Here is a 53,732-nt window from a genome sequence, read left to right as displayed (position 1 = left end):
AATCCAGCCGCCCCTGCCATTTTCCATACCCATCCAGGTATACCCTCAGCCGGCAGGTACTGCGCGTGTCCAAGATGATGGTCTTCACGGGGAACGCAAACCCCGATCTGGCGCGACGGATCGTTCGTCAGCTGCACATTCCCCTCGGCGATGCTTCGGTCGGACGTTTCTCCGACGGCGAAGTCATGATCGAAATCAACGAGAACGTCCGCGGCAAGGACGTCTTCCTGATCCAGCCGACCTGTGCGCCCACCAACGACAACCTGATGGAACTGGTCGTGATGGCCGACGCCTTCCGCCGTTCCTCGGCCACCCGCATCACTGCGGTCATCCCCTACTTCGGTTACGCCCGCCAGGATCGCCGTCCGCGCTCCGCTCGCGTGGCGATCAGCGCCAAAGTGGTTGCCGACATGCTCACCGTGGTCGGTATCGACCGCGTGCTGACCGTCGACCTGCACGCTGACCAGATCCAGGGTTTCTTCGACATTCCGGTGGACAACATCTACGGCTCCCCGGTCCTGGTCGACGACATCGAAGACCAGCGCTTCGACAACCTGATGATCGTCTCCCCCGATATCGGCGGCGTCGTTCGTGCCCGCGCCGTGGCCAAGAGCCTGGGCGTCGACCTGGCGATCATCGACAAGCGTCGCGAGAAGGCCAACCAGTCCGAAGTGATGCACATCATCGGTGACGTAGACGGCCGTACCTGCATCCTGGTCGACGACATGGTCGACACCGCCGGTACCCTGTGCCACGCCGCCAAGGCGCTGAAAGAGCGCGGTGCCGCCAAGGTCTACGCCTACTGCACCCACCCGGTGCTGTCCGGCCGCGCCATCGAGAACATCGAGAATTCCGTCCTGGACGAGCTGGTGGTCACCAACACCATCCCGCTGTCCGCTGCGGCGCAGTCCTGCTCGCGCATTCGCCAGCTCGACATCGCCCCGGTCGTCGCCGAAGCGGTCCGCCGCATCAGCAACGAAGAATCGATCAGCGCCATGTTCCGCTAAGCGGAACAGGCCAGATCACACTGCCCCGCCTCGTGCGGGGCTTTTTGCCCTACCGCCCGAGGCTGGTCGCAAGCCATAAGGCGGTTTGGTTATTTTGGAGAAATGAAATGACTGAGTTTGCCCTGAATGCCGAAGTGCGTTCCGACCTGGGGAAAGGTGCGAGCCGCCGCCTGCGTCGTAACGTGTCCATGGTGCCTGCCGTGATCTACGGTGGCGACAAAGAGCCCGTATCCATCAGCCTGCTGGCCAAAGACCTGGCCAAGCTGCTGGAAAACGAAGCCGCCTTCAGCCACGTTCTGAGCCTGGACGTTGCCGGCACCAAAGAAAACGTTCTGATCAAAGCCCTGCAGCGCCACCCGGCCAAAGGCTTCGTTCTGCACGCTGACTTCCAGCGCGTCGTTGCCGGCCAGAAACTGACCGCCCACGTACCGCTGCACTTCATCAACGAAGCTACCGCCGTTGGCGTCAAGCAAGGCGGCGGCGAAGTCCTGCACGCCCTGAACGAAGTCGAAGTTTCCTGCCTGCCGAAAGACCTGCCGGAATTCATCGAAGTCGACATGGCCAAGGTCGCTGTTGACCAGACCGTTCACCTGTCCGACATCAAGCTGCCGAAAGGCGTTGAGCTGGTTGCTCTGGCCCACGGCAGCGACCTGCCGGTAGCCAGCATCCACCTGCCGCGCGTTCGTGAAGAAGCTGCCGGCGAAGGCGCTGCCGAGTAATCGTCAGTAGCAGGCCCGGCATGCGATCACGCCGGGCCATGTTCTCGAAAGGGCTCCTGTATGACTGCCGTACAACTGATCGTTGGCCTGGGTAACCCCGGCCCCGAATACGACCAGACCCGGCACAATGCAGGGGCCCTTTTCGTTGAGCGCGTGGCCGAGAGCCAGCGCGTCAACCTCTCCGTAGATCGCAAGTATTTCGGCCTGGTGGGCAAGTTCAACCACCAGGGGCGCGAAGTTCGTCTGCTCATCCCCACCACCTACATGAACCGCAGCGGCCAGTCCGTGGCGGCCCTGGCCAATTTCTTCAAGCTCAAGCCCGAAGAGATACTGGTGGCCCACGACGAACTCGACATGCCACCCGGCGTCGCCAAGCTCAAACAGGGCGGCGGCCACGGCGGGCACAACGGCCTGCGCGACATCATCGCCCAGCTCGGCAACCAGAATAACTTCCATCGCCTGCGGCTCGGCATCGGCCACCCGGGACACGCCAGCCTGGTTTCCGGCTACGTGCTCGGACGCGCCCCACGCAGCGAACAGGAACTGCTCGACCAGAGCATCGACTTCGCCTTGGACGTCCTGCCGGAAATACTCGCCGGCGACTGGACCGTGGCCATGCGCAAACTGCATAGCCAGAAGGCCACCAAGTAACCTAATGCGGTTCACATAAGAAATGGTCGAGCGCGATCAGCCCCCTCGCCCCTCTGGGGAGAGGGTTAGGGAGAGGGGAAAACTGGCAGTTTTGCGGTGCTGTCATCCCTCTCCCCCAGCCCCTCTCCCATAAATGGGAGAGGGGAGCCAAACGCACGCAACCATAAGTGAACAGCATTACACCAAGTAACCACCTATCCCCCGAGGGACACATCATGGGATTCAACTGCGGCATCGTCGGCCTGCCCAACGTCGGCAAGTCCACCCTGTTCAACGCCCTCACCAAATCCGGCATCGCCGCAGAAAACTTCCCCTTCTGCACCATCGAGCCGAACAGCGGCATCGTGCCCATGCCCGACCCGCGCCTGGATGCCCTGGCCGAAATCGTCAAGCCCGAGAAGGTCATCCCCACCACCATGGAATTCGTCGATATCGCCGGCCTGGTGGCGGGCGCATCGAAAGGTGAAGGCCTGGGCAACAAGTTCCTCGCCAACATCCGCGAGACCGACGCCATCGCCCACGTGGTGCGCTGCTTCGAAGACGAGAACGTCATCCACGTCGCCAACAGCGTCGACCCCAAGCGTGATATCGAGATCATCGACCTCGAACTGATCATGGCCGACCTCGACAGCTGCGAGAAGCAACTGCAGCGCGTTGCCCGTACCGCCAAGGGTGGCGACAAGGAATCCGTAGCGCAGAAAGCCCTGCTGGAAAAACTCATCCCCCACCTCACCGAAGGCAAGCCGGCACGCAGCCTGCTCAAGGACCTGGGTGACGACGAGAAGCGCCTGGCCAGGACCTTCCACCTGCTCACCACCAAGCCGGTGATGTACATCGCCAACGTCGCCGAAGACGGCTTCGAGAACAACCCGCACCTCGACGTGGTGAACGCCATCGCCAAGGAAGAAGGCGCCATCGTCGTGCCGGTGTGCAACAAGATCGAAGCCGAGATCGCCGAACTGGACGATCTGGAAGAAATGCAGATGTTCCTCGAAACCATGGGCATGGAAGAGCCGGGCCTGAACCGCGTGATCCGCGCCGGCTACTCGCTGCTCAACCTGCAGACCTACTTCACCGCTGGCGTGAAGGAAGTACGTGCCTGGACCGTCCGCGTCGGCGCCACCGCCCCGCAGGCTGCCGCCGTGATCCACACCGACTTCGAGAAAGGCTTTATCCGCGCCGAAGTGGTCGCCTACGACGACTTCATCGCCTACAAGGGCGAAGCTGGCGCCAAGGAAGCCGGCAAATGGCGCCTGGAAGGCAAGGACTACATCGTCAAGGACGGCGACGTGATGCACTTCCGCTTTAACGTTTGACCCTAGAGAGCCATTTCTCAGCATTTCACAAGATTGCTTAGAACCCAGAAAGAAGCGCTAGAACCCCGGAAATTCCGGGGTTTTTCGTTTCTATGGATTGCATGAGATTGCCCGACCTTGCTCGCGTAAAGTGACTACGCTGGTGTATACGGAGATTGGACGAGGCGACAGATGGTGTATATGATCCTTCTGTCGTTCCTCATTGCCGATCTCGTGACACCGTGCTGACAGATGCCCACTGCCGTGCTGCCAAACCGAAGGAGCAGCTCTACCGCCTGAATGACCTTCGCGGCCTTTACCTCGAAGTGAAGCCCAATGGGGTGAAGGCTTGGCGCTACCGCTTCAAGCTGGGCGGTAAGGGGTCGTGGTTTGCGCTGGGCGACTACCCCACCGTCAGCCTTGCCGAAGCGCGGGACAAGTGCGAGGAAGCGCGGAAGCTGGTCAAGCAAGGCATCAACCCCGTCCAGCATCGGCAGCTTGAGCGCCTCAAGCGCGAACAGGATTCCGCCAATACCTTTGAGACCGTTGCCAAAGAGTGGCTGGCTCTGCGGGACTGGGAAGACATCACCAAGAAACGCCGCCTGGACATGCTGGAGCGGGTGGTCTTCCCCAGCATCGGCAAGCTCCCGGTGCGCGACATCACCTCGGCGCACGTTCTCGACATCCTCACCAAGACCGTGAAGCGCGGTGCGCCGACCGTTGCCGCCGAAGCCAAACGCACCATGTCCGGCATCTTCGAATTGGCGGTCGCCACCTTGCGGGCAGACAACGATCCTGTCTGGCCCGTCCGCAAGGCGCTGCCCGCCAACAAGACGCAGCACAAGACGGCGCTGACCACCGCGCAGATCGGCAAGCTGCTCAACGACTTCGACAACCACCGCTGCGGCTATCAGGTCAATTTCTGCATCCAGTTGATGTGGTGGACACTGGCACGCCCGAGCGAGACAGCAGAGGCGGAATGGGCTGAATTTGATCTCGATGCGGCGCTTTGGACGATCCCAGCCCGGCGCATGAAAGCCCGCCGCGAGCATGTTGTGCCGCTGCCGTCGCAAGCCGTAGACATGCTGCGCCGCCTGCACGCCATCAGCGGCGACCGGACGCACCTCTTTCCCGGCAGGGATGACCGCAACAGGCCGATGTCGGTGCATTCGATCCGGCAGGCGCTCAAGGTGCTGGGCTGGAGCGGCACCTACAGCCCACACGGCACCAGAACCACAGGCAGCACCCGTCTGAACGAGATGGGCTACCGCGCCGACGCCATCGAAGCGCAGCTTGCCCATTCAGAACCAAACTCGGTACGCCGTACCTATAACCATGCCACCTACCTCGAAGAGCGGCGGGACATGATGCAGGCATGGGCAGACAAGCTCGAAATCTGGAAGCGGGAGAGCACAGGTGAAGTCAGTAGAACATAGTGAGTACCTGCCCGACACGGAGGCAGGACGCTCACTATTCAGGGAGCGCCTGATTGCAAAAATTCAGCAACATCGCGATTTCAAGGCGCTGCCACACGAAATTCAGTCGAACTTCTTTGAGAAGTTAGCTGAACTCACCCTCTTCGGCACCAACAACTGTTCGGTGGAGACACACAGCCCAAGGACACGCAAGCTTGAAAAATTGGCCGACAGTTATCGCCGGGTTGCCAATAGCATTGCGCTGCTTTCGGAAATAGATGAGCTGCTGCTCGATGATGCCTTTCAACACAGCATGCCTTTGCAACAGCAAAAGAAACTGATGCGACAGCTGGCTGCCCAAGTTGATGAGCTGATAGGCGGGATGCGGCAGACGTCTACCAGCACATCTGAGCGGCTTTTGCTAGGTCTGCAGGGTGCGAGCTTGCTGAATCAACTGGGCAAGTTGGGAGTTGCCTGCAAAATCAATAATGACTTTCAGACAATCACCAAAGATGCTGCAGAGCAGCGCGACGCAAGCAAGCAAACACAGCGCTTGATGCCAGATTTGTCGCAGAGCATGACACTTGCCATGCTCTGCGCCATGCTCATTCTCTTCAACAACGGGCAGCTCGTTGAATGGAGCTACTGCCGCAGACTGTTGCTGGAAGGGAAAAGGGTTTCCAGGTAAGCGGCAGACTGAACCAATCTTCCAGCATCAGTATTTGGCTCAAGGCAACAGTGGCAACCCCAACTCAGCCAGATACTGATTGTGGCGCGCCTTGGCATCTGCAATCTTCTTCTCGGTGGCAACCAGGTCGGCATGAACCGCTGCCAGGTCGATCTCTTCCTCAGTTTGCGCGGTGCTCACATAGCGCGAGATGTTCAGGTTGTAATCGTTCTTCTCGATTTCTTCCATGCTCACCCGGCGCGAGTAACGCGGCGCTTCCTTGCGGTAGCGGTAGGTGTCGATAATTTGGTCAATGTGCTCCGGCAAGAGCTGGTTCTGGCGTTTGCCCTTCTCATAATGCTCGGCGGCATTGATGAACAGCACGTCGTCCGGCTTCTTGCACTTTTTCAGCACCAGGATGCACACCGGTATGCCAGTGGAGAAGAACAGGTTGGCTGGTAGGCCGATCACGGTGTCGATGTGCCCATCCTTGAGCAGTTTGGTGCGAATGCGCGCCTCGGCCCCACCCCGGAACAGCACACCGTGGGGCAGGATGATCGCCATCACACCGTCTTGCTTGAGGAAATGGAAGCCATGTAGCAGGAAGGCAAAGTCAGCGGCGGACTTCGGTGCCAGGCCGTAATTCTTGAAGCGCACGTCTTCGCCCAGCGCCTCGCTTGGCTCCCAGCGGTAGCTGAACGGCGGGTTGGCCACCACCGCGTCGAACTTCGGCATTTTGGCCGGATTGGTCTCGCGCAACATATCCCACTCGTTGAGCAGGGTATCGCCATGGAAAATCTCGAACTCCGAGTCCTTCACCCCGTGCAGCAGCATGTTCATGCGAGCTAGGTTGTAGGTGGTGATGTTCTTTTCCTGGCCGTAAATCTTACCAATGCCGTGCGGCCCCATCAGGCGGCGCACGTTGAGCAGCAAGGAGCCCGAGCCGCAGGCAAAGTCGAAAACGCTATCCAGATGCGAGCGCTTGCCGGTGGCTGGCTCCTGGCTGTCCAGCGTGACGATGGCCGACAGGATGTCTGAAATGCGCTGCGGCGTGTAGAACTCGCCGGCCTTTTTGCCCGAGCCTGCCGCAAACTGGCCGATCAGGTACTCGTAGGCATCACCCAGCGTGTCACTGTCAGTAGAGAACTGCCCCAGCCCCTTGGCGATCTCGGCGATGATCTTGCACAGGCGGGCATTGCGCTCGATGTAGGTCTTGCCCAGCTTGTCCGACGCCAGATTGATCTCTGAGAACAAGCCACGGAAGGTGCTGGCGAAGGACTCTTCCTCGATGTACTTGAAGCCTTTCTGCAAGGTATGCAGCAGCTCGGCATCCTGCGTGCGCGCCATCTCGGCGATGTTGCCCCACAGGTATTGGGGTTCGATAACGTAATGCACCTTGCGGCGCATCTGCTTCTCGAATTCGGGTACGTCGTCCAGATTTTCCTCGTACCACGCTTGAAGTGGCGTATTCACGCCGGTCTGCCTCAACACATCGGAAGGAAGCTCTGGATAGTCCGCCCCCAGCTCCTTTTGCGCGGCGGCCTCGTAGTTGTCCGACAGATAGCGCAGGAAGAGAAAAGCCAGCATATAGTCGCGGAAGTCGTCCGCATTCATCGCGCCACGCAGCTGGTCGGCGATGGCCCAGAGGGTCTTGCCCAGTTTTTGTTTTTCGAACTCAGTCATGGGGTACCTGCTGTTGCAACCTCAGAAACTTGAGGGAACAAATCGGGATTGAAGGGGTAGCGATTCAGGAAATCGTTCAGAATCTTCTTGAAGTAAGCCTTGTTCTCATCGAGCATCTGCTGCGGCTCATACAGCGAGTAGTTGCCGTGGCTGAGGATGTTGATCAAACGGGCGTGCAAAACGCCGTCCGGATCATCATCGTCTTGCTTGATGCAGGCCGAGAAGTACTTGTGCCCGTGGAAGCTGGCCGTCTTTTCCAGAATCGTGCGCAGCATGTTGAAGTGGTGCGTGAACAAACGGTCTTCCTGCACGGCCTGATAGAGTTCCGCCAAGGCCGCAACGTGGTGGAAGAAGGGCGTATCGCCCTCTTCGGGCCGCAGCAGATAGCCGCCGTTAGCCGGGTGCTTGTTAATCACATAGCGGCGCGCCTTGCCCAGCTCGTTACAGAGCACATTGAAAAACAAGGTGTGGTGCGTGGAGAGCACTGTCCTGAGCCGATTGTCCTGCCGCTTGAGCAACTGCGCCAAGTGATTGGCGACGGCGATGGCGTTGTGTTCATCCAGCGACGAGATCGGATCGTCGATATACAGGTACTTCACCCATTGGTACGCCTCGATATCGGCGTCCATCGCCAGTTCCACCACCGCCAGGAAAAAACACCAGATGAAGATGTTTTCCTCGCCGCGTGACACCTTGATGTTGTCAACGGTCTGGCCATCCGCCAAGCGCGAAAAGCGCACCGCCCACTCTGGGCCCTCGGTGTCGATCCGGAAGTCGAAATCCGCGTAACGCCGCAGCAATGGGCGAATGCGGTTATCCATCTCCAGATCGAACAGCCCCTGAAAGAATCGCGAATCCCTGTTGAGCAGCAAGCGCCTGTCCGCATCGCCTGCCAGATCGTTGTTCCAGTGAAACAGGTCTTCAGTGAAGGCGTTGAAATACAGGGTATCGCGGGCCTCGGCCTGTTTGCCCATGTCCTTGAAGGCCATGGACAGCCGCGTCTTGCCCGTGCCGTTGTAGGCATAGAGCAGGATGGTCTTCTTGTTCTCCAGCTCGCTGCGCAGATGAGCGGCCAGCGCGGGCAGGTCGGTGAATGGCTGGCCCGGCCTCATGCAGGCACCTCATCGAGCACCGGGAACAACTGCTGTATCAGGCCCTTCTTGTGGATCTTGATGGCGTCGATTTTCTGGCTTTGGGCGGTAATGAGGTCGTCGAGGGAGGATAGACAATCGGAAACGGCCTGTTGCTCATCATCATCTTGTGGAACAGGCACTGGGATCGTATCGAGCATCGCGCGGTTCAGTTTGGGCTGGGCCATACCCGTTAGATAATCCTCAAGGGAAATCGAATTCAGGTAATCCTCGACAATCTTCTGAACGCACTTACTATCAAATCTCAAGACATGTGCATGGTTATTAACCCATGTTTTCCCTGAGATGGAAAATGCAATCGGTGCCGTCCTTGCTCGCAAATTAGCCCCATCCTCTGAGATGCAAAGTAGGTCTTCGTCGAAGATAAAGTCGCGAATGTAATCAACTATCCCAGAGGCTCCGTAATAAGGGATATTTCCCTTGGTGCGATCTTTTTCGGTTACTGGGACCCGGCGATTATCCAAGTTCTCTGCTAGTTCTGCCAATGTCTTAGTCGCCCACTCCCCCGCCTCCCGAAACTCCGGAAACCGCAGCCGTGGCACGGCTTCGCCTTCGCGGGGGAAAAGCTGCTGCATCAGGCCCTTTTTGTGGGTCTTGAGGGTGTCGAGCTTTTGGGTTTCCGCCGCGATCAGATCATCCAGCGAAGACAGGCAGTCAGCGATTTTTTGTTGTTCTGCATGGCTTGGCACTGGAATTGCCACGCCATAAAAAGCCTCCTTACTGATATTGAGCAGTCCATTGCTCCTTGCTCCGCTTGTAATGTGCTTTCTCAGCTGGATGCCATGCACATTCCGTTCAAAGCATTGACGATAAAAGCCATTCTCGTATCCATTTTTCAAGCGAAAGCAGATAAAAACATTAGGTGCTGCAACTTCACCCCAACCTTGAAGATCGTATACGCAACCTTGTGGGAACTTGAGAGAGTTCCCCTTGTTATAAACAAAGTCACCATCACGCACTACGGTGTATAGCTTGTATTGGCTCCCGGAAATATCCCGTCCAAATTTCTCTGCCTGTGGTACAAAACCAATTCCGGCAGAGATACTCACCGGCGTGAGTTTTCGCTCGCCCACCCGTTCTTCAACCGGTTCAGATACTTCGCCCAATGTAGGACTTTGCCACTCGGCTGTATTCTTGAACTCAGGAAACCGTAACCGAGGCACCAAGGGCTGTTTTTTATTGCCACTCATGCCGCTTGCTCCTGCGGCCGTTTCACGATGGCCTTGAACAGATTCCCCGCCCGGTCGTCGATGAGTTCAATCTGCGGCCAGGCCCGCAAGGCGCGCAGCAGGCCGCTGCCCAGTCCGCGATAGGGCAGCAGCTTGGCGGCAAAGGACGCCAGGATTGGGTTGCGCATATTGGAGTTGCCTGCCTTGATGTTTTCGATGGTCAGGTTATTGGGCAGATGACCGGGACTGATGATCTCGACCCGATCGGCAAACACCAGCACGCGCACCGGCGCGCTGATGAAGTAGTCGCGGTGGATGAGCGCGTTGGCGACCAGCTCTTCCCAGACGATGCGCGGAATCTCCGATTGGCCTTGGGAGTTGAAGCCCTGTTCACCCTGAGTGGCACGGGTGTTAGCGACGATGAAGCCGAGCGTCTGCTGGAATACATCGGCCAGCTTACCGGTGATGTCGCGGCTGTCGATGTAGCGCTGGTCTTCGATCTCATTGCCGACAAAAGCCACCGCCTTGACGATGAAGGCAGGCAGTGCGTACTGCGGCGCTTTGGCAAACAGCAGACTGCCCGCCACATTGAGCTGCCCGTGGTTCATCAGGTTCATGTTGGTCAAGAGCTGCGGCAGCGGTTGCTTGTGCTGGGCGAGCGGCTCGCCAAATTGCTGTTCGAAAAAGGTTGCGAAATAGGGCAGGTCCACATCGCCCGCGCTCAAGCCCGCCACGGGCGTTTCATCCGCATGTACCAGACCCGCCTGTTGGAACAGGCGCTGGATTTCTTCACGCGAGGTGGCTCGGCGCTTGTCCGAGCCGTTCTTTACCCAGATGGCGCCGTTCTTGTCCATGTAGGGTTTGCTGACGCCTTCCACAACGGTGACCACCATTACGGTGCCGTTGGGGTGCGGCACATTTTCGGTGAGCGGGTTCACCGCAGGCCGCACGTTTTGTGAGGCACTGTTGGAGATGAGCTGGTTCAGGCGGTCAATGTCCGCGTGAGACAAGCCCAGCACCGTGCCGTCGTTTTGCACGCCAATGAAAATCTGCCCGCCAGCGGTGTTGGCGAAGGCCACGATCTCCGCCGCCAGCGCGTCGGCATTGGTGAAGTTCTCTTTGAACTGATGGCGGCTGTCTTCGCCACGGCTCAAGCAGTCGATCAGTTCTGTGGTTTCCATAGGTTGTAAACCTCTTTGCGTCGGTTGAAGGCTTCCTGGCCTCCTTCCATGATGTTGATGATGGCGTCCTGCACCGGACGAGCGTCGATGCTGCCGCTTTGTACGGTGACTTGCTCATCCTGATAGCGGCAGGCATGCACTTGCTCCGCATCACCCAGCACCGGAAAGTTGGCGTTGTGGGTAGCGAAGATGAATTGGGCGTGAGGCTTCATCTCGCGCAGCAGCTTGATCACGTCGTCGTAGATGGTCTGGTTGTCCAGATCGTCTTCCGGCTGGTCAATGATGATCACGTCGTTCTGGCGCTGGCTGAGCACATATAGCAGCAACGCGGAAGCACGCTGCCCGAGCGAGTGGTGCTTGAGTTCCTTGCCGCGATAGCGAATGACGAAACGGTTGGGCACCTGCCAGGTGACGAACTCCGTCAGGTTCTGCATAAAGGTCTTTTCGAACACCTCCGGCGTGCTGCCCGCTTTTTTCAAGGCGTTTGGCAAATCACGCAGCAGGCCGCCGAAATCGGCATAGTCCTCCATCACGGCGCGCAGGGTGGTTTCGCGGATGTTGCTGCCCTTGAAGAGCTGCTGCATGAAGCCGATGGCGGCTTCCTTGTCGCCTTTGAAGTCGGCTTCGATCTGCAAGGCGGTATGGCCAGCGTTCACCCGATCCAGTTCGGCCTTGATGGCGTTGAACTCGCGCAGCCACAGGCCGTTGAGCTTGTCGATCTCGGCAAACAGTGCGTCGCGGATACTGCTTTGCTGGCTTTCCTGCTTGGCGAGCGCCTCCAGCATTTGCTCCGCCTTGGTTTTACGCTGCTGTTGGGTCAGGAAGTCATCCGGCTGGATGGCCGTCATGCCGGTCTGCTTGAGTTCCTGAGCCAGCTGACGTTCGACCTGGGCAAACTCTTCCTGAAGACTCTGGCGCGCGGCATCGAACTCGCCTTGTTTGAATTGAAGCCGGGAGGTAACAGCGCGGGCCTCCTGCTCGATTTGCTTGAGCTGATCGACTTTGGCAACGAGATTGGCAAATTCGGCGTAATAAGCCGTGAAGAAATCGGGGTTCTGCTTGGAGACGTAGCTCGTGGCATTACGCAGATCGTCTTCGTGCTCGGCGATCAATTGCCCCAAGGCGAGCACGAAGCTGTCTGCCCGCTCCTTCATGCGTGCCAGTGCACTGGCATCCTGCTGGAAGCCAAGGCGCTTTTGCAGCTTATCGGCAACCCCGTACTCTTCAAATTTCTTCAGTCGGAAGTTGGCATCGGTGAGCTGGGACTGGTAATCACGCCTGAGTTCGGCAGTATTGCTGAGCTTGAGCCAGCGCTGCGCAGCATCACGCACATGCTGGCGTTGGGTTTCGATTTCGTCTCGCAGTGTGCGGAGCTTTTCGCCCACCAGCTTTTCCACTAGATCGGTCTCGAAACCTTCGCCGGTGCTGGAAAGGTCTTTCTGCCCGAAGTAGATCGGACGGCGCAGCACAGTTTCCCGGATCGATACACCGGGCTGCAATTTGCCGTCCAGATAGACGTTCGGCGCTTCGCGAAAAATGCGGGAGATGGTGAATACCTGTCCGTATACGTCACAGGCCGTCAGCGTCACCTTGCCGCCGCTGCCCAGAGTGTGGCGGATCAGTTCATCCTTGTACTTGGTGTCCTGCGCCTTCTCCCCGCGAGGAATATCGAGGGCGTAGCGCACTGCTTCCAGAATGGAAGACTTGCCGCTGCCCCGGATGCCGATCAACGTGTTCAGTTCAGGCGAGAAATGCAGCGTTTTCCCGTCAAGGATGCCCCCATCAAAGTGAATGCTGCGGATGTGCGATGCGAGATGCTTGGGCGGCTCCGTGGCGACCCGCGAAGCAGAATCGCTCAGAGCAAACTTGACCGCCTCAAAGGACAGTTCACCCAATTTGAGGTAACAGGCTTTGCCCTGACCAATCTCTTCGATGCATTTGGCGTCGCAGCCTTCCAGTTCGGCGGGGTACCAGCCACCTAGATGCTGCTGCGTTTTAGTCCGGCAGGGTTTGCTTTTCTCTTGCAGCTTGTTGTACGTGCGTACCTTTTGGAAGCCCAACGTGCGACGGCGGAAGAATTCGTTCTGGCCCAGTTCGGCAAGACGCCCCCCGTCCAATTCGGCCCACAGTCCGCTCGGTGCTTCGACATGGGCAAAGACAAGGAAAAAGTCGCGGTGATAGCTTTCCAGCTTCTTGATGGTTTCCAACAGTGACAGAGAGGAACGCCCGTTTTCCTGCTCGTACTGGGCAGGGATTTTTCCTTCAAACGCAACGCCCAGGAAGGGGTTGATATGGTCATGACCATCGGCCAACCAGTCGTCGGAAAAAACAACCAAGGTGTGGATGCCATTGGCCCCGTCATTGACCGACAGCTCGACGCCGGGCAACAGCGCAATATCCTTCTTCTGCGCTGTCTTGCGCAGCGCTTTGAACTCCTCAAAATCGAACTTGTTGTGATTGGTGATGACGCCCAGCTGGATACCTGCTTTCTCCAGCGCGTTCACATAATTGCTGTTGTAGAAGTTGTCATCGCCTGTGTACTTGAACTCACGATCTGCGCGGGTGTGCAGATGGAAGTCCGCACGAACCCACTGCGCCCCCTGTGTAAAGACGGTTCCCATCATCGCCCCTCCTCATAGGCAGCCAAACCAGCAATCTCTCGACCCTGGGCGAGCTTGTGCAGCAGTGGTGTCAGCTCTTCCATCAGGGCCAACTCTTTCTGCGTGCGGGCTTTCCAGCCAAGTTCCAGCGGGGCCATCAACTCGGAGAGGCGTTCGCCATCGAAAATGCGGCGGCGCAAAATGTCATCGACAAAGGCTTGCAGCGCTGATGCGTCCAGTGTGTGGCGGTTGGCGAGATCGGTGAGTTCCCGTGTTTTTTTCTCTGCCTTGAAGCGGTCGAATCCGCTGCGGATTTGCTTTTCATCCAATGCTTCGTTGACCGGTAAGCCCCGGATGTACTCGGCAATGTCCTCACGCTCGTCGATGAACTTGGCATCGGACTGGATCAGGCCGATGAGCTGCTCACGGTTCATGGTGAGCTTGCCGGGCTTCTGCTGGGTCAGCTTGGCGATGAGGCTCATGATGTAGTCGTAGTCGATCACGCTTGAGGCGAAGAGCACGAATTCGAAATCAAGCTGCTGCACTTCTGGCGGAGCCTGATCGCCTTCCTTGCTCTGTATTTCTTTCAGACGCTTGGCGGTTTCCAGGTAGGTACTGCGGAAACTCTGCAACTGGTCGGGCGGCAGGACGGTGTCAATGTGCGCTTTCTGCTCGGGTGCCAAATCAGTGTACTGATCGAGCTGGGTTTTCAACCGCTGCACTTCCTTGAAACGGTTGACAAACTCGATGCGGGCGGTATCGCCCTTGAGGTTGTATACCGCCTCGGGTTCGCACACGAGGTTTTTGTCGGCCATGAAGCGCGACATGCCCGCCACGGCAGCTTCGTACTTGCGGATGACTTCTGCTGCGGATTCCACCAGCCAGATTTCACGCGGGTTGTCGATCTTCTCGCCGGAAAACAGTGCTATCGCGTCTTCGACCGACTTTTGCTGCTGACGGAAGTCGAGGATGTTGCCATAGGGCTTGCTGTCGTTCAGCACGCGATTGGTGCGCGAAAACGCCTGGATCAAGCCGTGATGCTTGAGGTTCTTATCCACGTATAGGGTATTGAGGTACTTGGAGTCGAAACCGGTGAGCAGCATGTCCACCACGATGGTGATGTCGATCTTTTGCGCGGCGGGGAGATCGCTGTTGGGATACTGCTGATCCTTGATGCGCTTTTGCACATCCTGGTAGTACAGGTCGAACTCGCTGATGCGATGGTTGGTGCCAAAGCGCGCGTTGTAATCGGTCACGATGCGCGTGAGCGCCGCCTTCTTGCCTTCGGGGTCTTGCTGGTTATCTTCTTTCTCTTGCGGCAGGTCTTCCTGAATCTGTTGTACGTCCTTGTTGCCCTCGGCAGGTGGAGAGAATACGCAGGCAATGTTCAGCGGACGGAACTCAGGGTCTTGCTCGGTCTTTTGTTTTTGAATCTCCGCGAACACTTCGAAATACTCGATGGCATCGTTGATGCTGGCCGTTGCCAACACCGCGTTGAACTTGCGGCCATTGGTCGCTGCATCGTGCTTGGCGAGAATGGTTTCAATGACCTTGGGCTTGGCCACACCTTCACCAGGCTTGGGAGGATTCTTGCCTTCGGGCTTGAAGTAATCCACGTGAAAGCGCAGGACGTTGCGATCCTCGATGGCGTGGGTGATGGTGTATTGATGCAGGCAACGCTGGAAGAGGTCGTCGGTCGTGCGGTAACTGGCCTGCTGACCTTCGATCTGCTGGTAGCTGGCGTTCTTCTCGAAGATGGGTGTGCCGGTAAAGCCAAAAAGCTGGGCGTTGGGGAAGAACTCCTTGATGGCTTTGTGGTTGTCGCCAAATTGTGAGCGGTGGCATTCATCAAAGATAAACACCATGCGCTGGTTGCGTAATGGCTCTAGCCGCTCCTTGTAGTTGCGCTTGTTGGCCCCATCCAGAGCCAGGCCCAGCTTCTGAATGGTGGTGACGATGACTTTATCGGCGTAGTCATCCGACAGTAGGCGGCGCACCAGTGTCTCGGTGTTGGTGTTCTCTTCGACGCAGCCTTCCTGAAAACGGTTGAATTCCTCGCGAGTCTGGCGATCCAGGTCTTTGCGATCCACCACAAACAGACACTTGTCGATGTCCGGATTGTCTTTGAGCAGGGTGGACGCCTTGAACGAAGTCAGCGTCTTGCCTGAGCCGGTGGTGTGCCAGATGTAGCCGTTGCCGCAATTCTGGTGGATGCACTCCACGATGGCTTTGACGGCATAGATTTGGTATGGCCGCATCATCAGCAGTTTCTGCTCGCTGGCCACCAGCACCATGTAGCGGCTGATCATTTGCCCTAGAGTGCACTTGGCCAGGTACTTCTCGGCAAAACTATCGAGCAGCGTGATTTTCTTGTTGTCTTCGCTGGCAAACTGGTAAACCGGCAAGAAGCGCTCATCTGCGTTGAAGCTGAAGTGCCGTGCGTTGTTGTTGGCGAAATACCAAGTGTCAGTGCGGTTGCTGACGATGAAGAGCTGCAGGAAGCACAGCAGTGTCTTGCTATACCCATTGCCGGGGTCAGTCTTGTAATCAACGATCTGCTGCATGGCCCGGCGCGGGCTGACCGCCAAGGTCTTCAGCTCGATTTGCACCACCGGTACGCCGTTGATGAGCAGCATCACGTCGTAGCGGTGATGGCTGTTGTCAGTGTTCATGCGCAACTGGTTGACGACCTCAAAGTCGTTCTTGCACCAGTCCCGGATGTTCACCAAGGTGTAGTTCAGCGGCGTACCATCGTCGCGCTCGAAGCTGTTGATGTTGCGAAGCCGCTGGGCAGCGGCGTAGACATCGGGTGTGATAATGCCGTCGAGCAAGCGTTGAAACTCGCTGTCAGTCAGGTGCACGCGGTTCAGCGCCTCGAACTTGGCTCGGAAGTTGGCTTCGAGCGCGGCACGGTCGCGAATGTCGGGGCGATAGGTGTACTTGAGGTCGCCGAGCTTGGCGATCAGATCGAGTTCGATTTGTTGTTCTGTGGTCGTCATGAACCTTGCCTCAAAGACCCAAACGGTTTGCTACCGCCGTTGTTCTGGCGGGGGAATGCCATGGAGCTCATGTATGCCGACTCCCCGGCTCACCGACATCTTCATCTGCGCCGCCTGCACGCACCCATTCATCCACCTCGGAGAGCTGGAACTTCCACAGCCGCCCCACGCGGTGTGCGGGCAGACCCTTGCGCTCGCGCCAGCGGTACACGGTGTCCTTGGCCACGCCCAAGTGCTGGGCGACGTGATCGGCGGTAACCCACGGTTCTGTGCTCATGTCGATGGCGCTCGAAGGTTGCAGTTGAAAGTCGTCTTAAGTCGTTTGGAGTCTATCATTTGAATGCTGCGGAAGCAGCAAGATTGTTCTTGGCTACTGCCCTTGTGAGTTGAATGTGGTAACAAGGGGCGCAGTGCCGCACTGTCACCACCATGGCTACACACTGTCGCCATAGGGTGACCACATTGTCGCCACCATCCTTGCCACCCATTCAACACATTGTTCGCACAAGGTTGCCACGTTGTTGCCAGCATGCCGCCACACTGTTTGCACAGTTAGCCGGCAGCCCGATCTGATCGCACAGATAATTTTTGCTGGTCACAAAGACCCATGCCCCGTTACTCACTAACCTGGGCACAAGATAAGCAATAACAGTCGAGGGATTTGGAATGTACGTTGTACAACTTTGGAATGTACGTGGCCGGAAATTAGCTTTTCGCTGCCTGATCATGTGCCCGAACAACAGAGCATTGGAAAGAACGTTGCGCCTTGTTGGAAACAACGTAGTGCCAGATAGGGAGTAACGGGGCATGTGACCAGCCAACGGTTATTGCGATCAGCGCAGTTCGATTTGAAAGCCCAGAGGCTGGAAGCAGCGTATTTTTTTGCCTACTGAGCTGGCGGCATGTCCGCGTTGCCGCCGCTGCGGAAATGGCTATCAACCAGCTTGGCGATGTCGCCAGGCTGGGCTCCTGCGTTGAATGCAAAGCGCAGCGCCTGCTCCAGTTGTTGCCAGCCCTGCGCTGAAGTGACATTACTGCCTAATGTTTCGGTCAGACGGAACATCAGCCCTTCCAGCAGCTCTTCGTCACCCACGTCCGATGCGGTCTGCTCCGCCAGGGCCAAGAGGACGTTGCGCGCAGATGCCAACGAGTCGATTGGTACCCCGGCCAATGCTGTAGGGGTGCTGATGACACGATCCACCCTGACGACTGTCGCCAAATCAAGGGCTTGATCGACGCCCGGCTCGATCTCCATGCGGATCAGCACATCGCCAGCCAACAGAAAGCGGGTCTTGATAAGCCCCGGCTGCTCATCCTGAAACAACCACACCGACTGCTTGTCGGCCAGCAGCTTGCCTAGCACGAGCTTGCTGTCATCCAGTGCCCCACGATCCTGCCACTGGTGCAACACGTCGCTACGCAGGCGCCCGCCTTCCACACCGAGGTGGTGCAACAGGCCGACTAGTCGTTTGGCGGAGATCACCTGCTCTTTGCCACGTAGCCAGACCGAGAGGTTGGCAGTGCGGATACCGGTGGCTTCAGCGATCCGCCCCAGCGTTTCCCCGCGCAGTCGTATCAAGGCGGCGGCAAAGCCTGGCAATTGTTCGTTGGCAAGGGTTGGCATGTCGGGATCTCTAAATTCACTGTAAATCACTATAAGACTTATTGGCTGACAAGACGAGAGTACGGAGCTTGGCGATTCGCGTAAATCGCACTTATAGTAAATTATAGTTAGGCAATCTGAGAGGCCATCATGCGCAAACCAAAGCAAGCCCGCCCGTTGCGCCTGCGGGAATACGAAGCCGCCATTGCTGCGCTCAAGGCGCGACACCCCTGGCTTGCCCGGCAAATCGTCGAACCCGCGCCGGGGCATTTGGCCGTGGTGGCACATCTGTTTGCCCAGGTGGAATATCTGCTGCCGCCCACAGTGGTCGCACGCAAGGGCTCACTGTCGGTGAGTTGCAACCGGGATCGCCTGGCCATTCATTACCAGCCGCCGCGACGCCACAGCGAACGTGCAGCAGCCGTGTTCGATCTGATTGCCCAGACCAAGCACCTTTCGCTGCAAAAATGCCCCGTTTGCGGTGTACAGGTTGTCGGGGACGGCATCCGTCCGAAACGCTGCCCGCAACACGACGGCATCCAAGGATTGTTTGCCGAAGAAGTGCGCCGCAGCCGCCAGCTCATCGTCGAACAGGGTGTACAGCAGGTGGTGCTCGATCTGGGCAAGGTGACGACCGAAGATGTACGCGCCGCCATAGCGGTTGAAGATGAGCCCGTCCCGAGTGAAGCCAAACCGGAACAGGTTCAGGAGCAGCCGACAGAAACCGCTAAATCAATGCCCTTGCCGAGCATCGTCTTTCTCGATGAAGCCGGGCTGGAGACGTTCGTGGATCGCCACCGACCGAAAGGCGACGACAAGTTCAAGCGCGCACAGGCGATGGCGGAGCGGATCAAGCGGGCGGGCCATGGTAGCCGCCAACTGGGCCTGCTGCCCCCGGACTGGAAAGCCCTTCTGGATGAGTTCGCGCAGGCCTTTCCAAACTTCCATGAACTGGCCGAGCTGATGCGTGATCACTTCGCCTTGTCCAGTCTGGGCGATGGCCGGGTGTCCTGGCCTGCCGTGTTGCTGGTCGGCCCGGCGGGCATCGGCAAAACCGAGGCGGCACGCTGGCTTGCCGATCAGCTCGTGCTACCGTTCCGGGTCTTCGACATGGCGAGTACGCAATCAAGTTCGCCGCTCGCCGGTTCCGAATCATTTTGGAGCAATTCCGAGCCAGGCCAGCTCTTTGAGCTGCTGGCCTACCAGCCACTGGCCAACCCGGTGGTGGTGCTCGATGAGCTGGATAAGGCCAGCAACGGGCGACCGCAATACGACCCGCTGGCCGCGCTCTATACCTTGCTGGAACCGCGCAGTGCGCGAGATTTCATCGACCTGTCGATCCGCGACTTTGCCATCGACGCCAGTCATGTGAATTGGATGGCGACCGCGAATGAGCTGGAGGCGATTCCGGGGCCGCTACGCTCACGGCTGACGGTGTTGCACATTCAACCACCCAAGCCGGAGCAGGTCAGAAGCATTGCGCAGTCAATTTACAACCGTCTGCGCGACGAAGCGAGCTGGGGCACTGCCTTTGCCGAGCGACTGGATGATGATGTCCTGTCCCGTCTGCAAGCCTTGCCACCGCGCAGTGTGCGTCTGGTTCTGCAGCGGGCCTTGGGTTCGGCAGCTCGTGATGACCGAGGAATCGTCCAGGTGCAAGACATCAGGCCGCTGGTCGAGATCAGTCACCGTGGTGTTGGCTTTGTTAGCGAGGGATGGAATTGAGGTTGCTCAGCGTTGTCCGGATAGCCAGGCCGCACCGGCGGCCAGTGCATCGGCCTCGCTGGGGTAAGTGGTCGATGGGCCGCTGATGATGCAGGGTTCGGTTTCGCCGTCGCCTTCCACCGTCCACAGCTCCCAGGTTCCGTCGTTTTTCCAGCTGGGGATGGCGGTATAGGGTTTGTCTTTCAGCGCAGCCAGCGCGGCATCCACTTCGGGGCGGATCTGCAGCTCACCCGAATAGATATAAGGTGTCGCGCAGCGGGCGTCAGATGGGTTCATGTTCCGTGCTCCAAAAAAAGCGCCAGTAGTGCGCTCGCCTGCAAGTAAATACCGGGGTTGCGAGCTTCACTCGGGCCAGCAATGTTGAGAATAGCGATGGGATGGCTAACCAACCAGTCTTGCCATGCCGCCAACAGCTCTTCTGTAGGGGCATGCAAATCGCACAGCAGCAGCGGCTTGCCGTGTCCCGCCGCCAGATCGCGAGTGAGCAGGCTGCCACCTTCTAGCCTGTCCCAGTAAATGATCAGCGTGGCGTCAGCGTCCAGCACATTGCGCTTGGTACGCTGGCGATAACCGCTGGATTCGGTCTCCATCAACTGGTAGCGAGCATCCAGTACGCCATCAGCGGCCCGTCGGCCTGCCGGGCACCAGCCGCCGTGCGGAATCTGCCGGGCAATGGCGAAATCCAGCGCCGCCCGGTCTACGCCGGTTTGGCCGCCGGAGAGGATGCGCTGAATTTTCACCCTTGCCCCGTTGCGGCGACCGTGCAACTCACTTGAACCTCTGCGCCGGGCTGATCTGCCGAGAGCTGGCCGATGCGTCCGCGCTGGCTGGCAAGTGTCAGTTGCTTGCGCACCTGTGCCAGGCTGCGCTTTTCGATCACTGCGGTATAGCTCGCACCCAATTCACCATCCGGGTCGATGAGCAGCTCGATCCGCTTCACCGGCAGGCCGAATGCCGTGAAGCTGCGCGCCGGCGTCAGCGACCAACTGCCGGGAGCATTGGGCGCAATGCCGTCCAGTACGTGCAACGGCAAGGCTTGACGGCATTCCACGGCGGCTACGATGGCTGGCTCGATCCGCAACCAGTGGTTGAGGTCTGGGGCAGTGCCATCCATCAGCATCACTGGCATGGCCGCCAGCAGCAACGCTTTCATCCCTTGATGTTCCTGATCCAGAAGCGGCGGTCATCGACCGTGAAGTTGGGGTCATAGCCGACCAGCGTCAACAGTGAACCGACATAGTAAAGGCCGAACTGATTCATCAGCCAGCGTTCCATCGCTGGGTCGCCGGGCAACTTACTGTACGGTGGGATTGGGCCGTCGCTGCGAACCTGACCACTGGTTTTTCCGGAGATGGAAAAGCTCTTCCAGGTCAGCACGAAATTGTTCGACTGTTTCGGCAACTCCGGTGCGCAAAGCGACAGATTGCTGAAGCGCTCGGAGCGCTTGGCGTCGTGCCAGAGCACTGCGTCAAAGTGAATGCAATCGCTGGCTTTGAGCGTGAGGCTGCGGGTCAGCGTCATCTGATCAGCCGGAATTTGCAGATTGCTGATCACCACCTTGGGCCACTCCGGGGCGCGACCGTCGGTAGACAGATTGTGGCGCAAGGCGTTATGTAGTGGAGTGCCCAGCAAGCTGTTGCGACTTGCCGCGCTTGCGGGCGTAGCCGCTTGCGACAGACTGGTCCCAATGGAGTGTCCTAGTCCGTTCAGGGAATCCAACGCCCCCTGCATGTCGGTTGTGGCGCAGCCCGTCAATACAAAAGGCAGAAGCAGCAAGCTCCGGTAGTGTTTCATCGCAGTTCCTCGCGAGGTTATCCGTTGAAGAGGGTATTGAGCCGGGCGCACCAGGTTTCCGCCGCCCGACGGCTCATGGGAAAACTGAGCACTGGTCGTTGCGGATCGGCGGTTTGCAGCTCGATGGCGAAGTTTTTGGCGCGTACCGTGCGCTCGAAGGTCGGCACGCTCATGCCGCTGGCGTTGACCTGACGGCTGCCGCCGTTCATCTCCATGCTCTCGACCTCGCGCCAGGTCATCCGCCAACCAAGCAGCCAGGAGAAGTCGTGCAGTTTGTATGCGTCATTGACCACATCACAGGCCGCGATCTTGCGATTCTGAGAGTCAAAAACAAGGAATGCCGGTGCGGGATAACCCAGGAGATGTCCAGCATCGAATGACAGTCCCTGCTGGGCGTTGATCCTGGCGACAAGGGCCTGACAGCGGGCCTGCAAGCGCGCCAGAAAGCGGAAGGACAGCGTGAAGATCGCCAGCGAAATCAGTAGATAGAGCATCAGCTCACTGGTCAACAGCCCCCAAAGCGATGCCTGTGACAGGCGCGCAGGCCCCACGCCGATCATCGCCAGTACAAGAATCAGCGTAAGACCAGCGGCAGCAAGACCTGAAAGCCCAGCCACCGGAACTGCCAGCCCCGCCGCCGCTCCCACCCCCGCAGTCTTCCAGACGCTTGCCATACGTCATTTCCCCCATTTTGTTACTCATAGAGGCCATTTTATGGGGCCTGCATTCAATTGTCACTCATAGTGCGGGTACTTATCGGGCGTAGCCCTATAGAGGGGGTACTCATAGAGTCATTTCTCTTTAAAGAAGAGAGAAATATGGCCCTTGATCCCCGACTACGCTTCGGCCTGAAGCTGATAGAAATCAGAAAGACCAGAGGGTGGTCGCAAGAACGCCTAGCACTGGAAAGTGGCTTGGCACGCAGCTATCTGGGGGGTGTTGAGCGTGGGCAGCGCAACATCGCATTGCTCAACATCTTCAAGCTGGCCGAGGCGCTGGGGGTGGAGCCTTCAGTACTGCTGGAGGCGCCGGCGGCTGGACAGGAGCCTGCACCGTAACATCGTAACGCTACGTTATCGTAACGTTACGATGTCGTCTGAAAGGAGCGAGTGGGCAAGACCACTGGGCAGGCCCACCGAAGGCATATTGGAAACAGCCGACGCCAAGTAGCCCTGCTATTTTTAAATGGGTATCCGGATTAAGTGGTTGATGGGCCTTCCAGCCCCATCCAACCCTTAGTCCTTCCAGAAGGTTGATAGATCGACACCGAAGTTCTTCTCAGGCTCGGGGAGTCCCATGTTGTAGGTCATGGTGGCTCTGCCCAGAAACGGGGATTCCTTGACTTGTGGCGCCTTCTTCTTGTGCTTGGTGGTATAGAGCATCCGGGCTCGCATTACCTCGAACGAATAGCCCCGGCCATCACGGTTTTTGTCCTTGGCTAGGCGGTTTATCGACTACGTGAAAGCGTTGGTGATCGGGATGTCGGTCTCAAAGTAGGTCAGCATCTCTTCACGCCAGCCACTGACGGCGCTGACGAGATCCTTCCAAACCTCCTTCTGCCCCTGAGGGATGTTGTCAATCCAGGTGGCGAGAGCCTGTTCGGCACCACGCCGATTGGTACAGTCCCAGATATGGTAGAAGCGCTCCTTGTGCTCGTAAGCCGCCAAGAGCTGGGGGGAATGCTCCTGTCCAGGTCTCCATGATGAGCCGTTCGCGGTCTGAAACGTCGTGAGCGCGCTTCAGCAGGATTTTCCGGTCACCTTTGAGGGTCCGGCGCTGATTGGGCTTCAACTCCTTCCTTAGGCCTTTGCGGATCTTCTCTAAGGCCTCGTTGGCCATGCGCACGACGTGGAACTTATCGACCACGATACGGGCCTGTGGCAGCACCGTCTGGAAGGCGCGGCGGTAGGGCTTCCACATGTCCATGCTGACGATCTCGACCTGGTGGCGGTTGGCCATGCTCATGAGGCGTCTTGTCACCCTCTCTTGCTGACGACCGGGTAGCAGGTCCAGCAGGGTGCGCTCTTCCAGATTGGTTAGGATGCAGCAGAGCCCTTGGCAGCAGTCGTGCATCAGGAACGTACAGCTGGCTCATGAAGGCGTGCCGCCTTATCAAGGCCCAGGACGCGCCTATTCCGGAAGTCAAGCATGCGATAGCGAAGACGCTAGGCGATTCAGCGGCGGCGGCTGCCTGGTTGATGTCGTATTTCCGCCCAAATAAAGAGGGCGACACCGAGGAAGATCCATACGTCCGCTAGGTTGAACGATGGCCAGTGCCACTGGGCATAGTGAAAATCGAGAAAATCCTCTACGTAGCCTAACCGCAAGCGATCTGCGACATTGCCCAACGCGCCGCCGAGGATCGCACTGAGGGCGAGCCGATAACTCAGTACGCGTGGTGAACGCCAAAGCCAGTACACCAGTAATATCGAGATAACCAGGGCCAGTCCGATGAAAAGCGGCTGCTGCCAACCGCCGACATCCGCGAGAAAGCTGAAGGCCGCCCCCGTATTGTGGCGGTGGACCCAATTGAAGAAGGGTGCGGCAGGCACGCTTTCACCATGCGCTAGCATGGTGCTGGCAAGGTACTTGCTTGCCTGATCGACAAACAGTAACAGGAGCGAGAGCCACAGCCAGCGCATCGCCTTTCCCGGCTCGTGGGCTTTCTCTGCGAGCCGACTGCCATAAGTAGACATATCCCCTTCCTCCTGACCCAATCTAGAATTTGCTCGCTGCTAAATAACAAGCGTCATGTACCCAACCGATGATGCCGACGAATTCGACGGAGCAGGAGCAGGCCGAGTCCGAGTGCGGTCAGGCCAAGGACAGGCCAATCCCGCCAGCGCACATAAGGGGGCGCGCCAGTTCGCGGTGTCACTTCGGCGCTGAGGGTGGCCACTTCGAACTGCGGAGCACGCTTGAGCACTTTGCCCTCATGATTGATGGCTGCTGTGATACCGGTGTTCGTGGCTCGAAGAAGGTCACGTCCGGTTTCGATGGCACGCATGCGTGCCATCTGGAAATGCTGGAGGGGGCCGAGCGAGCTGCCGAACCAGGCATCGTTGCTGACATTCACCAGTAACTGCGCTTCGGGCAGAAGCTCAGTGACTTCGGCACCAAAGACCGCCTCGTAGCAGATGAGTGCCCCTACGGGCACCCCTGCTGCATTCAGGACGTGCGCTTCCCGTCCCGGTGTGAAGTCGGACATGGGCGCCCCGAGCACGTCGAGGGCCGACCCCAAAAGATCCCGAAACGGAACATATTCACCGAAGGGCACCAGGTGGCGTTTGTAGTAGAAGCCTGAGGGATCGGAGAGGCTTACCACGGCGTTGTAGGTACGGCCCTCCGCCTCGCGTACCGGGACGCCAATCATTAACGATGTGCCTGCCTGATCGGCTAACGCCTCAAGCTCAGCAAGATATGCTTTGGCCTGGTCATGCCACATCGGGATTGCCGCTTCTGGCCAGATCACGATATCGGCTCCGAGATGCTGCGCGGTAAGCGCCTGATAGCGCTCAAGTGTGATGTCCCGGTATCTCGGGTCCCATTTCTTGTCTTGCGCGATGTTTCCTTGCAAGAGGACGACATCGATCGGGTCAGCGGCTGGCTGCGTCCATTCACGATCCAGCAGTTGCAAGCCGGCGAGGGTAGCGACTAACACGGCACCGACTACCGCAGCACGGCGCAGGCTTGGCCCCTGGACAACCCAGGCAAGCCCGCCAGCGAGAAGTGCCACCAGTAAACTCACGCCAAGCACGCCAAAGACGGGAGCGATAGTGGCAAGTGTGGTGTCGGTCTGGCTGTAGCCAATGAAGAGCCAGGGAAAGCCGGTCAAGAACCAGGTGCGCATCCATTCACTCAGCACCCATGCCGCAGGTAGCCCTAGCCAGAGTGCCATTGCATCCATCTCAGGGCGCAGGCAGCGCACGAGGTACGCGACGCCCCATGGAAAGAGGGCGAGCAGCGAGACAAAGGCCGCCGTGACTAACACCGCCACCACGGGGCCATTGCCGTACTGGCTAATGCTGATAAAGACCCAGGAGACACCCACGCCGAAGTAGCCAAGGCCAAAGAGGTAGGCCGACCACAGCGCCTGACGCCTTGAAGACTGCGCGGTCAGGACAAAAAATGTTGCCAGAGCGATCACCGCAAGCCATGCCCAGCCCACAGGGGCAAAGGCAAGCGGCATGGCGCCTCCAGCAAGTAGAGCCATCCCCCCTGTCAGAAGCGGCTTATAGCGCACGCCCGTGTATAGGCTAGAGGGTAGCGCGCACTTATCACCCAATGCTCTCTCGCCTCCGAATCCAGGATCAACCCTGTGGCTCATGCTTTCTTGCTCCGCTTAATCAAGCTGCGTCAATTCATTCGGCCGGCTGGCCAGGGTGGCAAAGTGAATGTTTCTGGACTCGACTAGGTGCGCCGTAAGCTGGGAGCTGCTTCGTATTCGGCCAGCACGACAGTGGCTGTGTTGGGGAGCAGTACGTTAGCTTTGCGATACCACCCCTTCCAAGCCCGCTGATACCAGAACGAACAGGACGAAGCCGCCTATGAAAGCCAGCGGTGAGATGTGCGTATCGTCACCGCTCTCGTGAGCCTCGGAGACCATATCTTCGATGGCAGCGACCGTGAGAAGGCCTGCCGTGAACGTCAGTGCCGCTAGCTTAAATGCCTCCGGCTGGTTCCTGAGTACGAAGTAAGCAAAGACGGCTGCCGAGAGCACAGGAATCGCGAAGGAAGCAGAGAGCAGTATCCGCTTGCTACGAGGGATTCCTTTATCTTTCATGGTGGCGATCGTCGCAAAGCCCTCAGGAACATCGGCGAGAACCTGACCCGCCGCCAGGATTATCGCGACCGACGGTGAGACCGCCGACCCCGCCCCGATCAGGAGGCCATCGCTGAACAGGTCGATGGATACGGCGATATAGATCATCCAGACACTCGTCTGACCGCCTTCTCCCTGCTGGCCTTGTCGCTTCTGGAGACTCTCAACGAGCTTCTCGATACCTACGTAAGCAATGCCGCCCAGCGCGAAAGCGAGGGCGATTACCCAGGCTGAGAGGTTCTCTAGCACGCGCGGCATGATTTCAACCGCCACCACCGCAATGACGAGGCCGGCAGCGCCGTGAAGGGCGTAATTGAGACGGCGCCCGGTAGTTCGGGAGGCCTCCGCAGCGAGCCCACCACTAAAATTGCCTAAGGCGGGCAACAGCGCCAGGCCGAGTACCAGCCAGATACTATCCATCATCTTCCTTCCTTGGTTGATTCCTAGATACGCTACCTTGCTGGCTCCGAGCCTTCGCGCTATATGCTGTCGTTCAGGCCTAGCGCGCTTGTACAGCCACTTCGATCAAGTGTCCCAGGCATCGATAGCTGCGTACCGTGCAGCCTCACCCCTTGAGCGCCAGGATGCGCCGAGCGCCGTTGAGGACGATCAGGCCCACGATGGTACCGATAATCAGGTCAGGGTAGCTGGACCCCGTCCAGGCGACCAAGGCACCGGCGGCGATGACGCCCATGTTGATCACCACATCATTGGCCGAGAATATCCAGCTTGCCTTCATATGCGCGCCGCCTTCGCGGTGCTTGGATATCAACAGCAGGCAACCGGTATTGGCGATCAACGCGACGAAGGCGATCGCCATCATCATCAGCGATTCAGGCTCACTACCGAAAACAAAGCGTCGCACCACCTCGACGAGTACGCCGATAGCCAAAATCAGTTGCAGTACCCCTGCCAGATGCGCGGCACGTACCTGCATTTTCGCACTGCGCCCTACGGCATAGAGAGCCAGGCCATAGACGGCTGCATCGGCAAACATATCCAGGGAATCAGCGATCAGGCCGGTAGACTGGGCGATCAGGCCAGCAGTCATTTCCACCACGAACATGATCGCATTGATACCGAGCAACACGCGCAGAGTGCCTGACTCCTGCGTAGCAGAGACTGCCGAGCTCTCAGCGGCCTTGATCGTCTCTGGGTCGGCAATGACGGTTTCCTGAAGAGAGGCGCCTAGCCCCAAGGTCGCCAGTTTCGCGGTAATGGGCTCAGCCTCGCCGTCATGCACGACCTCCAATCGGCGGTTCGACAAGTCGAAGGACAGCGTTCGAATCTCATCAAAGCCGTTCAGCGCCAAGCGGATCATCCGTTCTTCTGAGGGACAATCCATCTTCGGCACAGCATACACGCTGACCCATTCCCCTGACGCTTCGGAGGAGACCGGCATATCGGTATCCGCTGCAGGCGTTGCATCGCAGCTACATGGGCCACCACAGGCTTTACTCACGATACGGCTCCAGTTAACCAACATAGATTGCTAGTATTAAAAACTATATAGCTACTACAAGGTCAATAATGCAGAGCCGATAAGGATTCACACGATGCGCATTGGTCAGTTAGCCCAGATAGCGGGTATCGACACGCAGACGATCCGCTTCTATGAGCAGCAGGGCCTGTTGCCGCCGCCAGAACGGCAGGAGAATGGTTACCGTGTCTATACCGAGAAGCATGGCGAGTGGCTTGCCTTTATCCGCCGCTGCCGAATTCTGGACCTGTCACTGACAGAGATTCGCGAGCTAAAGAGCTATCAGGACGACCCTCGCCAGCCTTGTACCGCCGTCAACGCCATGCTCGATGACCACATCTCTCATGTGCGGTCGCAGATAACTGCTCTGCAAGCGCTTGAGCAACAACTCGTTTCACTGAGGGCGAGTTGCAACGAGGGTCGGGAGATCAATGCCTGCGGCATCCTGACGGGGATCAGCGAGGAGAGCAAACAACAGCTGTATAGGGCTAGCTCAGGCCGTAAGGACTGAGCAGAGACATGCCGGACCTTGCAGTGACATTGTGAATGCATGGTGTGTTGATCGCGAAGCCTCACTGCGTATCTCGGCATGCGAACCTGGGCGTTGCTGCAAACTTGCAGGGGCCGTGAAGAAGAGTCGTCATCAACCAGGTAATCCGCTGAGCTGATGGTTGGTTCCGTCATCATGATATGAGCCAATCAACCAAAAAATCCGGATACCCTTTTAAATAACGAGTAGCCGCGCAGCGACCGGAGGGTGCGAAGGATTGCCCACAGCCGAAGAGCGGCAGCTACTAGGTTTTCTATAAATACTAGAAAAGCCTAAAAGCAGAACTACTAGGGGCGGTCTCTCCATTTCGCTGAATCCCCGTCCCAGTGGGGTTTACAGGCGATTCCGCACGTCGGCCGTGACTAGCGATGTCACGTAAAACGGCTAGCGATGTCACGTACCGATGACTAGCAATGTCACGTGGACAACTTGCAGAAATGGCACCAAAGCCAGCTCTGGCAAGGGTTTCAGCCTTACTAGTGATGTCACGTGGACAACCCGAAAAGCCCACAGGCTTATCCTCTCCTCTTGGTCGCTGCGATATGTAGGCGTGCAGGGGTGAGGATCAGGTGGTCTTTCGTTTCCTCGATGTGGTTCCGAGCCTCGGGATAGAACAGCAGCGCTTCATTTAGCCGGAGGCGGAAATTGGTCTTGAAGTTGGCCAGCCCCTTAGGAGTATTCGCATAGCCAGAGCCGAACTGCCTCATCAAGCCAGCCCAAGGCACCTGAGCAAGCCGCTTGCCGCCCTTGATTGTCGCCACGTTCAGACTGAACATGCGGTAGACCAGCCATGTGTAGATATCCATCGCCAGAGGCGACTTCTTGAGCGCTTGAAGCGCCTCCATTCTGATCGGCACCGGAGCATGGGTCAGGCTCTCGAAGAAGTCCGTACTGAGGGTGATTGAGCTGTCCCACAGTGCGGGCTGCTCAGTGTCGCGGGCGTTCCAGAAGAGAAATGCCCGTTTGGCGATCAGGATGTTTTCGATACCCAGTGCATCCCCGTCCGCGCCGCTGACGGAGATCAGCGAGCGGACTAGCCGCAAGCTCTGGTCACGCACTCTGGCGATGTACCGGCCATCGTTGTACAGGTCGAGCTTTTCCAGAAATTCCGCCTGTGAGCGCCCCAGCGATAGCTCCGGACTGCCTGTGCGGACGGCCTCGGTACACATCCACGCCAACAGCAGGCGCGGCAGACCGCCATAGGGCACGCCATGTTTGGGGTTAGCTGTGATGGAGAGGGTCAGCTTGCCTGTGCCGCGTTCAAAGTAGTTGCTCTTGGGGTCTGTATGAGGAAGCGTGGCCTGCGCCAGAAAGTGCGCGATGTAGCCTGTCGCGCCTGCGCTGCGGGCCTGCTCGACCTCCAGCTCCACGGCTTCGTCGATCAGGTGGCGTACCCGCGGAGTCAATACTTGGGCGGCGTCGTGCTGCTCCGCCTGCTTCGCCACCTCGGCGGCATTCTGCCTGATCCGCTCCAGCGGATCGCGCTTGAGCGTGGCTTTTGCCACACCAGCGTCCAGCAAATTGCCCACGCTGCGCATCGTCAAATCCTGACCCTCGACCGGCGGGATCGCAGCGATCAGGGATGGACAGCGTTGTTGTTGGCGGTGCGGGCGGCAGCGGCCTTCTGTCCGAGCCAGGTATCAATCTCGTGTTCCAGCCATCCGACAACCCGCTTGTTGATCTGGATGCATACCGGGAATGTCGGATCATCGCGTGTGATCCGCCAGAGCGTTACGTCATTGATGCCGCCAAGCTTTTCGCAGACGGCCTTGCGGCGTAGAATTTTCATCGTCCCCACGTCCTGCACATTGAAAGTCGATGCAGGAAGTTTCAGGCGGCGACCCGGCAGCGGTCACGGATTCCCAGAAGGGAATTTTTGCAGCAAAAAATCCGACAGCAGCGATGCGGGCCAGGCAAGCGATGCGCGGGCTTCGCTCCGGGTAGCAGCGGCCAAAGTGTATATGGAAGTGACTACAAGATGAGTGACAACAGGGGTAATTCCGCATCCATAAACGCTTTACGGACAGATTTCTGGTTTAACGTTTGATCGTTGTAAGCCACGTATAAACAAACCCCGCTTCGGCGGGGTTTTGTTGTTCTTGGGGTGGAGATTGTCTAGTGTGGCTGGTGCGGGCCGGGAATTATGAATCCGCTACGAACCGCCCCGCTGCGCCAGACCCCTCCATAAACCGGGGCTTTCAGCCCTTCCCTATGCTGGCTAGACCAGTCCTTTCCAGAAAATTCGACCAATGTAGTCACCTTGCATCTTTACCTAAGCGTCTGACCGCGCTAGCTTCTCAAGGGATGGCACATTGCAGTCAGTCACTCGTAATTCTGCAGACATCTAGCTATAGATGCGGTGACTCACTGTAAGACTCTAATAAAACCTAGTTTTGCGATTAAATTTCGGATGAAAGCTTGGGGGCAAGGATGACACAGTGGACTGCTAAAGCTGATCCTACTAAAGAATTCTTCATCGACATGATCACAAGAGATATTGGTCTAGATGAATGTATTTTTGATCTGCTTGATAACAGCATAGATGGCGCTTATAGAAACCGCCATGATAATGGGCGCCTAGATGGCTTCCATGCCGAAATTAATGTTTATGCCGACTCTTTTACAATCCATGACAATTGCGGAGGCATGAAACTGTCTGACGCGACGGATTACGCATTCCATTTTGGTCGGCGAGCTGACGCGCCTAAAGACTCTGATCGCTCTATCGGTCTTTATGGTATCGGCATGAAGCGGGCAGTTTTCAAAATAGGTAAAAAGATCGTAATCCAAAGCTCAACCGAGAGCCATCCAGAAGAAGCATTTTCAACAACCATTGAAGTCGATGAATGGGCTGCAAGTAAAGAATGGGATTTCACTCTGGAGCAGCTTGCTCAACCAGATTTCATTGGAACCAAGATTGACATAACAGACCTCAAAGAAGGTGTAGGCTCCGAATTTGGAGACGAACTTTTCATTAAAGAACTTAGAACAAATATCGGCCGGTATTACTCCTTCTTCATAGAAGATGGATTTGAAATAAAAGTTAATGGCGTAACAGTCAAGCAACACATTTTCGGCGTACGCTCCAGCGAAGAAATTGAACCTTATGTAGACTCTTACGTTGACAAAGAAACAGGCGTAAATGTACGTATCGTATCCGGCCTTGCCGGAGTTCCTCCAGATGACGCTTCAGACCCAGATGTGGTTAGCCGAAATACAAGTAACTGGGGTTGGTTTGTAGTTTGTAATAACCGCGTTGTGCTCGCAGGAGACAAGACTGACAAAACAGTTTGGGGAGACGGAACATTTCCAAGCTGGCACCCTCAGTACAATGGATTTATGGGCATTGTATTTTTCGAGTCAGACAAGCCCGGCGAACTGCCATGGACGACCACTAAGCGCCAAATAGATGAAACCGTTCCAGTTTACCGTCGCGCCGTTGTTGGAATGCGAGACGCAACTCGAACTTATCTGAACTATACAAACACTAGAAAGGCATCTTTAGAGCAAGCAAAATCAGTCGAAGGCAAAGCTGATTACGTGTCCGTAAAAACAGCAACTCCGTCTACAGCCAAATCAATGAAGCTACCAATTTACGCTCCAAAGCCAAAAGTCAAAATGGCTAACATACTCTATGTAAAGCCTCTTGATCAGGTAGAGAAAGTAGCAGAAGCCTTAGGCAACCGATCACTTTCTTACAAAGATGTTGGCATAAAAACCTTTGAATATTTCTACGAAAATGAGGTCGGTGAATAATGGCCTCTTTCGAATCGGTAAACTACTTAATTCGCCCCAACAAAAGCGTAGAGCGAAAGCTCATTTTTGACACACTATCCCATTTAAAAAAGACCTTCGATATATCTAACTACACATATATCGGGATGGAATCAATGTGGTTCATCGACTTCGTTTTAGCTCACAGAAACATAGGTATCTCAAAACTAATCTCCTTTGAGCACCCAGATCACTCCAATAGAGCTAAATTCAACTGCCCATATAAAGCCATCGAAGTTCGCGGAGAAACTGTGTCCGATGGAATTAAAAGTCTTGACTGGCAGGAAAACTCAGTTGCTTGGCTGGATTATGACACTGGCCCCGAAGGCCCTGTTCTGGATGACGTAGGCTATCTCGCTCAGCGTATGTCTGCTGGTTCATTTTTGCTAGTCACTCTCAACGCTCACGTTGGTAGGCTTCCAGATAAAGATAGCCAAGATAATCCTCTCACTAGACATCAAGCTCTCGCTGAACTCATGGGTGAATTTGCACCTGATGAAAGTGAGTTTCCTAACTTAAACCTTAAACAATACCCCTTAGCTCTAGCCAAAGCTTTAACTTTATGCATAGAGCGAGAAACTCGCCGATCAGCCAGAGGTGTTGAATTTCATCCATTTATGAATTTCAAATACAGTGATAACGCCCCAATGATCACTATAGGTGGAATTTTTTTAGACGCACAAACCAAAGAAAAATTTCTAGCAAACGAACACATCCAAAATAGCAACTATTTAAACAAGCCACTTTTCGAAATAAATATTCCACACCTAACACAAAAGGAACGCGCAATACTGGACAGCCTACTTCCTGACCAAGAAGGAATAAGCGAGGCTAAGTTTGAAGAAATTTGCGGCTTTAAAATTGCTCAAAAAAGCCTTAATGGGTATGCCGACTTTTATAAGCTCTACCCTGTCTTTGGCGAAGTTCTTCTTTAACGCTCCGATCGACACACAGCCACGCCCCATGTATAATAGCCCCCAGAACAGACCTCGGGCATCAAAATGAAATTGCTTGACTTATTTAGCGGCTGCGGCGGACTAACACTGGGCTCAAAGAAGGCCGGCTTTCAAACCGCACTCGCAGTTGACATTGACCCTATCCTATCTAGCTCTTTTGGCATTAACTTTCCTGGCATCCGCTTTTTAAGGGCTGACGTTAGCCTACTTAATTACGAGACGTTATCCAATCTTATTCCTGACGGCGTAGATGGTGTTATTGGCGGTCCTCCTTGCCAGGGTTTTAGTGGCATTGGGAAAGGGGACGTTTCTGACCCTAGAAGAGAGCTTTTAAAAGAGTTCTTTAGAGTTGTAAACTTGGTTAACCCTAAGTTCTTTGTAATGGAAAATGTCCCTGGACTTATCTTCCCCAACAACAGACCCGTCCTTGATCAAGCCCTTTCTATTCTCGACTCTGAATGGAAGATACTTGGCCCCATTGTTCTGGATGCGTCAGACTATGGTGCCCCTACTAAGCGTCGCAGAGTATTTGTGTTTGGCTTCAACACTTCCAAGACGACCCCTCTTTCTCTTGAAGACATAGTTTCTGGAACCTACCCACGCACTACAGTTCGCGACGCTATTCACGACTTAAAAGGTGCATATCAGGGCAAAGACGGGCTGTGGCGATATAAGCGAAAGGCTATTTCTCCTTACTCATTCAAGATGAGATCAGCCTCAGGCAAGTTTTCTGGGCATCAATTGACAAAGCACAAACGTGAAGTCGAATTACGCTTTGCTAGTGTCCCTCAAGGAGGCGTTGATCCTGTAGGAAAACATAAAAGGCTTGAGTGGTCTGGCTTTTGCCCAACGCTTAGAGCTGGCACTGGGTCTGACAAAGGTTCCTTTCAGTCTGTACGCCCCCTTCACCCCGATGACAATAGAGTCATCACGCCACGCGAAGGGGCACGTTTGCAGGGTTTCCCTGATGACTTTGTTTTTCATGAGACGGTTTGGCACAGCTTTAGGATGATTGGAAATAGTGTTTCCCCAATCATTGCAGAGGCTTTGCTAAAGAACATTGCTAACGGCTTAGAGAAATATGCCGCTAGAACAGCACGCGCAACAACTGAAGCTTGCGCTCTTGCTTAAAGATTAGTGGCTGCCTCCACAGCAGCCCTAAACTGCCTTAACTCTTAGGCCTTCCACGGGCGTACCAGCGCCTAGCTACTTCCTGTGTGATCGCTATCCCGCGTTTGGACTGGCCAAGTTTCGATTCGCCTCGTCATAGTCGGGGCTGGTTTGGCCGCACTCTGGTGCAATCTGGCCGCTAGCCAGCCACAAGGCGTACTCGGGGTGAATCTTCACAATCGAGCTAATGTCGTCCTCATTGGCCCGTCTCCCACCCTTCCTCAGCGCATACCACTTCTCTCGATCGATGCCACTGAGCTCTTCCAGCTTTTTGGCTGTGAGCTTCTTATATTCCCAAATAGCGACGATTCGCTCTCTGATCATTTTAAATTCATCTAAATAATTGGCATATATTGCTAGTCAATATGAGCCTTACCCCTATAATTGGCATCAGGTAACTGGCAAATAATGCCAATGCCAAGCGATTTCACTTGTCGAGTATAGGGCAAAAGCTATGGAACAGTCTGGTGTAGTGGGGCTTTCGATTTCGGGAGACGCCCAACGCGTAACGGATTTCCGCGACGCACCGTTCTGCACGAAATACGTGCTGGCTCAGCTCCTGGGCATGGAGCAAATCACCGAAGACGTGGTGCGCGGCTGGATCGAAAGCCACACCGTCCCGACCGTGAAAATCGGCCGTCACCGCGTCATCAACCTGCACCGCATCCGCCGCGACCTCGACCGAGGCAAAACCATCTTCTGCGCGGGGGATTACAGCGATGACTAAGCAGGCATCCGCCCATGAACCTCTCCCGCTACCTGCATCAGCCGCACCCCGAGGGCTGCGACTGCTCTGTGTGCTGGTCCCGACGCGAGACGGGTCAACCCGCCCCCTGCCCGTCCACACCCTGCACCGAGTGCCGCCCCGTGTCGGTCCTAAAGGTCGGTGGACGCTGGAAGCTGACGCCTGCCTTCATCTGCGCGAAACACACCCCAAGCAACCGACCGCCCAGGTATTGGCACGTTGTGCACGACACCGGCAAACCAACGCCCTTCGTGCCCCTGCGCGAACCGTTCGAACTGGTGGGGTGATCGCATGACCGTTTCCTTCCGCACTGGCCGCTATCTGGTCGCCCTGCTCTGGTCGTGGTCCCTGCCCTTCCTGATCGGCGCATCACTCGGCGGCCTCTACATCAGTCATGCGCATATAGAGATTCTGGAAGCGAACGATGACCTGTTCCTTCGTTCATTCGAAGCCGTCATCGACCAATGCAAAACCGCCCCCAGCGATCCGGCCAACGCCGCCGATGCTGAACAGGTCAAGGGCCGCGCTCCCGGCTCGTCGGATCACGCTTCACCGATCCGGCGAACGGAAGCACGGGCGGAGCGAACCCTTGAACACCCACCACCCTGAATAGCCTCCGCTCGAGAGTGTGGGGCAGCTCCACCGCCCCGCGCTCCCGAGCCCTCGGCGGCAAGAGTGGGATGACAAGGGCAAAGCCCTTGGTGTTGAACCCAGCCCGCTGCACCAGCGGCGCTAACTGAAAACCTCGGCAAGTCGAGAACCCCACCCGGGCAAAAACGAGAAGTTTGCCCGCGTGGACCCGCTCGGCCTGCTGAAAGGCAAACCCGCGCAATACCGCGCAACTACGCGAGGAAACACAACATGGCACGCACCACTATGGAACTGGCATTCATCAGCGCTGAGCGCGTGAAGTTCGACAATGTCGACCTGATCAAACTCTATTTCGGCGATGAACCCGACGGCGAAAAGGACCTGGGCGTTTCCCTGCTCTCGATGCAGGTATCCGAAGACGTCCGCGAAGAAGTATGGGGTGCCTGCAAAGGCCTCGACGTACTCGAAACCGTCCGCGTAACCGTGGAAATCGAACGCGGCTCCAAGAACGCCGGCAAGTTCATCGTCCTGCACGTCGAGTCGGCCAAGGCTGCCCGTGGCACTGGCGCTGCTGACACTGCCACCGAGGCCCGCAAGCTCGCCGCCCAACAACAAGCCAAGCCGACCGGCACCCAGCCGGACCCGGCCAAGGCCTGACGGGAGGGCGCCGCCGTGCTGATCGTTGATCGCGTGCTGTGCGACTGCTGCGGGCAGCCCATGGGCCAGCTCTACCAGCAGCCGGCACCGCAAGCCGACCTGCTGCCCGATCTGAACAAGGCGCCCGCCCTCGTGATTTGCCCCGACTGCATCGCCATGGCTGAGGTCGTCCGCGACCCCAGCCAGGCCGAGTAAGGGGGCGCCATGAATTTCATTGTGTGCGAAGGCGTATGGGAGAGCGCAGGCCAGACCCCGGTTTGTGTCGGCACCCTCTCCACCGTCGCGCTCAGTGAAATCAGCCCATCCGGGCTAACTGCCGAAGACCACGCAGAAATCCGCGAACACGCCCTGGTGCTGTTCGCCATCGTCTTCGGCGCTCTCGTGCTGAAAAAGGCACTCAACCTGTAGGAGACACACCCATGCAAAACCTGAAAGTCCTGCGCCGTTCCCTCGGTGCTACCGCCGCTGTTGGCCTGCTGGCCGTACAGCAAGCCCATGCAGCCCTGCCGACCGGTGTGACCGATGCCCTGGATACCGCCCAGGTTGACGGCACCACCCTGGCCGGCCTCGTCCTCGCGGTGATCATCGCCATCGCCGCCTTCAAATACATCCGCCGCGCACTGTAAGGCCGGCTGTTCCAAAACCAGCCCGGTAATTCGTTATCGGGCTTTTTCACATAAGGGCTATTTATGGACGCCAACATGCTGACCACCATCATCATCGTCATGGCGTTCTGGGCTCTGTTCTTTGGGCGGATTTGAGATGCGCCAGGGTCGCTCGTTTTTTGCGCTGTTTTTGCTGGCTTTTATGTCAGGCTCTTACTCTGAGCTAATCCACGCCGAGGATTACTACTGGCGAGTTTCTGCGCAGGGGCAGATTTTTACCTCCGCGTCTCCGCGCGGTGCATGTGACCAGTATATTTCTTTTCTTGATGTCTATTCCCCTAAATGGAAACACTCCGTTAAGCAAATGGAGCAACTTTCCGTCTTACGATTTCGCTGCGTATTTGAGTACAGTGGTAGGCAGGGCACAGATGTTGCTGGGGTTTATGGTTCCGACTCTGTTCATGTCGACCGTGGCGGTGATTCCTGTCCCGCTGGTACTGAATACAACACTCAAACAGGTGAATGCATTGCGCCTCAACCGCAATGCCCTGGTGACTCAGTCCTCCAGCCAGACGGCTCCTGTGCCCTGGAGTGCGAAGCTCCTCAAGTCCCCAACCACGTCACCATGCGCTGCGAGGCGCCTCCGCTGTGCCCGGCGGGGCAGTACTGGGATTTCGAAACCGAGTCCTGCAAGTGGCCTGAGGATGACCAGTGCCCCACTGGTAGCAACTGGTCGCCGTCTCTCAAGGACTGCGTCTGCGACGGTGACGGTGTGCTTTCCAACGCTCAGGGCTTTCGCATCTGCATGCCGCCTGCTCCGGATGAATGCACCCCGGACAGCCCTGACTTCAAGGGCTACTACAACGGCTATCGCCCTTTCTGCTCCGGTGAGGCGCGCTGCCCGCCCGGTACCACCTATGGCGTCGTTGGTAAGGGTGACCACCTAGAGCACGTCTGCGTACCCAATCAACCACCAGAGGACCCGGAATGCCCGGGCGGCTCCATCGGCAACATGGGTGGTGAGCGCGTCTGCGTCCCGAAATTCAATCAGCAAGACCCTGACTGCCCTACCGGCTTTTCCGGCACGGTGAACGGCGAGAAGGTTTGCCAGCCCGATCCAGATGCCCCACCACAGGACAGCGACTGCAAGCCAGGTGAAACACCCGGCTACGTCGGCAAGGGCAGTGAGCTGAAAAAGGTCTGTGTGCCTGAAGGATACGGCCCACCCACCTGCAAGGCTGGCACCTATCCCGTCAATAACGGCAACGATGGCTTTGCCTGCGTACCGGTATCAGGCGGAGCTGGTCCAGGCGGTACCGATGACGGCACCAAGCCCAAACCCAAGCCCGGTGATGGCAATGGTGATGGCAGTACCGGCGGTGGCGGTGGTGGTGGTAAGCCCGGCGAAGAGGGCGAAACCAAGCCATCGACTGTTGGCGGTGAATCCTGCGCAACCGAACTGCGCTGCGAAGGCGACGCCATCCAATGCGCGATCCTGCGCAAGCAAAAGGATCAGGTCTGCCAGTGGAAATTCGACAGCGAAGTACAGAGCCAAGTCGAAGCCAGTGTGAGCGGCCCAGGCTACCAATTGGACGAAAAGCAGGTCGGTGTCAGCTCCCTCTTCACTGAGGCGCTGAGCCAAGGCCGTTGGCTGCCCAGCAACTGCCCTGCTGCTCGCAGCATCAACATCATGGGCCGCTCTTACAGCTTCGAATGGCAGCCCCTCTGCCACTTTGCCGAATCCATAGGCCCGTTGATCGTCGCGCTGGCCTCGATCTTCTTCGCCGTTTTCATTGGTCGCGGAATCAAAGGAGGCTGATATGCCCTTACTGTTCCCCCTGCTCGCCACGTTCCTTGGCTCCATCGTCGCCGGCTTGGCCTTTCGCGTGCTCGCCTCGCTGGGTTTTGCCTACGTCGCCTATGTCGGCATCGGCCAACTGATCGACACGGTAAAGGACTACGTGCGGGGGCTGTTCAATGCGGTCCCGCATGAAGTCGCCGCCATACTCGGGCTGGCCAAGTTCGATGTAGCCATCAACATCATCATCGCTGCCGTCATCGCCCGCCTGCTGCTGGCCGGTATGGATCGCGTCACTGGCACCATCACCGGCCTCGCCCTGCTGAACAAGGCAGGTGGCTGATGTTCGTCCTGCGCACGGGTCTGCAGGGCAACGGCAAGACCTTAAACACCATCAAGGAAGTAGACGCCAAAGCCGCGAAAGAAGGCCGCCCGGTTTACTACCACAACATCCGCGGCTTCGATCCCAATGCCGAAGTGCTCGAAGCGGTTTGGCAAGAATTCGATGATCCGCAGAAATGGCACGAGCTACCGCAGAACGCCATGATCGTCATCGACGAAGCGCAGACCTTCTTCCGCGTCCGCCCTGCTGGCTCTGCCGTCCCCGCCTACGCCAGCGCCCTGGAAACCATGCGCCACCGGGGCCATGAACTGCACTGCATCACCCAGAACCCCGGCCTGATCGACACCCACTTCCGCAAGCTCTGCAACTCGCATATCCACTACGTGCGGGGCCACAAGGGCAAGGTCATCAAGCGCTGGGAGTTCGAGCGCGTCAACATGGACGTCGAGAAGAAAAACGACTTCAGCGACGGCCAGGCCACCCGCGTTCTGCTCGATAAGAAGTACTTCGGCGTTTATCAATCCGTTGCCGAAGGCTCCGAACATCACATGAAGTTTCAGCCGCCCCGGGCGCTGTTCGTGTTAATCGGCTGCGTGCTTGCCATCGGCTACTTCGGCTATGGGCTTTATGAACGGCGCATTGCACCTGCTCAGGCTGCACCTGAGCCAGTTTCGCAACAGACGGCTACCACACCGGCCCAGCAATACAACGGCGTGCCCCAAGGCCAGGGCGCAGCAGCGCCACTCAGCGAGGCTGAATACCTCGCCCTGCGTGTGCCACGTGTGCCGGATGTACCCAGCTCTGCGCCGATCTACGACGAAATCACCCGGCCAGTCACCTACCCCAAGCTTTCCTGCGTGTACTCGGCCGATCCCTACTTCGTCGACCGCAACCGCGACCGCCTTGTCGTCGGCTACATCAAGGGCCGCGTCCATGGTTGTCGCTGCAACACACAGCAAGGCACCCGTGCCGTGGTGTCCTTTGAATCCTGCATGGCCTACGTCAATGAAGGAGCCTTCGACCCGGCCAAGCCTGACCGGCTACCCGCCCCGCCCGATGGCCAGATGCTCCCAGGGCAACCGCCTGTCCTTTACGGCGACCCAACGCAGCCTCAACAGCCCTCCACCGGGACGCGGGTAACCGTCGTACCGCACCAGAAAGGCCGCTATCTGTGGTGATCCGCGCACGCCAAAGGCAACGCCACGCCATGCGCGGCGGTGTAGTTGCGTGCGAGGCACGAGCGCGCGTGTGCGCCGCCGCGCGGGCGCTGACGTCCCTGTAGCACGTCAGATAAACCAATTTTAGTAACCACGTTACACCAGAGAGATACAGAGAATGAGCGCACCGAAGGACTACTACCGCATTGATATTGAGACCGGGAAAGAGAACCCGAAAAGTCGTCTGTTCTGTGATCCTCGAGCGGGTGGTTTCGTGGATCTTTCCAACGTTCGAATCCTGGCCTGTAGCGTCGATACCGTCCGCCAGTTGTATCGCGGCCTGATCCGCCCGGAAATCATGTGCCTGTTCGACAAACCGGGCAAAGTTGTCGATTTCGCTGGCCAGCGTTGGCACTCCGGGCGTGTCAGCAAGGATTCCGGCTACCAGTACAAGCTCCAGAATGCCGACCTGGGCATCATCCTGTTGGTGAAGAACTTCAACGCCAAAATCGAGAACATCGGGCCACACCTGAAAATCGAAGTGTCACCCCATGCCATCGACCAGTTCTGCCCCGAGCGCCTGCAGGAACGCCTGGACTACTACGCCAGCCACGTGCTGACCAACATCGAGCGTAACCAATGCGCCGTCCACCTCGCGCTGGACCTGCAAGGCTGGCAACCGCCCGCTGATCTGGTCGCCCGTATGCACTGCCGCGCACGCTCTGCCCGCGATATCTCCGGCATCAAGGAAATCCAGTGGACCCTGGAGTCTGCGACCTACGGCAAAGGTCAGTCCTACCTGTTCGGCTCTGCAGGTGGCGTCCAACTGGCGATCTACAACAAAACCGAACAAGCCCGAGCTATCGACAAGCTCGATTACTGCGAAGGTGTCTGGAAACGTCGCGATAGCTTCGATGAAGGCGACCCGGACAACTACGACCCCGAGCAAGACGTATGGCGTGTCGAGCTTCGTTACCACCACTCAGTCATCCAGCAGTTCGCCTCCGGCTCGTTCGATCTGCAGAGCGGCCAGACCATCGAAACCAACAGCTACGCTGCCTTCGCTCCGCACCTAGACGGCCTGTGGCGCTATGGCCTGCGCCAATTCAAGCTGCTGGCTCGCCCTGGCTACTTCGAACCGATCTGGACGCTGATCCGTGACGATGTGCGCGTGGATCTGCCGGTGGATTCCCTGGTGGACGAAACCGAGTACAAGCGCCAATACAAGACCTCGCGGGGCTTCTCCGGCAAGAACGTCGAGCTGTTCCTGGGAAACTTCGTCAGCCTGCTGGCACGGGAGCGAGTGGGCGCTAGGCGAGCATTTCACCGGCTCAAGGATTGGGAGTGCTGGCCGGTGATCCGCGACCACTATGCCGCCAAGGGCATGGATGAAGACGGCCTGTATAAGCACATCAAGGGCATCCTAGAAGAACGCCATGTTCGCTGGGGGCGTGCTGTATGACGGCCAGGAAAGACGGCAATACCTGGACCGCTGACTTCTACGAAAACGGCCGCTCGGGTCGTCGCATTCGCAAGAAGGGTTTCAAGACCAAAGCCGCAGCCCAACGCTATGAGTCGGAGTTCTTCGCCAGCCTGACCAGAACCGGCCGACCGCTCGATGATCGCCTGTCGGATCTGGTGACGCTCTGGCATGACCTGCACGGCTGCTCGCTAAAGGACGCCAAGTATCGTTTGGCGCGGACATTGGCGACCGTCGAACGCCTAGGCGATCCACTGGCCTCCAACTTCGATGCCCTCGCCTGGGCACGCTATCGCCAGTCCCGCCTCAAGGATGTCAGCCCGCACACTGTCAATCACGAACAGCGTTACCTGTCGGCAGTTTTCTCCGAACTGATCCGCCTGGGTGCCTGGGTCGGCAATAACCCGTTGGCCAAGGTTCGCCAGATCAAGACCGACCAAACCGAGCTGACGTTTCTGACCCTGCAACAGGTCGAACAACTGCTGGAAGAGTGCAAGCGCTCCACCAACAACCACACCTACCCTGTCGCACTGATCTGCTTGGCCACAGGTGCCCGATGGGACGAAGCGGAATCCCTGCCACGCGGTGCGCTGTTCGGTGGTAAGGCGCACTTTCACCGGACCAAAAACCGCCAGTCCCGGTCGGTGCCGATCCCCAAAGAGGTCGAAGAGATTGCATTAAAGGTGGGGATGCCTGGGAATGGTCGGCTGTTCATGCCCTGCCGGTCGGCATTCCGATCTGCGTACCAGCGTTGCGGCTTCCACACACCTGGCCAGATGACCCATATCCTCCGGCATACCTTCGCCAGCCATTACATGATGGGCGGTGGTGACATCCTGGGCCTACAACGCATCCTCGGGCACTCCACCATCACGATGACCATGCGATATGCACACCTTTCGCCGGACCATCTGGAGTCGGCGCTTAGGCTCTCCCCTCTCACACAGTCAGGCCATCTCAATGCGAACTAACCGCCTTAATCTGCTACTGTTTGGGCTTATTTCGGCATTGGCAGGGATGTTAATAGTGCTCAGCGCAATAGGCTTCACTCCCTTCGACTACTACCTACTATTGGCCTGCACATTCGGCTCTGTAGCTGGCAGCTTCGCTCAAGCAATTGCAGCCACTATTCATCCTGATGGCCCGCCCAACAAAGAAGGCATCCTAGTACTAGCCTCTCCTGAGTTACGTGAGATGAGAGGGATGTGGCTGACACTCCGCCTAATTCTCGGCGCAATTCTTGGTTTTGTATTCGGGCTTTACTTTGTCGGGACCCTTCACCAAACCGGAGCTGTATTTGCCAAGATTTGGGGCCTTTCATTCATTGTTGGGTATGCAGCACCCAAAATTTGGCAGGCTCAAGAGGCGGCTCTACTAGCTCGCTTGCGAGAGGACTCCGCTGATAAGTAGTCGTGGTGTAGTCACTTCGTAGTCACTACCCCAGAAACGACAAAGGGCTAGCCGAAGCTAACCCTTTGAAAAATATGGTGGCTACACCGGGACTTGAACCTGGGACATCAGCATTATGAATGCTGCGCTCTAACCGACTGAGCTATGTAGCCAACGGCGCGCATTGTCCGCGTCTCGCCCACTGCTGTCAACCCCAGATCAACGATAAATTTACGTTTTATCAAGCGGTTAGGCTTCGCCGCTGGCGGCGCGCCCAATCACTCGTTTCCGAGCCTGCGGTTCACCACTCAATTGCTCGGACGGTGCTTGCGGGGCTGTCGGACGATCCCGGAAAATCCACCTGCAGCAGGCTGCAGCACCGCCGCGCGCTGGCCCACGAACCAGGAGAACACCTTGAGAGCGAGAGACGACTTCGACGATCTGCGGGCGGAGCGTGATATGCCGACGCATTACCGCAACGAACCCAACCGCTTCGCCGGGCTGTGGAAGCAGATCGCGATAGGCATCGTTGTCGGCTACAGCGTGCTGGGCATCATTAGCGCCATAGCCTGGACGCTTATCGCGCAGGTCGCGCTTAGCAGCCTGTCGATCACCCTGCCGTAACGGTCACATCGCTGCATCACTGGAGGTGCCGACGGTGGTGTTGGCACTTGCCATCCCCTGCCCACCTCTTCATCCTGCCCCACTTGTTGACCAAACGAGCCCTGTCATGACGCCCATCCAGAATATCGGCCTGGCGCTATTCGTTGTGCTTTCCATCGGCATCGCCATCGGCCATAAGACCGACTGCGGCGACGGCCGTGTGGTGGAAACCTATCTGGCCAGGGGCTGGCCTCGCAGTTGCTCGGGCATGATCTTTGCCAGCAACCCTGAACCAACCTTCATTAAGGAAGATGTGATGAAAAAGCTCGCCTTGCTTGTCGGCTGCAGCCTATTGAGCGCCTGCGCCAACCTGGGTTCGCAGCCACCAGTGCCGGTTACCTCGCCGGTGGTGCAGGCGTTTCGCGATATCTGTCTGCGGACGGCGCCGAGCTTTGCCGAGGCGCATCGCGTGGCGCGGGAGTATGGCATCACCGAAATGACCGATATGGGCTTTGCCGTCATTGGCTTCAACGCTGACAAGAGCCTGAGCATGCAGGTGAAGGTCAGCCACGAATGCGTGGTGACCAGCGAGACGCAGCAGGACGACACGCTGACCCGTCAGTTGCTGACGGCCGCAGCGGTCAGCGCCGGCACCACGGTGCCGCGCAAGGTACCGGTGAAGATGATGATCGCCGGGCAGTCTTTCATCCTGATGCACGATCGTAAGGGCGGTGAGGCCTTGGTGATGATGAAGCCGGAGTAAGCACACTCTCCCCGGCCCCTCTCCCGCAAGCGGGAGAGGGGAGTTTATTCAGGCGCTTTTGCCCGGCCGCGTGGCCAGCAGCAGACCACCGAAGATCATCGCGGCGCCCAGCCAGTGGTAGAGCTGCAGGCTCTCGTTCAACAGCACCCAGCCCAGCAACGCGGTGAATACCGGCATCACGTAGTTGGTCAGCGCCGCCTTGGCCGCACCGATCACACGGATGCCGTGGTTCCAGGCCAGGTAGGCCACCAGCGAGGCGAACACCGCCGTGTAGACGATGGCCGAGAGGTTGGCGGCATTGAGCGTCAGGTGTGTGCCCTGGCTCAGTTCATAGAGGTAGAAAGGCAGGATCAGCGGCACGCCGAGCAGAATGAACACACCCAGCAAGGCAAGCGGCGGAATCGGCTGCAGGTACGCCGACCAGCGCCGCAGCAACAGCGAGTAAAGCGCCCAGTCGACCACGGCCAGCAGCATGATCAGGTCGCCCTGGTTGAACGACAGGCTGGCCAGGCGGCTCCATTGTCCCTGGCTGATCAGCACCGCCAAGCCCGCCACGGCTACCAGCATGCCCCACCAGGCACGGCGCGCCGGCCACTCGTTGAGCAACAGCCCGGCACCGATGAAGGTCACCAGAGGCAGGCAGGTGTTGACCAGCGAAATGTTGATCGCCGCCGTGGTCTGCGCGGCGCTGTAGAGCAGCGAGTTGTAGCCGGCGATGCCCAGGCCGCCAAGCACTAGCAGGCGCCAGCCGGCATTGCCCACGGCCACGCGATGACGCCATAGCGGCATGGCGACGAAAGGCAGCAACAGCGCCAGGGCCAGGCACCAGCGCCAGAACGACAGGGTGAACGGCGCGATTTCTCCGGCGAAGGCGCGCGCCACCAGGGCATTGCCAGACCAGCAGAGATTGGCCAGCAACAGGCCGAACAGCGCCAGCGGGCGCGAGTGTTGGAGTGCGTTCATAAGGCGATTGCCGCGCCAGTTTTATCCGAACGGGAACGGCCCGGTTGAGCACGGTCAGCGAGCGGGCGGTGCTGAGCGATCATTGCATAGCTTCCGAATCAGGCGGCTTTGCACCATACGGAGGCAGGCCAGGCTTGGCAAGATCGCAGCGGATGAGCAAAAGGCACATGGCGTGCCGGAGTCGGCACGCAGCGCGCCCCAGGCACTCAATACCGTCGCCGCAGCGGGCGGCTCAGCAGCCAGAGGATCAGCAGCCCGCAAGCCAGGATCACCGCACTGGTGCCCCACTGCAGCGGCCCGGCGAGGCGGAACATCTCGACCGGATGCAGGCTGGGCGCGCGAATCATGCGCGCTTCGGCAGCGATGCCGGTGGTGGGAATATCGGCCAGGCCGTCGCCATCGAGATCCGGCAGACTGCGGATATGGTCGAGCAGCGCCTGCCATTCCTTGAGTTCCTGCACACCTTCGGTATCCGGGTCCTGGTCGACGATGGCGTCTTCGATACGCGGCAGGGGCTTGCCCTCGGCGTCCTTGGGGATCACATCGAGCAGGCCCTTGGTCAGGTCCGGCACCAGCCAGGTGAAGCTGCCGACGTAGCTGGTGGCGCCGATGCTGTAGAGGCGCGTGTCGTTCAGATCCAGGTCGCGGTAACCCCTGACCGGGTCTCCAATCTCGATGCGGCTGACGCGGTCGAACGGCACGCGCCAGGGGTTGTAGGTAAAGCGCACGCCAGAGACCCGCGGGTAATAGCTCTGGCTATCGCGCAGCTGGTAGGCGAGCAGCAGCACCTCCAGCAGCGACTTGATTTCACGGGCGCTGACGTAGGCCTTGATCATCGGGTAGCCGGGTTCGTCGTCGAAATGGCCGATGCCCAGCGGCGCGATGCGGAACAGGTCGGAGACATCCTGCACACCGTTGCGGCCCCTGAGCAGATCATCACGGATGGTGCCGTTGCCGGTGAAGGCCAGGTCCGCGTCCACCGCATGACGCAGGGCATCGGTCACCAGGTTGGCCAGGCTCTGGTCGCTGAAGTCGCGGCCCAGGCTCTGGTCGACCTTGGCCAGCGGCTGGTCGAAACGATAGCCCTTGGGCGCCAGCATGCGCTCGCTGACCACCTGCTTGAAGTCTTCGACCTTGGCGGTGATGGTCGCATCGCCGGCCATGCTGTCATTGACCGCATGCAGGCGGTAGTCGCGCACTCGTGGCACGCCGTCGTCACCGAGGGTCATGCGCAGCTCGCCGAGGTACTGGATTTCCGAACCGGCCTGCACCACCGGAGTATGCCCATTGACCAATACCGGCTGCGGCAGCGCCACATGCGAGTGGCCGCCGACGACGATATCGATGCCCGGCACCTGCTCGACCAGCTCCACTTCCTCGCCGCGCCAGCTACCATCGTCCTGTTGGGTGACGCCCATGTGCGAAAGCAGGATGACCACCTCGGCGCCCTCCTCACGCAGCTTGGCCACGGTTTCCTTCGCGGTGGCCACCGGGTCGGCGAAGGTCACCGGTTTGATCATCGGGCTGACCGCCACGGCGTCGTTGCCGAGCAGACCGAACAGGCCGAAGCGGATGCCACCACGCTCGATCAGCTTGTATGGCAGGATGCGCCCGGCCTCGGCATGCGCCTCGAGGCTGTCGTCGGCCTTGCTCGCCGTGTCGAAGCGCATGTTGCTCGACAGCAGCGGCACCAGCGTATCGCCCTTGGCCTTGTGCGCGGAGCTGATCATCGCGGCGAGGCCTGCTGGACGGAAGTCGAACTCATGGTTACCGATCACCGCGGCGTCGTAGCCCAGCTCGGTCATCAGGCGCAGTTCGCTGCCCATCTCGCGGGCGATGGTGTGAAACAGCGTGCCCATGGTGAAGTCGCCGCCATCGAGCAACAGCAGGGGCTCGTCACCGGCTGCTGCGCGGCGCTCGCTCAACAAGGTGGCCAGGCGCGCCACGCCGCCAACCGTGCCGTCATCGTCGACCGTTGCCGGGCTGTATTCGTTGTTGGGGCCGAAACCGAGCAGGCGCGACTGCCAGTCATTGCTGTGCAGGATGGTGAAACCGCGCTCGGCAGCGGCCAGCGGCGCGGCAGCCAGCAGACCGACGAGCAGAAGGGAGGGAAACAGGCGCATGGACGATCCTTGACGATGACTGCGCACAGTATGGAGCAGGCCATGACGCCAGACAGCGACCGATCGAGACGCATTTTGTCGCCAATCGAGTCAGCCAATCATTGCCTCAGATCAGCGCTGAAACGAGACGCAGGGACTAGGCTGTAAACAGGACGGCGAAGCGGAGAAGAGCAATGGACCACTATCACCTGATGCTGGTACTGCTGATCGGCGGCTTTCTGATGCTGGGAGTCGGCTTCAATTTTCGCGAACACGAATGGGGCGTGCGGGTGCTGGGCCTGGGCGTGCTGCTGATGCTGGTGCCAATTGCGCTGCGGGTGCATCTGGCGCTGGCGTAGGGCGCGCCGTAGGCATCGACCTGGTAGATGTCCCTACGGTTTCTGCCAGCGCTCGGCCGCGCTCCGGTCGCTGCAGCGGCCGTCGACCCAGCGCGGACCTTCGCTGGTGTCTTCCTTCTTCCAGAACGGCGCGCGGGTCTTCAGATAATCCATGACGAAGTTGCAGGCGTCGAACGCCGCCTGCCGATGGGCACTGCTGGTGCCGACGAAGACGATGGGCTCGCCCGGCTCCAGCCGACCGACGCGGTGGATGATCTCGATACCCAGCAGCGGCCAGCGCTCGCGTGCCTCATCGGCGATCTTGGCCAGGGCCTTTTCGGTCATGCCCGGGAAGTGTTCAAGGAACATGCCGCCGACTTCGCGCCCATCATTGAAATCGCGCACGTAGCCAACGAAGGTGACCACCGCGCCAATGCCGAGATTGGCGGCATGCAGGGCATTGAGCTCGGTGCCGGGATCGAAGGGTTGGGTTTGGACGCGGATGGTCATGCGATGTGTCCGTTCGGTAGGGCTTTGGAGCGGTGGGAGGGGCTTCAGCCGCGACAACGAGCGCGGAGCAGCGGCCAACAGCAGCATCAGCCGCCGGTGACTGTGGGGAAGAAGGCCACTTCATCGCCTTCGGCCAGCGGCTCGTCGAGGCTGCACAGCTCCTGGTTGCGTGCGCACATCAGGTTCTGCTCGCCCAGCACTTCCCACTCGCCGCCGCGAGCCACCAGGTGCAGGCGCAGGTCGTCGAGGGTGGCGAAGTCGCCGCTGAGTTGTTCGTCGTCACGGCCCAGGGCTTCACGGTAGCGGGCGAAATACTGCACGCGGATCATGCTTGTTCCTCCAGCTTGTAGTGACCGCTCTTGCCGCCGAGCTTTTCCAGCAGGCGCACCTGCTCGATGACCATGCCGCGATCCACGGCCTTGCACATGTCATAGATGGTCAGCGCGGCGACGCTGGCGGCAGTCAGTGCCTCCATCTCGACACCGGTTTGCCCGGACAGTTTGCAACGTGCGGTGATATGCACTGTGTCATCGCCCTCGGCGCTCAGCTCGACCTTCACCCCGGTGAGCATCAGCGGGTGGCACAGGGGGATCAAATCGCTGGTTTTCTTCGCCGCCTGGATGCCGGCGATGCGCGCCACGGCGAACACATCGCCCTTGGGATGCTCACCGGCAACGATCATCTGCAGGGTAGCGGGCAGCATGCGCACACGCGCTTCGGCGGTGGCTTCGCGGAAGGTGGTCGCCTTGTCGGTGACGTCGACCATGTGCGCGCGGCCTTGGGAATCGAGGTGGGTCAGCACGGGAAAGCTCCTGGCGGGAATCGACCGATTGTAAACCTGCAGGTCAGGAATTCGTAGCCCGGATGCAGCCCCGGGCACGTCATCCAGATTGCATCCGGGCTAGGCAACTGTAGGAGCGGATTTATCCGCGATCATCGCGGCTGAAGCCGCTCCCACAGCGCCTGTGGCGATTCGTTAATACAGACTAAAACGCCCCTGCTCTAGCGAGCAGGGGCGCGGGTTTACCGACCGGAAGGCTACATATGGCTTTCGGCGTATTCCGCCAGGATCGAGCGCGGTACGCCTTGCAGGGTGATATGAACGCCGTGGGGGAAGTCCTTGAAACGTTCGGTGAGGTAGGTCAGGCCCGAGCTGGGCGCGGACAGATAGGGCGTATCGATCTGCGCCAGGTTGCCCAGGCACACCACCTTCGAGCCGCTGCCGGCACGGGTGATGATGGTTTTCATCTGGTGCGGGGTGAGGTTCTGGCATTCGTCGATGAGGATCAGGCTCTGCTGGAAGCTGCGCCCGCGGATGTAGTTGAGGGATTTGAACTGCAGCGGCACCTTCTGCAGGATGTAGTCGACGCTGCCGTGGGTGCTCTCGTCCTCCATATGCAGCGCTTCGAGGTTGTCGGTAATCGCGCCGAGCCAGGGCTCCATCTTCTCCGCCTCGGTGCCGGGCAGAAAGCCGATCTCCTGATCCAGCCCCTGCACGCTGCGGGTGGCGATGATGCGCCGGTAGCGCTTGCTGACCATGGTCTGCTCGATAGCCGCGGCCAGCGCCAGGATGGTCTTGCCGGAGCCAGCGGCACCGGAAAGGTTGACCAGGTGGATGTCCGGATCGAGCAGCGCGAACAACGCCAGCGCCTGGTGGATGTCGCGCGGTTTCAGGCCCCAGGCTTCCTGGTGCAGCAGCGGCTCCTGGTGCATGTCGAGAATCACCAGCTCATCGCCCTTGATTGCCTTGATCCAGCCGACGAATCCCTGCTCATCGAGGATGAACTCGTTGATGTGCACAGCCGGCAGGTTGTCGGTGAGCTGCACGCGGTGCCAGGTGCGGCCGTGATCCTGACGGGTGTCGACCTTGCTCACACGGTCCCAGAACGAGCCGGGCATGTCGTGGTAGCCCTTCGACAGCAGCGAGACGTCATCGACCAGCTGGTCGGTGTGGTAGTCCTCGGCGTCGATACCGCAGGCGCGCGCCTTCAGGCGCATGTTGATGTCCTTGGTCACCAGCACCACGGAAAGGCCGGGGTTGCGGGTTTTCAGCTCCACCAGCTGGTTGATGATCTTGTTGTCGTTGAGGGTTTCCGGCAGCCAGGTAACCGGCGCGGCGCTCTTGCTCATAAGAATGGAAAGTCGCCCACAGGGACCGCTCTTGCCACGCTGGATAGGTACGCCATATTCGACGTCTTCGGGTTCGGCGCCAGCGAGAATCTGATCGATCAGGCGGATGGCCTGGCGACATTCGGCGGCGACGCCATGCTTGCCGGACTTCAGTTTGTCGAGTTCCTCCAACACCGTCATCGGAATGGCGACGTGGTGTTCTTCGAAGTTGAGCAAGGCGTTGGGATCGTGAATCAGAACATTGGTGTCGAGGGCGTAGAGGGTTGGAGCGGTGGGCTTGGAGCGTCCGTGGTCATCCATACTCGGTCACCTTCTTGTAGTAGCCAGGCGACGCAATACCAGGGCGGTGCTGCGCCGGACAGAGACCGCCGATTTTTCAGATCGGGGCCGAAAGGTGGCAAGCAAGGTGAGGGCCAATGGCCGCCACCTGTCTGCAGGTTTCGGCGGTCTTGCTTTTTTATTACTCCAATTCACATGACAGAAAAACGTTTTTTTCTCGGCATGCAGGTTTATTTGCAGACTCGACAGATAACGCTTGGCGTACCGCCAACCGACCGTTAAAGTCAGAAGTCCCACCCGCTTCATCCCGCTTCGCTTACCCGCCCTCACTTGCAGCACGTCGCGCCAATCAGGTGCAGCGCCTTTCGCTTAGCCATGAATTTTCTGCCTGCCCAGGGGCGGTCGGCTCATTCGCGAGCAGAGCTCGCGCCTACCACAGCAGCGATCAGCCCTTCTCAATCGCCGCGATAGGTGGTCTTGCCGATCCCTGCCCTCTAGAATCGCCGTCACGCTTTCTGGAGACCTTGCACATGCTGATGGTGATTTCACCGGCCAAGACCCTCGATTACGAAACCCCGCCCGCCACCCCGCGCTTCACTCAACCCGAACACCTCGACCACGCCCAGGAGCTGATCGAGCAGTTGCGCGAGTTCAGCCCGGCGCAGATCGCCGAACTGATGGGCCTGTCCGACAAACTCGCCGGGCTCAACGCCGCGCGTTTCGGCAGCTGGGAACGGCCGTTCCACCCCTCCAACGCCAAACAGGCGCTGCTCGCATTCAAGGGTGACGTCTATACCGGGCTCAACGCCGAGGATTTTTCCGAAGACGACTTCGACTTTGCCCAGGCCCACCTGCGCATGCTTTCCGGCCTGTATGGCGTGCTGCGCCCGCTGGATCTGATGCAGGCCTATCGCCTGGAGATGGGCACCAAGCTGGCCAACGGCCGCGGCAAGGATCTTTACGCCTTCTGGGGCGAGCGCATCAGCGGCTGGCTCAACGAAGCGCTGGCCGCGCAGGGTGATGATGTGCTGCTCAACCTGGCCTCCAACGAATACTTCGGCGCGGTCAAGCGCAAGGCGCTGAACGCTCGCATCATCGACACCGAGTTCAAGGATCTGAAGAACGGTCAGTACAAGATCATCAGCTTCTATGCCAAGAAGGCCCGCGGCCTGATGGCCCGCTACGTAATCAAGGAACGCCTGACCAACCCCGACGGCCTGAAGGAATTCAACTATCAGGGCTACCGCTACTCGGCCGAGCACTCCAAGGCCGACAGCCTGGTTTTCCTGCGCGACCAGCCACAGGACTGATCGCCAAACCGATCAAACCCATGCACCGCTCATCGGCTGCTGCATGGGTTTGGCCGCTGCGCTGCGCACCATCCTCTCTTCCCTTTGCTTCCCTCGCCTGTCACCTCTCGGCCCCGAGCGCTACGCCTGGCAAAAATTCAGTCGCCGTTGCGTCTGATTCTCAAAAACCTGTTTGGCATCACAGTTTCAGCACGACTGCACTTTGCACAGAACTTATTGCGCTACTTAGTTATCGGATAGTTTCGCGTTAGTTAACTGGCAACGGTGCCATCATGCATTTTGCAACTTGCCACTATATTGCGATCAATTTAGCCGTTCAGCTCCAGTTCAGCTTCAGGACGAACGGTAGGAACTATCCGAAAGGGCAACTACTCATACAGCCCGTAACACATTTCAACACATAACTTTTCGTCAACTGAACCTGCCAGGCAGCGGATTGACTTTCGCCGGACAGCTTCACGCCGAGAAAAGTTCGTGTGGTTAAAAGGGAGATATAGCAACTCGCCAGAGCACTGATATAGACGCCTCGCTCGAGGCAGAAGCGACAACATCAAAGGGCCACCTTACATATAAAGGCCCGCACTTGGTGCCAACTCAGGCGCCGCTCTCTACTTATGCCTGAATGAACTTGCTCGCCATTTAAAAGCAAGTTCACGGACTAGTTTTGGCCAAAAAAGCCAGTATTTGAAACTGCATCGAACGGACGAGGTGAATACCATGCGAATCAGTATCTTCGGTTTGGGTTATGTAGGTGCCGTTTGTGCCGGCTGTTTGTCGGCACGGGGGCACGATGTGATTGGCGTGGACATTTCCGCGAACAAGATCGACCTGATCAACAACGGCAAATCGCCCATCGTCGAGCCGGGCCTGGAAGAACTGCTGCAACAGGGTCTGCGTCAGGGCCGCCTGCGTGGCACCACCGATGTCGCCGCTGCCGTTCTGGAGAGCGATGTATCGTTCATCTGCGTCGGCACGCCGAGCAAGAAGAACGGCGACCTGGAACTGAACTACATCGAAGGCGTATGCCGCGAGATCGGCATGGCCATGCGCGACAAGAACGAACGTCACACCGTGGTGGTGCGCAGCACCGTGCTGCCGGGCACTGCCAAGAACGTCGTGCTGCCGATTCTCGAAGACTGCTCGGGCAAGAAGGCCGGCGTCGATTTCGGCCTGGCGGTGAACCCCGAGTTCCTGCGTGAAAGCACCGCGATCAAGGACTACGACTTCCCGCCGATGACCGTCATCGGTGAGCTGGACAAGGCCTCCGGCGACCTGCTGGAAAGCATATACAGCGAGCTGGACGCGCCGATCATCCGCAAGGACATCGAAGTCGCCGAGATGATCAAGTACACCTGCAACGTCTGGCACGCGGCCAAAGTCACCTTCGCCAACGAGATCGGCAACATCGCCAAGGCGGTCGGCGTCGACGGTCGCGAGGTGATGGACGTGGTCTGCCAGGACCACAAGCTGAACCTGTCCAAGTACTACATGAAGCCCGGCTTCGCCTTCGGCGGCTCCTGCCTGCCCAAGGACGTGCGTGCGCTGAACTACCGCGCCA

Annotated in this window: 56 protein-coding genes, 1 tRNA gene and 1 pseudogene (1 of these 58 only partly in view); 30 read left to right on the top strand and 28 right to left on the bottom strand. The window is 58.2% G+C overall.

The genetic code is table 11. The annotated features are described in order from the left end of the window. The first annotated feature begins 65 nt into the window (after positions 1 to 65). From GYB81_RS18730 to GYB81_RS18705, 6 genes are all read left to right on the top strand, one after another. Entirely contained in the window at positions 66 to 1,007 is a 942-nt protein-coding gene (locus GYB81_RS18730) for a ribose-phosphate pyrophosphokinase (protein WP_161865068.1), read from the top strand. A gap of 107 nt (positions 1,008 to 1,114) precedes the next feature. After that, positions 1,115 to 1,726 (top strand): 50S ribosomal protein L25/general stress protein Ctc, encoded by a 612-nt coding sequence (locus tag GYB81_RS18725; RefSeq protein ID WP_161865067.1) that lies wholly within the window; start codon positions 1,115 to 1,117, stop codon positions 1,724 to 1,726. 60 nt (positions 1,727 to 1,786) lie between these two features. Further along, positions 1,787 to 2,377, top strand: a complete 591-nt coding sequence (gene pth / locus GYB81_RS18720) for an aminoacyl-tRNA hydrolase (protein ID WP_161865066.1) — start codon at positions 1,787 to 1,789, stop codon at positions 2,375 to 2,377. A 215-nt stretch (positions 2,378 to 2,592) separates the two neighbouring features. Further along, positions 2,593 to 3,693 (top strand): redox-regulated ATPase YchF, encoded by a 1,101-nt coding sequence (gene ychF / locus GYB81_RS18715; RefSeq protein ID WP_090426958.1) that lies wholly within the window; start codon positions 2,593 to 2,595, stop codon positions 3,691 to 3,693. A 221-nt stretch (positions 3,694 to 3,914) separates the two neighbouring features. Further along, positions 3,915 to 5,108: a tyrosine-type recombinase/integrase gene (locus GYB81_RS18710; protein WP_033962716.1), complete on the top strand. Its 1,194-nt coding sequence runs from the start codon at positions 3,915 to 3,917 to the stop codon at positions 5,106 to 5,108. Continuing rightward, the gene (locus tag GYB81_RS18705) at positions 5,089 to 5,775 is read left to right on the top strand and encodes a hypothetical protein (protein WP_023109358.1); all 687 of its coding nucleotides are present in this window, start codon (positions 5,089 to 5,091) and stop codon (positions 5,773 to 5,775) included. Before GYB81_RS18710 ends, GYB81_RS18705 begins: the two co-directional genes overlap by 20 nt. A 39-nt stretch (positions 5,776 to 5,814) precedes the next feature. On the opposite strand, the gene GYB81_RS18700 is transcribed toward GYB81_RS18705, so the two are convergent. From GYB81_RS18700 to GYB81_RS18665, 8 genes are all read right to left on the bottom strand, one after another. Next, positions 5,815 to 7,437 (bottom strand): type I restriction-modification system subunit M, encoded by a 1,623-nt coding sequence (locus tag GYB81_RS18700; protein ID WP_023109359.1) that lies wholly within the window; start codon positions 7,435 to 7,437, stop codon positions 5,815 to 5,817. Beyond that, complete coding sequence (locus tag GYB81_RS18695; RefSeq protein WP_046720600.1) at positions 7,434 to 8,549, bottom strand: AAA family ATPase; 1,116 nt, start codon at positions 8,547 to 8,549, stop codon at positions 7,434 to 7,436. The genes GYB81_RS18700 and GYB81_RS18695 overlap by 4 nt, the downstream gene beginning before the upstream one ends. After that, positions 8,546 to 9,778, bottom strand: coding sequence for a restriction endonuclease subunit S (locus tag GYB81_RS18690; protein ID WP_047362881.1), 1,233 nt, complete (start codon positions 9,776 to 9,778; stop codon positions 8,546 to 8,548). The genes GYB81_RS18695 and GYB81_RS18690 overlap by 4 nt, the downstream gene beginning before the upstream one ends. Further along, positions 9,775 to 10,938 (bottom strand): RNA/DNA-binding domain-containing protein, encoded by a 1,164-nt coding sequence (locus tag GYB81_RS18685; protein ID WP_043743047.1) that lies wholly within the window; start codon positions 10,936 to 10,938, stop codon positions 9,775 to 9,777. Before GYB81_RS18685 ends, GYB81_RS18690 begins: the two co-directional genes overlap by 4 nt. Then, positions 10,920 to 13,562: a TrlF family AAA-like ATPase gene (locus GYB81_RS18680; RefSeq protein WP_023109363.1), complete on the bottom strand. Its 2,643-nt coding sequence runs from the start codon at positions 13,560 to 13,562 to the stop codon at positions 10,920 to 10,922. The genes GYB81_RS18685 and GYB81_RS18680 overlap by 19 nt, the downstream gene beginning before the upstream one ends. Continuing rightward, the gene (locus GYB81_RS18675) at positions 13,559 to 16,537 is read right to left on the bottom strand and encodes a type I restriction endonuclease subunit R (RefSeq protein WP_046720602.1); all 2,979 of its coding nucleotides are present in this window, start codon (positions 16,535 to 16,537) and stop codon (positions 13,559 to 13,561) included. Before GYB81_RS18675 ends, GYB81_RS18680 begins: the two co-directional genes overlap by 4 nt. A 67-nt stretch (positions 16,538 to 16,604) precedes the next feature. Beyond that, positions 16,605 to 16,814, bottom strand: a complete 210-nt coding sequence (locus GYB81_RS18670) for a helix-turn-helix domain-containing protein (protein ID WP_023109365.1) — start codon at positions 16,812 to 16,814, stop codon at positions 16,605 to 16,607. 609 nt (positions 16,815 to 17,423) lie between these two features. Next, entirely contained in the window at positions 17,424 to 18,161 is a 738-nt protein-coding gene (locus GYB81_RS18665) for a hypothetical protein (RefSeq protein WP_023109366.1), read from the bottom strand. Positions 18,162 to 18,290: 129 nt separating this feature from the next. Here GYB81_RS18665 and GYB81_RS18660 point away from each other — a divergent pair, with 129 nt between their 5' ends. Continuing rightward, positions 18,291 to 19,865 (top strand): AAA family ATPase, encoded by a 1,575-nt coding sequence (locus GYB81_RS18660; protein ID WP_046720603.1) that lies wholly within the window; start codon positions 18,291 to 18,293, stop codon positions 19,863 to 19,865. Positions 19,866 to 19,871: 6 nt separating this feature from the next. Here GYB81_RS18660 and GYB81_RS18655 read toward each other — a convergent pair whose 3' ends face one another. From GYB81_RS18655 to GYB81_RS18635, 5 genes are read right to left on the bottom strand one after another with little or no spacing between them, the layout of a single operon-like run. Then, positions 19,872 to 20,141, bottom strand: coding sequence for a hypothetical protein (locus GYB81_RS18655; RefSeq protein WP_046720604.1), 270 nt, complete (start codon positions 20,139 to 20,141; stop codon positions 19,872 to 19,874). After that, positions 20,138 to 20,605, bottom strand: coding sequence for a putative molybdenum carrier protein (locus tag GYB81_RS18650; RefSeq protein WP_233787626.1), 468 nt, complete (start codon positions 20,603 to 20,605; stop codon positions 20,138 to 20,140). The genes GYB81_RS18655 and GYB81_RS18650 overlap by 4 nt, the downstream gene beginning before the upstream one ends. Continuing rightward, complete coding sequence (locus GYB81_RS18645) at positions 20,602 to 21,018, bottom strand: hypothetical protein (RefSeq protein ID WP_046720605.1); 417 nt, start codon at positions 21,016 to 21,018, stop codon at positions 20,602 to 20,604. Before GYB81_RS18645 ends, GYB81_RS18650 begins: the two co-directional genes overlap by 4 nt. After that, the gene (locus GYB81_RS18640) at positions 21,015 to 21,659 is read right to left on the bottom strand and encodes a hypothetical protein (protein WP_046720606.1); all 645 of its coding nucleotides are present in this window, start codon (positions 21,657 to 21,659) and stop codon (positions 21,015 to 21,017) included. Before GYB81_RS18640 ends, GYB81_RS18645 begins: the two co-directional genes overlap by 4 nt. A gap of 17 nt (positions 21,660 to 21,676) precedes the next feature. After that, positions 21,677 to 22,333 (bottom strand): hypothetical protein, encoded by a 657-nt coding sequence (locus GYB81_RS18635; RefSeq protein WP_046720607.1) that lies wholly within the window; start codon positions 22,331 to 22,333, stop codon positions 21,677 to 21,679. Between the two features lie 144 nt (positions 22,334 to 22,477). On the opposite strand from GYB81_RS18635, the gene GYB81_RS18630 reads away from it, so the two are divergent. Next, positions 22,478 to 22,717: a helix-turn-helix domain-containing protein gene (locus tag GYB81_RS18630; protein ID WP_011806687.1), complete on the top strand. Its 240-nt coding sequence runs from the start codon at positions 22,478 to 22,480 to the stop codon at positions 22,715 to 22,717. Between the two features lie 177 nt (positions 22,718 to 22,894). Here the strand turns inward: GYB81_RS18630 and GYB81_RS18625 are convergent. The 5 genes and pseudogenes from GYB81_RS18625 to GYB81_RS18605 form a co-directional block, all read right to left on the bottom strand. Next, positions 22,895 to 23,705, bottom strand: a pseudogene (locus tag GYB81_RS18625) (ISL3 family transposase); the annotation flags it as partial. 128 nt (positions 23,706 to 23,833) lie between these two features. Further along, positions 23,834 to 24,355 carry a signal peptidase II gene (lspA, locus tag GYB81_RS18620; RefSeq protein ID WP_008930575.1) on the bottom strand — a complete coding sequence of 174 codons (522 nt, stop codon included), beginning with the start codon at positions 24,353 to 24,355 and terminating at the stop codon, positions 23,834 to 23,836. A gap of 53 nt (positions 24,356 to 24,408) precedes the next feature. Then, entirely contained in the window at positions 24,409 to 25,848 is a 1,440-nt protein-coding gene (gene lnt, locus GYB81_RS18615; protein WP_009686176.1) for an apolipoprotein N-acyltransferase, read from the bottom strand. 294 nt (positions 25,849 to 26,142) lie between these two features. Beyond that, positions 26,143 to 26,904, bottom strand: a complete 762-nt coding sequence (locus GYB81_RS18610) for a ZIP family metal transporter (protein WP_009686175.1) — start codon at positions 26,902 to 26,904, stop codon at positions 26,143 to 26,145. Positions 26,905 to 27,046: 142 nt separating this feature from the next. Further along, on the bottom strand, positions 27,047 to 27,943 hold the full coding sequence (locus GYB81_RS18605) for a cation efflux transmembrane domain-containing protein (protein ID WP_008928737.1): 897 nt from the start codon (positions 27,941 to 27,943) through the stop codon (positions 27,047 to 27,049). A gap of 94 nt (positions 27,944 to 28,037) precedes the next feature. Here GYB81_RS18605 and cadR point away from each other — a divergent pair, with 94 nt between their 5' ends. Next, positions 28,038 to 28,472, top strand: a complete 435-nt coding sequence (gene cadR, locus GYB81_RS18600; RefSeq protein WP_125896130.1) for a Cd(II)/Pb(II)-responsive transcriptional regulator — start codon at positions 28,038 to 28,040, stop codon at positions 28,470 to 28,472. A 554-nt stretch (positions 28,473 to 29,026) separates the two neighbouring features. Here the strand turns inward: cadR and GYB81_RS18595 are convergent. Together GYB81_RS18595 and GYB81_RS18590 are read right to left on the bottom strand one after the other, a co-directional pair. Further along, positions 29,027 to 30,049, bottom strand: a complete 1,023-nt coding sequence (locus tag GYB81_RS18595) for a replication protein RepA (RefSeq protein WP_023109374.1) — start codon at positions 30,047 to 30,049, stop codon at positions 29,027 to 29,029. 38 nt (positions 30,050 to 30,087) lie between these two features. Further along, positions 30,088 to 30,300 carry a helix-turn-helix transcriptional regulator gene (locus GYB81_RS18590; RefSeq protein WP_021264081.1) on the bottom strand — a complete coding sequence of 71 codons (213 nt, stop codon included), beginning with the start codon at positions 30,298 to 30,300 and terminating at the stop codon, positions 30,088 to 30,090. A 641-nt stretch (positions 30,301 to 30,941) separates the two neighbouring features. Between GYB81_RS18590 and GYB81_RS18585 the strand changes: the two genes are divergently transcribed. From GYB81_RS18585 to GYB81_RS18575, 3 genes are all read left to right on the top strand, one after another. Continuing rightward, positions 30,942 to 32,267, top strand: coding sequence for an ATP-binding protein (locus GYB81_RS18585; protein ID WP_115299388.1), 1,326 nt, complete (start codon positions 30,942 to 30,944; stop codon positions 32,265 to 32,267). After that, on the top strand, positions 32,267 to 33,220 hold the full coding sequence (locus GYB81_RS18580; RefSeq protein ID WP_306342655.1) for an O-methyltransferase: 954 nt from the start codon (positions 32,267 to 32,269) through the stop codon (positions 33,218 to 33,220). Before GYB81_RS18585 ends, GYB81_RS18580 begins: the two co-directional genes overlap by 1 nt. A 66-nt stretch (positions 33,221 to 33,286) precedes the next feature. Further along, on the top strand, positions 33,287 to 34,372 hold the full coding sequence (locus tag GYB81_RS18575; protein ID WP_115299390.1) for a DNA cytosine methyltransferase: 1,086 nt from the start codon (positions 33,287 to 33,289) through the stop codon (positions 34,370 to 34,372). A gap of 93 nt (positions 34,373 to 34,465) precedes the next feature. Here the strand turns inward: GYB81_RS18575 and GYB81_RS25285 are convergent, their stop codons facing one another. Next, the gene (locus GYB81_RS25285; protein ID WP_115299391.1) at positions 34,466 to 34,735 is read right to left on the bottom strand and encodes a DNA-binding protein; all 270 of its coding nucleotides are present in this window, start codon (positions 34,733 to 34,735) and stop codon (positions 34,466 to 34,468) included. A gap of 130 nt (positions 34,736 to 34,865) precedes the next feature. On the opposite strand from GYB81_RS25285, the gene GYB81_RS18570 reads away from it, so the two are divergent. The 13 genes from GYB81_RS18570 to GYB81_RS18510 all read left to right on the top strand — a co-directional run bounded on the left by GYB81_RS18570 (position 34,866) and on the right by GYB81_RS18510 (position 43,197). After that, complete coding sequence (locus tag GYB81_RS18570) at positions 34,866 to 35,138, top strand: helix-turn-helix domain-containing protein (protein ID WP_080558732.1); 273 nt, start codon at positions 34,866 to 34,868, stop codon at positions 35,136 to 35,138. Positions 35,139 to 35,152: 14 nt separating this feature from the next. Continuing rightward, positions 35,153 to 35,443, top strand: coding sequence for a DUF5447 family protein (locus GYB81_RS18565; protein ID WP_161865064.1), 291 nt, complete (start codon positions 35,153 to 35,155; stop codon positions 35,441 to 35,443). Between the two features lie 4 nt (positions 35,444 to 35,447). Next, a complete protein-coding gene (locus tag GYB81_RS24510; protein ID WP_178101778.1) occupies positions 35,448 to 35,765 on the top strand; it encodes a hypothetical protein in 318 nt (105 codons plus the stop codon). A gap of 252 nt (positions 35,766 to 36,017) precedes the next feature. Next, a complete protein-coding gene (locus tag GYB81_RS18555; RefSeq protein WP_161865063.1) occupies positions 36,018 to 36,404 on the top strand; it encodes a hypothetical protein in 387 nt (128 codons plus the stop codon). Between the two features lie 15 nt (positions 36,405 to 36,419). Next, a complete protein-coding gene (locus GYB81_RS18550) occupies positions 36,420 to 36,599 on the top strand; it encodes a hypothetical protein (protein WP_161865062.1) in 180 nt (59 codons plus the stop codon). Between the two features lie 9 nt (positions 36,600 to 36,608). After that, positions 36,609 to 36,812, top strand: a complete 204-nt coding sequence (locus GYB81_RS18545) for a hypothetical protein (protein ID WP_161865061.1) — start codon at positions 36,609 to 36,611, stop codon at positions 36,810 to 36,812. A gap of 11 nt (positions 36,813 to 36,823) precedes the next feature. Continuing rightward, on the top strand, positions 36,824 to 37,030 hold the full coding sequence (locus GYB81_RS18540; protein WP_072422969.1) for a major capsid protein: 207 nt from the start codon (positions 36,824 to 36,826) through the stop codon (positions 37,028 to 37,030). Between the two features lie 136 nt (positions 37,031 to 37,166). Continuing rightward, positions 37,167 to 38,828, top strand: a complete 1,662-nt coding sequence (locus GYB81_RS18535; protein WP_161865060.1) for a virulence factor TspB C-terminal domain-related protein — start codon at positions 37,167 to 37,169, stop codon at positions 38,826 to 38,828. A 1-nt stretch (position 38,829) separates the two neighbouring features. Beyond that, a complete protein-coding gene (locus GYB81_RS18530; protein ID WP_161865059.1) occupies positions 38,830 to 39,150 on the top strand; it encodes a DUF2523 domain-containing protein in 321 nt (106 codons plus the stop codon). Beyond that, entirely contained in the window at positions 39,150 to 40,328 is a 1,179-nt protein-coding gene (locus GYB81_RS18525; RefSeq protein ID WP_161865058.1) for a zonular occludens toxin domain-containing protein, read from the top strand. The genes GYB81_RS18530 and GYB81_RS18525 overlap by 1 nt, the downstream gene beginning before the upstream one ends. Positions 40,329 to 40,485: 157 nt before the next feature. Further along, positions 40,486 to 41,769, top strand: a complete 1,284-nt coding sequence (locus GYB81_RS18520) for a phage replication initiation factor (RefSeq protein WP_161865057.1) — start codon at positions 40,486 to 40,488, stop codon at positions 41,767 to 41,769. Continuing rightward, positions 41,766 to 42,758: a phage integrase gene (locus GYB81_RS18515; protein ID WP_161865056.1), complete on the top strand. Its 993-nt coding sequence runs from the start codon at positions 41,766 to 41,768 to the stop codon at positions 42,756 to 42,758. Before GYB81_RS18520 ends, GYB81_RS18515 begins: the two co-directional genes overlap by 4 nt. Beyond that, positions 42,748 to 43,197, top strand: coding sequence for a hypothetical protein (locus GYB81_RS18510; protein WP_161865055.1), 450 nt, complete (start codon positions 42,748 to 42,750; stop codon positions 43,195 to 43,197). Before GYB81_RS18515 ends, GYB81_RS18510 begins: the two co-directional genes overlap by 11 nt. Positions 43,198 to 43,272: 75 nt before the next feature. Here the strand turns inward: GYB81_RS18510 and GYB81_RS18505 are convergent. After that, positions 43,273 to 43,349: transfer RNA gene (locus tag GYB81_RS18505), tRNA-Met, on the bottom strand. A 241-nt stretch (positions 43,350 to 43,590) separates the two neighbouring features. On the opposite strand from GYB81_RS18505, the gene GYB81_RS24505 reads away from it, so the two are divergent. Continuing rightward, positions 43,591 to 43,800: a hypothetical protein gene (locus tag GYB81_RS24505; protein WP_178101766.1), complete on the top strand. Its 210-nt coding sequence runs from the start codon at positions 43,591 to 43,593 to the stop codon at positions 43,798 to 43,800. 37 nt (positions 43,801 to 43,837) lie between these two features. Beyond that, positions 43,838 to 44,542: a hypothetical protein gene (locus GYB81_RS18500; protein WP_438810721.1), complete on the top strand. Its 705-nt coding sequence runs from the start codon at positions 43,838 to 43,840 to the stop codon at positions 44,540 to 44,542. 48 nt (positions 44,543 to 44,590) lie between these two features. Here GYB81_RS18500 and GYB81_RS18495 read toward each other — a convergent pair whose 3' ends face one another. Then, the gene (locus GYB81_RS18495) at positions 44,591 to 45,505 is read right to left on the bottom strand and encodes a DMT family transporter (protein ID WP_161865054.1); all 915 of its coding nucleotides are present in this window, start codon (positions 45,503 to 45,505) and stop codon (positions 44,591 to 44,593) included. 206 nt (positions 45,506 to 45,711) lie between these two features. Then, a complete protein-coding gene (locus GYB81_RS18490; protein WP_161897915.1) occupies positions 45,712 to 47,628 on the bottom strand; it encodes a bifunctional metallophosphatase/5'-nucleotidase in 1,917 nt (638 codons plus the stop codon). Positions 47,629 to 47,801: 173 nt separating this feature from the next. Here GYB81_RS18490 and GYB81_RS24500 point away from each other — a divergent pair, with 173 nt between their 5' ends. Beyond that, positions 47,802 to 47,966, top strand: a complete 165-nt coding sequence (locus GYB81_RS24500) for a hypothetical protein (RefSeq protein ID WP_178101776.1) — start codon at positions 47,802 to 47,804, stop codon at positions 47,964 to 47,966. Positions 47,967 to 47,999: 33 nt separating this feature from the next. Here the strand turns inward: GYB81_RS24500 and moaE are convergent, their stop codons facing one another. The 4 genes from moaE to GYB81_RS18470 form a co-directional block, all read right to left on the bottom strand. Next, positions 48,000 to 48,455: a molybdopterin synthase catalytic subunit MoaE gene (gene moaE, locus GYB81_RS18485; protein ID WP_161865052.1), complete on the bottom strand. Its 456-nt coding sequence runs from the start codon at positions 48,453 to 48,455 to the stop codon at positions 48,000 to 48,002. A gap of 86 nt (positions 48,456 to 48,541) precedes the next feature. Then, positions 48,542 to 48,784 carry a MoaD/ThiS family protein gene (locus tag GYB81_RS18480; protein ID WP_003459467.1) on the bottom strand — a complete coding sequence of 81 codons (243 nt, stop codon included), beginning with the start codon at positions 48,782 to 48,784 and terminating at the stop codon, positions 48,542 to 48,544. Beyond that, positions 48,781 to 49,257, bottom strand: a complete 477-nt coding sequence (gene moaC / locus GYB81_RS18475) for a cyclic pyranopterin monophosphate synthase MoaC (RefSeq protein ID WP_013714224.1) — start codon at positions 49,255 to 49,257, stop codon at positions 48,781 to 48,783. Before moaC ends, GYB81_RS18480 begins: the two co-directional genes overlap by 4 nt. A 236-nt stretch (positions 49,258 to 49,493) precedes the next feature. Further along, complete coding sequence (locus GYB81_RS18470; RefSeq protein WP_161865051.1) at positions 49,494 to 50,885, bottom strand: PhoH family protein; 1,392 nt, start codon at positions 50,883 to 50,885, stop codon at positions 49,494 to 49,496. A gap of 509 nt (positions 50,886 to 51,394) precedes the next feature. Between GYB81_RS18470 and yaaA the strand changes: the two genes are divergently transcribed. Both yaaA and algD read left to right on the top strand, forming a co-directional pair. Continuing rightward, a complete protein-coding gene (gene yaaA, locus GYB81_RS18465) occupies positions 51,395 to 52,174 on the top strand; it encodes a peroxide stress protein YaaA (RefSeq protein ID WP_161865050.1) in 780 nt (259 codons plus the stop codon). A gap of 717 nt (positions 52,175 to 52,891) precedes the next feature. Next, positions 52,892 to 53,732 carry the 5' portion of a GDP-mannose 6-dehydrogenase gene (gene algD, locus GYB81_RS18460; protein ID WP_161865049.1) on the top strand. 470 nt of this gene lie beyond the right edge of the window, so only the first 841 of its 1,311 coding nucleotides appear in the window; its start codon is at positions 52,892 to 52,894; its stop codon lies beyond the right edge, outside the window.

The organism is Pseudomonas yangonensis, assembly GCF_009932725.1.
In the GTDB taxonomy this organism is placed as follows: Bacteria; Pseudomonadota; Gammaproteobacteria; order Pseudomonadales; family Pseudomonadaceae; genus Aquipseudomonas; species Aquipseudomonas yangonensis.
The sequence above is the reverse complement of the archived record's forward strand: the minus strand, read 5'-3'. Positions and strand labels throughout refer to the sequence as shown.

Excerpts from the sequence above, each read along its gene's own strand:
- pth (WP_161865066.1), top strand. The coding sequence starts at position 1,787 with ATGACTGCCGTACAACTGATCGTTGGCCTGGGTAACCCCGGCCCCGAA.
- GYB81_RS18595 (WP_023109374.1), bottom strand. The coding sequence starts at position 30,049 with ATGCGCAGCGTGGGCAATTTGCTGGACGCTGGTGTGGCAAAAGCCACG.
- GYB81_RS18555 (WP_161865063.1), top strand. The coding sequence starts at position 36,018 with ATGGCACGCACCACTATGGAACTGGCATTCATCAGCGCTGAGCGCGTG.
- ychF (WP_090426958.1), top strand. The coding sequence starts at position 2,593 with ATGGGATTCAACTGCGGCATCGTCGGCCTGCCCAACGTCGGCAAGTCC.
- GYB81_RS18640 (WP_046720606.1), bottom strand. The coding sequence starts at position 21,659 with ATGAAACACTACCGGAGCTTGCTGCTTCTGCCTTTTGTATTGACGGGC.
- GYB81_RS18575 (WP_115299390.1), top strand. The coding sequence starts at position 33,287 with ATGAAATTGCTTGACTTATTTAGCGGCTGCGGCGGACTAACACTGGGC.
- GYB81_RS18675 (WP_046720602.1), bottom strand. The coding sequence starts at position 16,537 with ATGACGACCACAGAACAACAAATCGAACTCGATCTGATCGCCAAGCTC.
- GYB81_RS18545 (WP_161865061.1), top strand. The coding sequence starts at position 36,609 with ATGAATTTCATTGTGTGCGAAGGCGTATGGGAGAGCGCAGGCCAGACC.
- GYB81_RS18530 (WP_161865059.1), top strand. The coding sequence starts at position 38,830 with ATGCCCTTACTGTTCCCCCTGCTCGCCACGTTCCTTGGCTCCATCGTC.
- GYB81_RS18525 (WP_161865058.1), top strand. The coding sequence starts at position 39,150 with ATGTTCGTCCTGCGCACGGGTCTGCAGGGCAACGGCAAGACCTTAAAC.
- GYB81_RS18670 (WP_023109365.1), bottom strand. The coding sequence starts at position 16,814 with ATGAGCACAGAACCGTGGGTTACCGCCGATCACGTCGCCCAGCACTTG.
- GYB81_RS18680 (WP_023109363.1), bottom strand. The coding sequence starts at position 13,562 with ATGATGGGAACCGTCTTTACACAGGGGGCGCAGTGGGTTCGTGCGGAC.
- GYB81_RS18480 (WP_003459467.1), bottom strand. The coding sequence starts at position 48,784 with ATGATCCGCGTGCAGTATTTCGCCCGCTACCGTGAAGCCCTGGGCCGT.
- GYB81_RS18515 (WP_161865056.1), top strand. The coding sequence starts at position 41,766 with ATGACGGCCAGGAAAGACGGCAATACCTGGACCGCTGACTTCTACGAA.
- GYB81_RS18645 (WP_046720605.1), bottom strand. The coding sequence starts at position 21,018 with ATGAAAGCGTTGCTGCTGGCGGCCATGCCAGTGATGCTGATGGATGGC.
- GYB81_RS18590 (WP_021264081.1), bottom strand. The coding sequence starts at position 30,300 with ATGAAAATTCTACGCCGCAAGGCCGTCTGCGAAAAGCTTGGCGGCATC.
- GYB81_RS18490 (WP_161897915.1), bottom strand. The coding sequence starts at position 47,628 with ATGCGCCTGTTTCCCTCCCTTCTGCTCGTCGGTCTGCTGGCTGCCGCG.
- GYB81_RS18690 (WP_047362881.1), bottom strand. The coding sequence starts at position 9,778 with ATGAGTGGCAATAAAAAACAGCCCTTGGTGCCTCGGTTACGGTTTCCT.
- lnt (WP_009686176.1), bottom strand. The coding sequence starts at position 25,848 with ATGCCGCTTGCCTTTGCCCCTGTGGGCTGGGCATGGCTTGCGGTGATC.
- GYB81_RS18660 (WP_046720603.1), top strand. The coding sequence starts at position 18,291 with ATGCGCAAACCAAAGCAAGCCCGCCCGTTGCGCCTGCGGGAATACGAA.
- lspA (WP_008930575.1), bottom strand. The coding sequence starts at position 24,355 with ATGTCTACTTATGGCAGTCGGCTCGCAGAGAAAGCCCACGAGCCGGGA.
- GYB81_RS18495 (WP_161865054.1), bottom strand. The coding sequence starts at position 45,505 with ATGAACGCACTCCAACACTCGCGCCCGCTGGCGCTGTTCGGCCTGTTG.
- GYB81_RS18585 (WP_115299388.1), top strand. The coding sequence starts at position 30,942 with ATGACACAGTGGACTGCTAAAGCTGATCCTACTAAAGAATTCTTCATC.
- GYB81_RS18630 (WP_011806687.1), top strand. The coding sequence starts at position 22,478 with ATGGCCCTTGATCCCCGACTACGCTTCGGCCTGAAGCTGATAGAAATC.
- GYB81_RS18725 (WP_161865067.1), top strand. The coding sequence starts at position 1,115 with ATGACTGAGTTTGCCCTGAATGCCGAAGTGCGTTCCGACCTGGGGAAA.
- yaaA (WP_161865050.1), top strand. The coding sequence starts at position 51,395 with ATGCTGATGGTGATTTCACCGGCCAAGACCCTCGATTACGAAACCCCG.
- GYB81_RS18695 (WP_046720600.1), bottom strand. The coding sequence starts at position 8,549 with ATGAGGCCGGGCCAGCCATTCACCGACCTGCCCGCGCTGGCCGCTCAT.
- GYB81_RS18655 (WP_046720604.1), bottom strand. The coding sequence starts at position 20,141 with ATGAACCCATCTGACGCCCGCTGCGCGACACCTTATATCTATTCGGGT.
- GYB81_RS25285 (WP_115299391.1), bottom strand. The coding sequence starts at position 34,735 with ATGATCAGAGAGCGAATCGTCGCTATTTGGGAATATAAGAAGCTCACA.
- GYB81_RS18570 (WP_080558732.1), top strand. The coding sequence starts at position 34,866 with ATGGAACAGTCTGGTGTAGTGGGGCTTTCGATTTCGGGAGACGCCCAA.
- GYB81_RS18665 (WP_023109366.1), bottom strand. The coding sequence starts at position 18,161 with ATGCCAACCCTTGCCAACGAACAATTGCCAGGCTTTGCCGCCGCCTTG.
- GYB81_RS18470 (WP_161865051.1), bottom strand. The coding sequence starts at position 50,885 with ATGGATGACCACGGACGCTCCAAGCCCACCGCTCCAACCCTCTACGCC.
- GYB81_RS24510 (WP_178101778.1), top strand. The coding sequence starts at position 35,448 with ATGACCGTTTCCTTCCGCACTGGCCGCTATCTGGTCGCCCTGCTCTGG.
- GYB81_RS18610 (WP_009686175.1), bottom strand. The coding sequence starts at position 26,904 with ATGATGGATAGTATCTGGCTGGTACTCGGCCTGGCGCTGTTGCCCGCC.
- GYB81_RS18635 (WP_046720607.1), bottom strand. The coding sequence starts at position 22,333 with ATGGCAAGCGTCTGGAAGACTGCGGGGGTGGGAGCGGCGGCGGGGCTG.
- GYB81_RS18510 (WP_161865055.1), top strand. The coding sequence starts at position 42,748 with ATGCGAACTAACCGCCTTAATCTGCTACTGTTTGGGCTTATTTCGGCA.
- GYB81_RS18580 (WP_306342655.1), top strand. The coding sequence starts at position 32,267 with ATGGCCTCTTTCGAATCGGTAAACTACTTAATTCGCCCCAACAAAAGC.
- GYB81_RS18535 (WP_161865060.1), top strand. The coding sequence starts at position 37,167 with ATGCGCCAGGGTCGCTCGTTTTTTGCGCTGTTTTTGCTGGCTTTTATG.
- GYB81_RS18685 (WP_043743047.1), bottom strand. The coding sequence starts at position 10,938 with ATGGAAACCACAGAACTGATCGACTGCTTGAGCCGTGGCGAAGACAGC.
- cadR (WP_125896130.1), top strand. The coding sequence starts at position 28,038 with ATGCGCATTGGTCAGTTAGCCCAGATAGCGGGTATCGACACGCAGACG.
- GYB81_RS24500 (WP_178101776.1), top strand. The coding sequence starts at position 47,802 with ATGGACCACTATCACCTGATGCTGGTACTGCTGATCGGCGGCTTTCTG.
- GYB81_RS18700 (WP_023109359.1), bottom strand. The coding sequence starts at position 7,437 with ATGACTGAGTTCGAAAAACAAAAACTGGGCAAGACCCTCTGGGCCATC.
- GYB81_RS18540 (WP_072422969.1), top strand. The coding sequence starts at position 36,824 with ATGCAAAACCTGAAAGTCCTGCGCCGTTCCCTCGGTGCTACCGCCGCT.
- moaE (WP_161865052.1), bottom strand. The coding sequence starts at position 48,455 with ATGACCATCCGCGTCCAAACCCAACCCTTCGATCCCGGCACCGAGCTC.
- GYB81_RS18565 (WP_161865064.1), top strand. The coding sequence starts at position 35,153 with ATGAACCTCTCCCGCTACCTGCATCAGCCGCACCCCGAGGGCTGCGAC.
- GYB81_RS18520 (WP_161865057.1), top strand. The coding sequence starts at position 40,486 with ATGAGCGCACCGAAGGACTACTACCGCATTGATATTGAGACCGGGAAA.